Source organism: Pseudomonas sp. RIT357 (assembly GCF_000632245.1).
Classification (GTDB): Bacteria; Pseudomonadota; Gammaproteobacteria; order Pseudomonadales; family Pseudomonadaceae; genus Aquipseudomonas; species Aquipseudomonas sivasensis.
The window spans coordinates 450,661-506,839 of the sequence record NZ_JFYX01000001.1 but is presented as its reverse complement, the minus strand read 5'-3'; the positions used below and the strand labels follow the sequence as shown (position 1 = coordinate 506,839).

The window sequence follows — 56,179 nt, the reverse complement described above, 5'->3', positions numbered from 1 at the left end:
GGCGCTATTTTCCGTTGGCGGTGGTGGCCTTGCTTGATCACGACACCAATCCCGCCTCATTGGTAGGCGGGCCGGACACGTGGTTCGAGCATGCCGAAGAGCTCTTGCTCAGCACGCTGGACACCGGCGCGACCTTTGAAAGCTTCAACGATGGCCTCGATACCCTCGGCTTTCCAGCCAGTGAGCCGCGCGCGGTCGATAGCCGTTTCGCGGGCCTGCAAAGGGTGTCCGCCACCGTGCCCCATGGGCGCATGACCGCGCTCGCCGAACAGGCCTGCGAAGGCGCAAGCCTGTGGTGGGGCCGAGGCTCGGAACGTATTTCCCCTGGTTTATTACGGTGTCAGGGCTTACCTGCCGCCGGTGATTTTGCGCAGTTTTTGCTCGGACAAGAAGGTGTGGTGTAGATGGGGGCGACGTACAAATCCGCGAGCAAAAGCCATGTGGGCATGGTGCGCCAAGTTAACGAAGACGCGTGCCTGGACCTGCCGGAAAACCGCCTGTGGGTGGTGGCCGATGGCATGGGCGGGCATGCGGCAGGGGACTATGTCAGCAGCCTGATCGTCGACAGCCTGCGCAGTGTGCCGTTGGGCCGCTCCCTGGACGAATACTCGGCGGCCCTGCGCAATGACCTGATCCGCATCAACGCCGCCGTGCGCGAAGAAACCGCCAATCGTGGCGTGACCATGATGGGCAGCACCGTGGTCGTACTCGCCACGCGTGGCTTGCGCGGTGTATGCCTGTGGGCTGGTGACAGTCGCCTGTACCGCCTGCGCGATGGCGTGCTCGAAGGTATTTCCCGCGACCACAGCTACGTGCAAGACCTGCAAGACAGCGGCCTGCTCAGCGAAGCCGACGCCCGCGTGCATCCGCGCGCCAATATCGTCACTCGCGCCATTGGCGTGGAAGCCCAGCTTGAAGTGGCGGTAGTCGACCTGTTGATCGCCCCCGGCGACAGCTACCTGCTGTGCAGCGATGGCTTGAACAAGACCGTCGAAGACCATGAAATTCGCGAAGTGCTCAGCCACGACGCGCCGGATGAAATCGTGCGCAGCCTGGTGCACCTGGGGCTCAATCGCGGCGCGCCGGACAACATCACCGCCATCGTTGTGAAGGTATCGGCATGAACATTGTGATTCCTGGCTACGACATCGAAGGCGAGATCGGCGAAGGCGCCATGGCCAGCGTGTACCTGGCGACCCAGCGCTCGCTGGAGCGCAAGGTGGCATTGAAGGTGATGGCGGCGGCATTGGCCGCCGACCCGAGCTTCTGCGAGCGCTTCCTGCGCGAGGGCAAGACCCTGGCGCGCCTGTCGCACCCGCATACGGTGACCATCCATGACATCGGCAATGTCGGTGAGCTGTATTACATGGCCATGGAGTTCCTGCCCAACGGTACGCTCAAGGAGCGTATCGCCGCGGGTATGACGCCGGAACAGGGCGTGACATTGATCCGCCAGATCGCTTCGGCGCTGGGGTATGCCCACGCTCAAGGATTGGTACACCGGGACGTCAAGCCGGCGAACATCCTGTTCCGCGCTGACGGTACGGCGGTGCTCTCGGACTTTGGCATCGCCAAGTCCCTGGACGACCGCACCCAGTTCACCCAGGCCGGTTTCGCCGTCGGTACGCCGAGCTACATGAGCCCGGAACAGGCGCGGGGCCAGGAGATCGACGGGCGCGCCGACCTGTATGCGTTGGGCGTGGTGCTCTATGAAATTCTCGTCGGCAAGCTGCCGTATAGCGGCACCGACGCGCTCTCCACCGCGCTGGCGCACCTGACCGAACCGTTGCCGGAATTGCCGGTGCACCACGGTCGTTATCAGGGCGTGTTGCGTAAGTTGTTGGCCAAGGATCCGGCCGAGCGGTTCCCGGATGCAGCGGCGTTGCTGCTGGCGCTGGACCAACTGCCGGCGGATTCGCCGGAAGCCACGCTGGTGCGACCACTGCCGATCCCGGTGAGTTTTGACCTGGCGGGTATCACGCCGGAGTCCATCGAAATCCCGACAGCCAAACCCGAGCCAGTGCGCCAACCGGTGGTGCCGCCGACGCAGCACAGCGAGCAGCGTCGCGGGCCTGTGTTGGCGCTGGCAGCGGTGGCTGTGGCGGTTGCCCTGGCGATTGGTGGCGCTTCCTATTGGTGGCTGAGTGGCGATGATGAACCGGCCAAACCACCGGCCGCCGTAGTCCCCGCAGCAACACCTCCAGCAACACCCCCAGCAACACCCGCAGCGGCAGTGGTTGAGGCGGATGGCGGTCAACGTCCGCTGTTGATGGCGGGCAAGAAAACCCTGTTCCAGCGCGTCCTCAGCAAGCCGGGCGCGAAGCTTTCGGATGAGGCAGGCAGCGCGGCTGGCAAGGTGCTGCCGGCGTTCTCGGTGCTTTACGTGTACCAACGCAAAGACATTGAGGGTCAACCGTGGGTACGCGTCGGCACCGCCACCGATGGGCGCAGCGACGGTTGGTTGCCGGCCTCGCAAGTCAGCGACTGGAAACAAAGCCTGGTGCTCAAGTTCACCGAGCGCTCGGGCCGTGCGCCGGTGATGTTCCTGCGGCAATCGGGGGAAGTGGAAAAGCTGCTCGCCGACCCGGCCGCCGCCAAGAGCGCGCTGGCCAAAGCGCAGAAAAACAGCGAAGACAACGGGCAAATCCTTGCCCTGGAACCGACGGCCAGCGCCGTGCCGCAGAACCAGTTTTACCTGTTGCCGATCTTTGACTCCAAAGAGAGCTTCGACGAAAACGGTCAGCCGGTGCAGTTGCTCAATGTCGCTTCCATCGACCCCGGCAGCAGCGCCGTGGCCAAGCCCGCCACGCCGGTGATCAACGCCAATGCCGATGCCTTCCGCACTGCGGTGGTGCTGGTAGTGGATACCACCGTGTCGATGCAGCCGTATATCGACCAGATCCGTGACGTGGTTCATGAGCTGCAAACCCGCATCGCCGAACGCGGCGAACTCGATAGCGTCAGCTTCGGCATGGTCGGTTTTCGCAGCAGCATCAAGAAAACCCCTGGCCTGGAATACGTGGCCAAAACCCTGATCAGCCTCGACCAGGGGCGTGATCCACAACGCTTCCTCGACATGGCGCGGCAAGTCAAAGCGTCCAGCGTTTCCAGCCATTCGTTCAACGAAGACGCGTTTGCCGGGGTGATGCAGGCTGTGGACGGCATGGACTGGTCCGGTTATGGCGGGCGCATCATTCTGCTGGTCACCGATGCTGGCGCGCTGCGCAAGAACGACCCGTTCGCCGCCACCCAGATGAACGAAGCCGAAGTGCGCCAGGCCGCGCTGGGCAAGCAGATCAAGATTTACGCTCTGCACCTGCGCACCGACGCCGGCAAGAAAACCCACGCTGGCGCCGAGAGCCAGTACCGCATCCTCACCGCCGACGCCAACCCGCAGATCGGCGACTTGTACACACCGGTGCCCGGTGGTGATGTGCGCAAGTTGGGTGAGCGTGTCGATGAGATCGGCAGCGTATTCGCCAACCTGGTGCATCAAGTGCGCAGCAACACGCCGCAACCGGTCCCGCTGCTCAGTTCGGCACCGACCTTGGCGGATAAATCTGCCGCCGTTGGTTACGCCATGCACATGGACTTCCTCGGCCGCAAAACCGCGAGCCAGGCGCCGCAGCTGGTTAGCGCCTGGACTGCCGATCGCGACCTGACCAACCCGGCGCTGCCGGCGTTCCAGGTGTGCGTGATGCTGACCAAGTTGCAGCTCAACGATTTGCAGCAGTCGCTGAAACTGATCGTCGACGCGGCGCGCAAGACCCAGACGTCACCCAAGGATTTCTTCCAGGAAATCGCCAGCGCCTCTGCCTACATGAGCCGCGACCCGCAAGCCCTGCGCAAGGGCGGCAACTTGGCCGATGGCGGCATTCTCGGCGAATACCTGGAAGGCCTGCCGTACCGCAGCAAGTCGCTGAACATGACCCAGGACTTGTGGTTGTCGTTGAGCGTGGCCGAGCAGGAAGACTTTATTGACGAGCTGGATTCGAAAATCCGCCTCTACGAAACCTTCCATAACGACGTGGCCAATTGGGTCCGTTTCGGCGATGCCGAGCCGGGCGATGCGTTGTACCGCGTGCCGTTGTCGACGCTGCCGTAATGCTGACCCTGAGCGCGGTGCACAAGAGCCGGGGCGTCGGTAGCCAGCGCTATAGCCTGGTGATCCCGGCGCTGGCGCTGCGCGCGGGTGAGCAAGTGGCGATCGTTGGGCCCAGCGGTTGCGGCAAGAGCACCTTGCTGGATTTGCTGGCGTTGGTCCTGGCGCCGGATCAGGTGGGGCACTTCGAATTTAATGCGATCGACATTGGCAGTCTGTGGCGTGCGGATCAGCAATCGCGGCTGGCGCAGTTGCGCAGCCAGCACTTGGGCTACGTGCTGCAAACCGGTGGCCTGCTTGGCTTTCTCGATGTGCGCGGCAACATCGCCCTGTCCCGGCAACTGCTGGGCTTGAAAGACGATGGCAGTGTGGCGCGCCTGGCCGAGCAGTTGGAAATCAGTGATCAGTTGGCGAAGAAACCCTCGGCGCTGTCGGTGGGCCAGCGCCAGCGCGTGAGCTGCGCCCGAGCCCTGGCCCATGCACCGCAACTGGTGCTGGCGGATGAGCCGACCGCGTCCCTTGACCCGTTGAATGCCGAGCGGGTGATGCACGCCCTGTTGGCCCAGGCCCATGAGCACCGCGCCGCCTGTGTGATCGCCACCCATGACGAACCTCTGGCCCGTGCCAGTGGCTTGCAGATTCGGCGTATCAGTTGCCGTCGCGATGCCGACGGTGGCGTCACTGCCACCCTTGGGGAGGCGTGCTGATGCGCATCCCCTTGATCGCTTCCCTGGCCTGGCAGGATTACCGCAACGACGCGTCGCTGTCGGCCTGTTCGGTGCTGGCATTGGTGGCGGTGATCGCGCCGTTGCTGGTGTTATTCGGCCTGAAATTTGGACTGGTTAGCAGTTTGACCGAACGTTTGCAGACCGACCCCGCCACCCGTGAAATTATTCCGTTGGGCGGTGGTCGATTCAGCAGCGCATTGATTGAGCAGCTTGCCCAGCGCCCCGATGTGGCGTTCGCCATACCGCGTACGCGGCAGATTGCGGCGACGGCGCAGGTGGGCGCGCTGACGTTGGAGATGCTGCCGACAGCGTCGGGTGATCCGTTGTTGGGTGCGCTGGTGCTGCCGCATGGCCTGAACCAGATCGTGCTGAGCCACACCGCTGCCGAGAAGCTTGCAGCGCGGCCAGGGGATCTATTGGAAACCCGCTTTGCCCGCCAGGTAGCAGGACGTGTCGAGGAGCAGCGCACAAAGGTACAGGTGGTTGCGGTACTGCCGCTGGAAGCCTTCGCGCGGGACGCTTTGTTCGCCGATCTGGCCCTGCTGGAAGCGGCGGAAGATTACCGCGATGGTCGCGCCGTCACGGCGTTGGGATGGACGGGCGAAGAGGTGGCGGTGGGTGAGCAGCGGGTGTACCCGGCGTTTCGCCTGTACGCGCGCAATCTCACTGATGTAGAAACCCTACGGGTGTATTTCGCTGGGCAGAACGTATTGGTATCGACCCAGGCGAACACCATCGCCCAGGTGCAGTCGTTGAGCCGCAACCTGTCGATCGTATTCTGGGTTATCGCCGGGCTGGCGTTGGCGGGGGCGTTTGCGGCGATCTTCGCTGGGGCCTTGGCCGCCGTGGCGCGCAAGCGACGGGAATTGTCAGTGCTGCGGCTGTTGGGGTTTTCCACCGGCGGGCTGTTGTTGTTTGTAGTGGTGCAGGCGCTGTATAGCGCAGGGTTTGCGGCCTTGCTCAGCGCCGGGCTGTATGGCTTGGCCGAAGCAGCGTTGAACAAATTATTTGCGCAGGTGCCGGGCGAGTACGCCAGTCATCTGCTGGCGCGTCATTACGGCCTGGCCCTGGTTGCAGTCCTCGGCGTCAGCGCCGTGGCGGCGGCGTGTGGTGGCTGGCGAGTGGCGCGTATCCAGGCTTCTGAAGGAATCAGAGATGTATAAGTTACTGGGCGCCGTCGTGGCGCTGAGCCTGGCCTCGATGGCCTGGGCCGATGAAGCAAGCGATAAACTGGACAACCCCAAACCGTTGCCAGATGACGTGAGCCTGCCGCTGCCATGCGAGGGCAACATGGTGTTCCGCTACGCCTACGTACTGGCCCAAGGCACGCTGGATGACCGCGAAATCAGCCTCGGCTACCCCTTCGCCGAAGGCGAGGCCGGTTACCAGCAGTCGTTTATTTCCGGCTATCGCCGCGACTTTATCAACGGCCAGTTCACCCTCAAGGATTTGCCGAAAGACTGGAACAAAGTCATCGCGCCGTTGATGCCGAAGACAGACGCCAAGACCCCACTCAAGCCGATGCTGTACTTCATCGGCAAGTATGAAGTGACCGCTCGCCAATACGCCCAAGTGATGGCCCAGGCGCAGTCCCTGGCCAGTGGCGAGCCGGCGCCGGCCTGCGATGCGCCGACCGGTATGGCCGGGCGTTTGCCCAAGGTGAAACTGTCGCGGTTTGAGGCCGAGCGGTTCTCTGCGGTGTACAGCGCCTGGCTGATGAAGTACCACCGCGATTTGCTACCGGTGAGCGGGCGCGGTTCGTCGGCGGAAGACGGCGGCCTTGGCTTTGTGCGCTTGCCCACTGAAGTGGAGTGGGAGTTTGCCGCACGCGGTGGCCAGGCGGTGAGCCGTCAGGATCTGGAGGGGCGTCTGTTTCCTCGTCGCACTGAAGGCAGCGAAAGCGATGGCCCTTTGGGTGATTACGCCGTGTTCAACCAAGTCGCCGGCGGTACTGGCCAGGCGGCGCGCCTGATGCCCATTGGCACCAAATTACCCAACCCAATTGGCATGTTCGACGTGATCGGCAATGCGGCGGAAATGGTCCAGGAGTCTTTCCAATTGGTCCATGCCGGTCGACGCCAGGGCACTTACGGCGGCTTTGTGGTCAAGGGCGGCAACTACCTGGAAGGCGAGGGCACGCTGTTCACCGGCATGCGCCGCGAATACCCGCTTTTCGCCGCCGACGGCACCGAGCAAAGCAATGAAACCACCGGTTTCCGCGTGGCGATTGGTGCGTTGTCGGCCCCGCGTTCACGTTACAAGGAGTTGTTTGCGCAGTGGCAAAAGGAAGGGCGCCTGGCCGCGCTGACCGACGCCATCGATGACGCCCAAGACCCGACCAAACGCCTGGACAGCATCATCGCCGCCAGCGTCGACCCCAAGCTGCAAGCCGAATTGGGGCTGGTTAACGAAGAGCTCAAGCGCAACGTCTCGCTGATCGCCCAGCAACGCGAAGAAGCGGCGGGCAACCTGATTCAGTCGGCCGCATTGGTGGCTGAGACCATCAGCAACTACAACATCCGCCTGGCCAACCTGCAGAAGAGTCGCCAACAGTCTCTGGACAATAAGGATGAGGCCAGCGCGAAGCTGTTTGATATGGCCATTGCCAACGGCCGCAGTGCCCTCGACGGCGCGGTCGCGATTTACATCGACAACTTGGCGACGGGCACGCGCTACACCGATGCGGTGATCCAGGCGCAGTTTCAAAGGATCAAGGAAGAGTTGGATCGCAAGCCAGTGCTCGGCAAGAGCCTGGTGACGCGCGCGACACTGTTCGTCCGCCATGTCGGCAACTACCGCAAACAACAGCGGGCTGACCCGGCGACGATCTTGAAGGAATTGCTCGCAGCGAGCGGTCAGCGGTCTTGATCGTTGGCTGTATAGCGAGCTTGGAAGGGACTCAGGCGGCAGTTGCCGCGCTGGGCAAGTCAAACTTAGAAGAGAATACAACCTATGCTTTTTTCCCGTAAGGCGGTTTCCAAGCGTCACCTGTTGCTGATTGCCGCTGGCTTCAGCACCGTGCTGACAGGCTGCGCCACATCGCCGGCCTCCAAGGTGGCGTCCAGCACCAAGGTCGAGTACTACCCCAACTGCTACGAGCCGGTGCAGCACTTGCGCGCCACCGATTCGAACATGACCAAGTCGGTTGTCACCGGCGCGGCCATCGGCGCGGCCGGCGGTGCACTGCTGGGCGCCCTGACCGGCGACTCCGAAAAGCGCGGCCGTAATGCTGCCATTGGCGCAGCGGGCGGCGCCCTCGCCGGCGGCGCGGCGGGTTACTACACCGAGCGTCAGAAGCAGATCGCCGACGACAACCAGCGCATTGCTTCGTATGCGGCTGACGTAAACAAAAGCGCCTCCGACATCGACCGCAGCACCGCGTATGCCAAAGCGTCGCAACAGTGCTATCAGAGCGCGTTCACCAAGCTGGTGGCTGACCGTAAGGCCAAGACCGTCAACGACACCGAAGGCCGCAAGCGCCTGGCGGAAATCGTCTCGGGCTTGAAGGAATCCAATGACCTGATCGTTGCAGTCAACGGCAAGGCCAGCGAAGACCTGAACAACTACACCCAGGCTTATGAGAAAGACCTGCAGCAGGTTGGCGTACAGCGTGCCGACGTGGTCACCGTGGCCCAGGCCGATTCAAAACCCGTTGTGACACCGGGCAAGAAGAAAGGTACAGGCACTAAACCGCCGAAGAAGCCGCCTCTTCCAACCGTCCCAACAGAAGCAGTGAGCACCGAAAAAACCTTCCAGACTGCCCAGACCAAGCAAGATGAGAGCAAGAAGGTTGCCAGCGCCGGTAAAGCGCAGATCGAAGGCACTTGCCGCGATCCAAACCTGGCCGACTGGGCGCCGGTGCCTTGCCCTAACGTTTAAGGGCGGCGCGTTGTCCTGACGCATTAACGCCAGTCGATAGTGGAATGATCGGCTGGCGGTTTTTGTGTATCTATGAGGCCGTCGGGGTCAGCCCGGCGATATCAAATTTGCCGTTTTCAAATTGGACAGTGGGTTGGCCGGGAACGAGAGCCTTGAAGCTCAGTTGGCCGCTCAGTCTTTGCGAGTCGGCATCGTACGTGTAAGTGACGGTTCCTTCGGTAGCCCGGTGTACGCCCGCAAATAATAACGTCGCAATCGCTGATTCCCCATTTTCGTTGTTGGTAATTGGCAGTGACGTTTCCCCTAGTTTTGATTTTGGAATGTGCAGGTAAACCCGCTTGTCGCCGTGCTTGTCAGTCACCGCGAGCACTTCGAGAAAGTGCGGGTGATTTTTAGGCTCTACAAACTGCATGCTCAGGATAGTTGAGTCAAAGGTATAGCCATCCGGGTCGACGGTCCCGCGCAGATACCCCTTAGTGTCTGTATCAAGCGATTGGCTGAATGTGACCTCACCCTCGGTTAACTCGGCTTCCTCATCACCAGACCCTACGCTTTTTACGATGCAATCAAAGCTACCCTCGACCTGCTGCAACGATGCGTTCTCCTTGAGTCTGAATTCACCGGAAATGTCTTGGTAATAGTTCAGCAAGTTTGTATCCGGCGGAAGATAGATCAGGCCGACGATGTTTCCCGCTTGACCATCAAGCGTATAAGTACCCGGCGTGGCACCCAGGGCGACTTTCACGTCGAGGGAATAAATACGAAAGGGTGAAAAGGCATTCTGACTGGCATAAATCACCATATAGTTGTCTTTTACCGTAGCCCTGGTGATTTGTGAGACAAATTGATGAGTAGCACCGGACTGTGTGATTTTGACCCTTACTTGTCCCGCTCGAGTTGTTGTATTAGTTGTCATGCTGGCGTGCTCCTTTATACAGACTCTCTAAGGTTTAGTACTGGGCCAGACTAGTGCGCGTGCAGATCAGGGGATACTGTGAGCATTCACAGGTAATTAGAGTTTTTTTGAATACACGGTATTCGGGAATGGAATCAACGCGATATTGGCCGAGCGGACTTTAGAGGCTGAATTTAGACTGTTCAGTCATTGCGTGGCAGTAATAAAACGCAAGGAGGTGAACTAAAAAGCGATAGTGGCGTTCCCCAAAAGAATCGCTAAACTGCGCGAGCCGTTCACCTTTGCGAGGTCTGTGAGTTTATGAAATTTCGTCTTCTCCTCTGGGTGCTGGGCCTGATGATGGGCAAAGCCAGCCGGACCAATCCCGCCTTCCAGCAACAGTTGGGTGATAAAGACCTGGCGTTCCAGTTGCAGACCCTCGACGGCAAGGTTGCCCGTCACTTCATCGTCAAAGACCAACGTATTACCAGCCGCTCAGGTGTTCATCCTGCGCCGGCGTTCGCCATTGCGTTTAAAGATGCCGCGTACGGCTTCGCCACGATGCAGGCAAAGAACAAGCAACTGGCGTTCATGACGGGGATTCAGGACAAGTCGATCCAGATCAAGGGCAACCCGGCGCTGGTGATCTGGTTCCAGGGGTTGACCAAGTATTTGAAGCCGAAGAAAAAGAAGTAGGCGTTCAGGGAAACCAAGTTGGATTCATCGGGGGCAAGTCGCACCGCCCCCGATAGCTATCTGAGAGGCGACAGATTCAGTTTTGAGTGAACTGGGACGCCAACTCACGCAACAGCACTTCTGCATCCAGCACCTTGCTCACCACTTCTTCAGCCTTGTCACGGCTCAACCCCAGGCGCTCCAGCAACGCATCCGGGATCGCCTCATCCGGCCCAGAACCAATCCCTCGGCTGCGCAACAGGCGCACAGCCAGGCATACCAGATTCGGGTATTCGGCATATTGGCCGTCGTAGGTTGGGTCGTGCTGAAAGCGCAGGGCGGTGGACAGTTCGTCCGGCATGTCCCAGTAGCGCATCAACCAGGCACCGATCTGCTCGCGACTGATGCCCAGCAAATGTTGCTCTACGTAGCTGTGGCACAGGTGCGGGTTGACCTCCAGGTGGCGGCAGATCAGCGAGAAGTGCGGCGGGAACACGTGGGCCAACAGCAGGTAACCGAAGTTATGCAGCAGGCCGGCCAGGTAGGTCAGGCCTGCTTCCGGGCGCTGTGCGCGGGGCATGGCGCGGGTCAGGCCTTCGATCACGGCGGCGGTGTAGATCGACTGGTGCCAGTACGGCGTGGCCTGGTGCGGGTGGTCTTTGGGCAGGCTCAAGGTCTTGCCGAGGGCCAAGCCCAGTGCCAGGTTGATCACCAGATCGAAACCCAGTACGCGCACGATGGCGTCTTCTACTGAACGGATCTTGCCGGGCGACGCGTAGTACGGCGACGCGGCCCAACTGACCACTTGGGCCGCCAAGGCCGGGTCGGTCTCGACCACGCCGGTGATGTCGTCGATGGTGGCGTTAGGGTCGACGCGCAACTTGATAATCTTCTGCGCGGTGTCAGCCAGTGGTGGAATCTCGATAGTCGCTTCCAGGCGCTGCTGGATACGGCGAGCGGTGAACGCCTGCATCGCCTGGGTGATTTCCTCTCGGTCATCATTGGGGCGGTCGAGGTTCGGTCGGATATTACTCAGCGGCTCGCCGAAGTTTGCAGCGCTGGCTTTGGTGAGCATGGTCTTGAACGCATCGCTGGCGATCTCCAGCAGCAGCCCTGGCTCGCCCGAATGCACCAGCAGGCTCGGCTCGTCGAGCAGGCTGCCTTCGTACAGGCACGGCGAGCTGGTGAGTGCCGGCAGGCCTGGCAGCAGGCTCAGCTCATGCTTGTCCAGCATACGCTTGACGCGATCCGGCGACACCGCGATGAGGCGGCGGCCGGTGAGTTCGGCGAGGCGGTTGAGGTCGAGCAACTGGTTTTGGGGGAACAGCACCATCAGTGCACCCACCGCATCTTCCAGCAGCACAGCCTGCACCTTTTGCGCAGGATTCAGGCCAGGGTGTTCAGCAACTTCCGTGTAGGGGATGGCGAGCTTTGCGAGCAGAGCCCGGATGACCGGTGGGGCGGTCAGCGGGGCTGTGGCGAGGGCAACTTCTGACATGGCCTGATCCAATTTCTTACAGTCATCGGAGTATAACCAGCTTGATACATTTGTAGGTCGCTTAAGTGAGTCAGGCGTCACACTTGGCCGTATTGCTGCCCATGGCGTAGCCAGCGATCCAACAGCGGGCTGACGTGATCCGGCCAGCGCTCCATCAGGGCCTGTGCCGCATCGCGCACGGCGGGCAGCAGGTCGGCGTCGCGCATGAGGTCGGCGACTTTGAATTGCAGCAGGCCGGTCTGGCGGGTGCCGAGCATTTCGCCGGGACCGCGCAGTTCGAGGTCTTTTTCGGCAATGACGAACCCGTCGTTGGTCTCGCGCATGATGCCCAGACGCTGGCGACCGATCTGCGACAGCGGCGGGTGATACAGCAGCACGCAGTGGCTGGCCGCGCTGCCCCGGCCGACGCGGCCGCGCAGTTGGTGCAGTTGCGCCAGGCCCAGGCGCTCGGGGTTTTCGATGATCATCAGGCTGGCGTTGGGCACGTCCACACCGACTTCGATCACCGTGGTGGCCACCAGCAGTTGAAGGTTGCCGGCCTTGAAATCGGCCATCACGGCGGCTTTTTCGGCGGGCTTCATGCGCCCGTGGATCAGCCCGACCTTGAGTTCGCCGAGGGCGCTGGTGAGGTCTTCATAGGTGGTCTCGGCGGCCTGGCAGGTCAGTTCTTCAGACTCTTCGATCAGCGTGCACACCCAGTAAGCCTGGCGCCCTTCGGCACAGGCGCCGCGTACCCGTTCGATCACTTCGACACGCCGGGTATCGGTGACCAGCACGGTGTTGACCGGGGTGCGGCCGGGCGGCAGTTCGTCGAGGATCGAGGTGTCGAGGTCGGCGTAGGCACTCATGGCCAGCGTGCGCGGGATCGGCGTGGCGGTCATGATCAACTGGTGCGGGTTCATGCGACCGCCCACGCCTTTCTGGCGCAGGGCCAGGCGCTGCTGCACGCCGAAGCGGTGTTGTTCGTCGATGATCACCAGGGCCAGGTTCTTGAACTTCACCTCCTCCTGGAACAGCGCGTGGGTGCCCACCACCATCGGGGCGCCGCCGGCGATCTGCTCCAGTGCCGCTGCGCGGTTCTTGCCCTTGAGCTTGCCCGCCAGCCACGCGACTTCCAGGCCCAAGGGTTCGAGCCAGCGCTTGAAGGTGATGAAGTGCTGCTCGGCGAGAATCTCGGTGGGTGCCATCAGCGCCACTTGGTAACCGGCTTCCAGCGCCTGCAAGGCGGCGAGGGCGGCGACCACTGTCTTGCCTGCACCCACGTCACCCTGAATCAACCGGAGCATGGGTTCTTTTTGGCTGAGGTCGTAGGCGATTTCATTGCCTACACGTTGCTGGGCACCGGTCGGCGCGAAGCCAAGATTGGCCAGGTATTGCGCAGGCAGGCGCGTGGCCTTGGGCATCGCTGGGGCGCGCAGGGAACGCATGCTTTCGCGCAGGCGCTGCTGGGACAGTTGATGAGTGAGCAGTTCTTCGAAGGCCAGGCGGTGCTGGGCCCAGTGGTGACCCAGGGCCAACTCGTCGACGTCGGCGTCGGCCGGCGGGTGATGCAGGTAGCGAATTGCGTCGTCCAGCGGCGCCAGTTGGTAGTCGCGAGCCAGCTCCAGTGGGAGCCAGTCGGGCAGGCTTTTCGGGCCGAGCATGGTCAGGGTCTGCGTGCACAGTTGGCGCAGGCGTTGCTGGGTCAGGCCTTCGGTGAGCGGGTAGATCGGCGTGAGGGTGGTGTCCACCGGAGGCGGTTCGTCGCCGGTGATCGCGCGGTATTCCGGATGGTAAATCTCCAGGCCCGAGGCACCGGGCCGCGCCTCGCCATAGCAGCGCACGCGTGTGCCGCGTTTGAGGCCTTCCTTCTGCGCGTTGCTGAAATGGTAGAAGCGCAGGCTCAGACCGCCGGTGCCGTCCTGCAGGCGCACGACCAGGCTGCGGCGCTTGCCCATGACCACGTCGGCCCCGCTGACGGTGCCTTCCACTACAGCGTCTTGCCCTGGGCGCAACTGGCCGATGGGCACCACGCGGGTGCGGTCCTGATACCGCAAGGGCAGGTGGAACAATACGTCCTGGAGATTTTCCAGCCCGACCTTGGCCAGCTTCTCGGCCATGGCTTCACCGACACCCTTGAGTGCCGTCACCGACACCTGCGACAGCTCAGTCATACGGCTACTTAGCTCGCAGCAGGCGGCTTGGCCACCGAACAGAGGCGGATCGAGTCGGCGAGGATCTCAATGGCTTTAGGCCGTGGGAAGCTGGCACGCCAGGCGATTGCCACGGTGCGGAAGGGCACCGGAGGTGTGAGCGGGCGTACTGCAATAACGCCGGGGGCGTAGTGATGGCTATCCACCGCTGACAGCGGCAGGATCGAAATGCCCAGGCCGGAAGCGACCATATGGCGAATGGTTTCCAGGGAGCTGGATTCCACGGTGGTGTGCTTGGCGCCGTCGTTGCCTTTGGTCAGCGTCGGGCAGGCTTCCAGCACTTGGTCGCGGAAGCAGTGGCCCTCGCCAAGCAGCAGCAGGCTCTTGTCATTGAGCAGGCCGGCGTCGATGGTGTCTTTCTGCGTCCACGGGTGTGAGGCGGGCATCAGCACGTAGAACGGCTCGTCGTAGAGCGGCAGCGTGAGCACGTCGGCCTCGTTGAACGGCAGGGCGATGATGATCGCGTCCAGCTCGCCGTTGCGCAGTTTGTCGCGCAGCACGTGGGTGAAGTTTTCTTCGATATACAGCGGCATCTGCGGTGCGACGCGGTGCAGTTGCGGGATCAGGTGCGGGAATAGGTATGGGCCGACGGTGTAGATGGCGCCGACTTTCAGCGGAGCGGTCAGCTGGTTCTTGCCAGCCTGGGCCAGCTCGCGAATGCTTTGCGCTTGTTCCAGGACTTTCTGGGCCTGGGCAACGATGCCCTCGCCCACAGGGGTAAGGCGCACGGCGCTTTTGCTGCGCTCGAAAATCAGCACACCGAGTTCGTCTTCAAGCTTTTTCACGCCCACCGACAACGTCGGCTGGCTGACGTGGCAACGCTCGGCCGCATGGCCGAAGTGCTGCTCTTGGGCGAGGGTAACGATGTAGCGTAATTCTGTAAGAGTCATAGCAGGCGTCCATGAAGTTGCGGGCCAAGCATACCGGCTGCAATCGATAGACGCACGTTATCAGAAGTTTGTTGGGGATTGAGCGGGGGATGCGGAGGATTTTGCTGTTTGCTGAGAATGGCAAGGGTTGCCCCTTGCCACAGTCATATCAGCGGCGACGCTTTTCGATGTTGTACACGAATGGTGCAACGATCTCGACACTGCCGCTTTTCACCATGTCGGCCGGTGGCTTGGGCAGCGGTTGGGCACGACGGATCATGTCCAGGGTTGCACGGTCCAGGTCAGCGTTGCCGGAACGGCCCACCAACTCGTAGGACAGCACGTTGCCTTCGGCATCGACCACGAAGCGCAAGCGGTTCAGGCCTTCCTTGCCACGGGCCTGGGCGCCTGGCGGGTACTTTTTGTACTTCTGCAAATGCGCCAGCAGAGTGCCTTCCCAAGAGGCCTTGGCTGCAAGCTGCTGCGGCGACGGGCCTGGAGCCGGCTGCGCCGATTTTTCGGCCGGCGCTTTGGTCGGCGGAGCATCGCTCGGCGGATCCTCGGAAGGTTTCTCTTTGGGTGGCTCGATCTTTTTCTCTACCGGCTTGGGCGGCTGAGGTTTGGGCTTGGGCTTGACCGGCTTGGGCACCTGGATCGTCGGCTTGGGTGCCTCGGCCAGTTTCGGCAAAGGCAACTCTTCCACCGGTGCGGGCGGTTGCGGTGGCGTGACCACTTTCGGTGGAGCCGGTGGCGGCGGTGCTGGCATCGGCGCCAGGTCAATGACCATGGCGGCCGGCGGCAGCTGCACAGTGCGCGGCGCCGACCAATGGAGCGCGATAGCAATCGCGACGGCGTGCACGCCCAGCACGACGGCAAGGCTGGTGCCATAACGCGTCAGTTTGTGGCGCGTCGTGATCATTTCTTGGCTGCCGTCTCAAGTCCGACCAAGCCTACCTTGAGGTAGCCGGCTGCCCGCAGGGCATCCATCACGCTCATCAGGTCGCCGTAGTCCACGCCCTTGTCGGCCTGGAAGAAGATCGTCGTGTCTTTCTTGCCTTGGGTCTTGGCGTCGAGGACCTGGCCCAAGGTTTCAGCTTTGACTTCTTCTTCGCCCAGGAACAGGCGTTGGTCCGCCTTGACGCTGAGAAACACCGGTTTCTCGGGCCGCGGCGCAGGCTTGGCGCTGGACGCGGGCAGGTCGACCTTGATATCCACGGTGGCCAAGGGAGCGGCCACCATGAAGATGATCAGCAGTACCAACATTACGTCGATAAACGGCGTGACGTTGATTTCGTGGTTCTCGACGAGTTCATCGTCGCCTTGATTCAAATGCAGGCCCATGGCCGATTACCCCACTTTCACCATGTGCGGTTGCGAGCTGCGCTCGGTAGGCAGGTGATCGAGGTCGCGGCTGACCAGCAGCAGGACTTCTGCCGACGCGTCGGATACCTGAGCTTTATAGCCGGCAATCGAACGGGCGAAGACGTTGTAGATCACCACCGCAGGAATTGCAGCAACCAGGCCCAAGGCGGTTGCCAGCAGGGCTTCGGCGATGCCGGGGGCAACGACGGCGAGGTTGGTGGTCTGGGTTTTGGCGATGCCGATAAAGCTGTTCATGATGCCCCACACGGTACCGAACAGACCGACGAACGGCGCGGTGGAACCGATGGTAGCGAGTACGCCGGTGCCGCTGCTCATGTTACGGCCGCAGGCTGCTACCAGTCGCTCCAGGCGGAACGCCACGCGCTCCTTGATGCCTTCCTTTTCACGGGTGTTGGCCGACAGGCGCATTTCTTCCAGTGCGTCATGCACTAAGGTATTGGCCAGGGTGCCCTTTTTGGTCGCGCTCTCGCTGGCTTCCTTGAGGGTAGTGGCCTTTTTCAGGTGGACGATTTCAGTACGCAGACGGCGCTTGGCACCCAGCAACTCGAAGCCTTTGGCGATCCAGATGGTCCACGTGATGATCGAAGCGATGGCCAGACCGATCATCACGGCCTTCACCACGACGTCTGCGTTCTGGTACATGCCCCACGGCGACAGGTCATGGGCCATGCCCAGGGTGTTGTCTTCTTCCAGCACGACGCCAGTTTCGTCTGTGGCGGCTGGGGCAGCAGCTTGGGCTGGATCGGTGGCGGCTGGAGCGGCCGGGGCCGCAGCGTTTTGCTCGACGGCCGCCGGCGTGGCTGGGGCGTTGGCATCAGCGAATGCGGCGGTCGGCGCCAGCAGCACGCTGAACAGCATCGCAGCAATCGCGCGCCAGGCGCGGGACGGGCTGTGAAGCTTGGTTGGCGAAGCGGGGGTGGTATTACGTGTCATGCTGGCCGGACCTGAGAAGAAAAAATGAGTGATCGTCCTACCAGACCCTAGGCGGCCGAGGACAAATGGGCGGTCATTATTGCAAGTAATTCTTGTTAACAAAAGTAATACAGTAACTTTATTTGTGCTTTTTCTGGCCGCTGGTCAGCCGAGAAGGCTAACCTAGACCTTTGAGAATGGAGTTTTGTGATGTCTGCACCTTCTGTTGTGATTGCCGGATGCGGCGATGTGGGTAGTCGCCTGGCTAGCCAATTGCTGGCCTCGGAATGGGAGGTTTATGGCCTGCGACGCGACATTTCGCGTTTGCCCAACGGCGTGATCGGCATTGCCGGCGACCTCTTCAACAAGGATTGCCCCGACACCTGGCCTATTGGCGGGGTGGATTACCTGGTGTATTGCGCTGCCGCGACGGATCACGATGAGGCCGGTTATCGCGCGGCCTACGTGCAAGGATTGCAGCATGTGTTGGAGTGGCTAAAAGATTATGGTCAGGAACCCAAGCATTTGTTGTTTGTATCCAGCAGCAGCGTATATGGGCAACTGAATGGCGAGTGGGTCGACGAAACCTCTGAAACCAAGGCGAAGGGCTATTCCGGGCAGGTCATGCTGGAGGCCGAACAGGTCGCACTCAATAGCGGCATTCCTTCGAGCATTGTGCGTCTGACCGGCATTTACGGTCCGGGCCGCGAGTGGCTTCTGACCCAGGTACGCCAGGGTTATCGCGTGGCGATCGATCCGCCTTTATATGGCAACCGCATTCACGCGGACGACGCGGCGGGTTTGCTGGCCTTCTTGTTGCGCCATGTGGAGCAGGGCGGTTCTCTGGATAAAATCTATATCGGCGTCGACGATGCGCCGGCTCCCTTGGCCGAGGTGGTGGCCTGGTTGCGTGACTACCTGGGCGTAACGGAGTGGTCCGAGGACGCCAGCGTGCGGCGTGCTGGTAGCAAGCAATGCAGCAATGCTCGCATCAAAGCGCTGGGTTGGGTGCCGACGTATCCGAGCTATCGAGAAGGGTATGCGGCCATTCTAAAAGGCTGAAGCCCCTCCCCACCGTTGGATCTGTGTTATTGCTGTTCTAGCAGCCATTGGCGCGGGCCGGGCGTGAACGTGGGTATTTCGTCGCTTTGCGCGCCGTTGATTGCCTGGAGGATTTCCATCTGCTTGCCCTTGCGCACGAAGATCCAGGTATTACCGACGTCTCCATTGGTCAGGAAAAGGGTGTTATTGCCTGCGCCTTGGGAGGCGCAGTCACCGTCCAGGCATAGTTCGTATCTGTCCGTTTTTGCAAGCCCTGAGACCTGGCCATCCGCGGTGAACGTTACAGTTTCACCTGTTCCTGGCCCCTCGATGATGCGCCATTTTCCACCCATGTAAGCTGCGTTCAGGGCCCTCCTGAAAGTGCTGCCCCACCTTTCTTCGGTTTTAGCGGTGTCGATAGGGCGGCTGAACACCTGTTCCTTCATATGCTCTTTGCCCAGTTGGATGAGCTGTTTGCCGTCGAGGCGCAGTGCGTCACTGCTATAGCCGCCATAGTCGACGGTCCAGGCGTCAGGGGATGTTTGCAACAGGTTGCCTTCGGCCATTTCGAAGCCGCTGCTCACCTGCGCCTTGCCGGCGTGGATATCGATATTCCATTCCAGATTTGAGCCCTGAGTGTTCAGCGATTGGCTCAACGCAGCGGCATCAAGGATTGTCTGGTTGATCCAGATGCCGCTGATATCCGTTTTCGGCGACGTATGGGTGCATCCGCCAAGCAGTAGCAGGCCGAAGGTAAGCAATGCGCGCATGGAGCCATCTCTGAGGGTAAGAAACCGTGGCGCAGGCTAAAGAAAAAGGAGCCTTTGGGCTCCTTTGTTCTGTATCACTATTTTTCCAGCAACCACTGACGTGGCCCAGGCGTAAACGAAGGCACTTCATCGGTCTGTGCAGTGTTGATCGCCTGGAAAATTTCCAGCTGTTTGCCTTTGCGGGCAAAAATCCATGGGTTACCCACGCCGTTGAGTTGCAGCCACATGCTGTCGTAGCCGCCGCTCATGGATGCGCAATCACCTGCCAGGCACAGTGAGTACCGATCGACGCCAGGTAAGCCGGCGACTTTGCCGTCAGACTGGAACTGTACTCTGGCCCCGCTGCCGAAGCCGTCGGTGATCTTCCAGTCGCCGCCCATATAGGCCGCATATAGCGCGCGTTCGAAGTTCGCGCCCAGTGGCGCGCCTTCCGGAGCTGGATCTTTGGCGCGAGCAAACAGCTGTTCGGGCTCATTGTCGTTCGCCACTTGCAGCAGTTGTTTGCCTTTGCGCTTGAGCTCAGTGGCGGAGCTGCCGTAGAAATCCACGCTCCAGGCGCCGGATTGCTCTCCGAGCAGTTTGCCTTCGGCAACCTCAAAACCGTTGTAGTAGCGCGCCTGCGCCGCCTTGGAGTTGACCTCCCATTCGAGGTTCGGGCCAAAGCTCTGCAGTGCTTCGCGCAAAGGGCCGCCTTTGGCTGCCGCATCGATGGCGACCTGGTTGATCCAGGTGCCGCTCACATCCAGGTCGGCCGGGTTGCTGGCGCAGCCGCCGAGCATCAGGGCGAGCAACGAAGTGGCTACAAGCGCTTTGCGCATCATGAAATCCTTTTAAAACGAAGTCGGCGCGGCCTGTGAGGGCTGCGCCGGGTGTTTTACTCGATGACCAGAATCGCGTCCATCTCAACCTGCGCGCCCTTTGGCAGAGCAGCAACGCCGATGGCGGCGCGGGCTGGGTAAGGCTGTTCGAAGTACTTGCCCATGATCTCGTTGACCTTGGCGAAATGGCTCAGGTCGGTAAGAAAGATGTTCAGCTTGACGATGTCCTTGAACGAACCGCCGGCAGCTTCGGCGACGGACTTGAGGTTCTCGAAAACTTGCACGGTCTGTGCTTCGAAGCCTTCCACCAGTTCCATGGTCTTCGGGTCCAGGGGGATCTGGCCGGACATGTAGACAGTGTTGCCCGCCTTGATTGCCTGGGAGTAAGTACCGATGGCGGCCGGGGCCTTGTCGCTGGTGATAACAGTCTTGGTCATGAATGACTCCTTGTAATGGGGCGATGACTTATCTGAACAGCTATGCGCGCATGCGGGTGATGCGGATCACGCCGGTCAAGGCACGCAGCTTCTTGATCACGCGGGCCAGGTGCACGCGGTCGTGCACGCTGACCACCAGTTGGACAACGCTGATGCGACCATCGCGTTCGTCCATGCTGATTTTCTCGATATTGCCGTCGGCCGCGTTGACGCTGCTGGCCAGCAAGGCGATCAGGCCGCGCTGGTGTTCCAGCTCCACCCGCAGCTCAACGTTGAATTCGCCGGTGACATCCTTGGCCCACGAGAGCTGGATGCATTTTTCCGGGTTGTGGCGTATTTCGGTGATGTTGCGGCAGTTGTCCAGGTGCACGACCATGCCTTTGCCTGCGGACAGGTGGCCGACAATAGGGTCGCCCGGGATCGGCGTGCAGCACTTGGCGTAGCTGAGTACCAGGCCCTCGGTGCCGCGAATTGCCAGTGGGCCTTCGGGGCTTGGCAATTGCTCGCCTTCGCCAAGCAGGCGGCGGGCGACCACATAAGCCATGCGGTTGCCCAGGCCGATATCTTCCAGTAAGTCTTCGACGGTTTCCTGGCGATACTCGTGGAGCATCGCTTGCACACGCTCCTGCGGGATCTTATCCAGAGCACTGTCGAAACCGTTGAGCACCTTGTTCAGTAGGCGTTCGCCGAGGCTGATGGACTCGGAGCGGCGCTGCAGTTTGAGGGCGTGACGGATGTGCGTACGCGCCTTGCCGGTGACCACGAAGTTGAGCCACGCCGGGTTCGGGCGTGCGCCAGGCGCGCTGACAATCTCCACGGTTGAGCCGCTTTGCAGCGGCTCGGACAGCGGGGCAAGGCGACGGTTGATCCGGCAGGCGATGCAGCTGTTGCCCACGTCGGTATGCACTGCGTAAGCGAAGTCGACCGCCGTGGAGCCTTTGGGCAGCTCCATGATCCGGCCTTTGGGCGTGAACACGTAGACCTCGTCCGGGAACAGGTCAATCTTCACGCTTTCAATGAATTCCAGGGAGTTGCCAGCACGTTGCTGCATTTCCAACACGCCTTTGACCCATTGGCGGGCGCGGGCATGGGTGCCTTTTGGCTGCTCGTCGCCACTGGACTTGTACAGCCAGTGGGCGGCGATGCCGTTGTTGGCCATCTCTTCCATTTCGCGGGTGCGGATCTGGATTTCTATCGGCACGCCGTGCATACCGAACAGCGTGGTATGCAGTGACTGATAGCCGTTGGCCTTGGGAATCGCGATGTAGTCCTTGAAGCGGCCCGGCAAGGGTTTGTACAAATTATGTACAGCGCCCAAAACGCGGTAGCAGGTATCAACCTTGTCGACGATGATCCGGAACGCGTACACGTCCATTATCTCGTTGAAGGCCCTACGCTTGCCGCGCATCTTCTTGTAGATGCCGTAGATGTGCTTCTGCCGCCCGCTGACTTCGCCCTCGATTTCGTCGATCGCCAGGCAATGGCTTAGCGACTCTTCGATCTTGTTGACGATTTCCTTGCGGTTGCCACGGGCACGCTTGACCGCTTGGTAGATGCGCGCCGAACGCATCGGGTGCATGGCCTTGAAGCCTAGGTCTTCGAACTCGATACGAATGGCGTGCATGCCCAGCCGGTTGGCGATGGGCGCATAGATTTCCAGGGTTTCCTTGGCGATGCGCCGACGTTTTTCGCCGGACAGCACTTCCAGCGTGCGCATGTTGTGCAGCCGGTCGGCCAGCTTGACCAAGATCACCCGGATGTCCCGGGCCATGGCCATGGCCATCTTCTGGAAGTTTTCCGCCTGGGCTTCAGCCTTGGTTTCGAAGTTCATCTGGGTCAGTTTGCTGACCCCGTCGACCAGTTCGGCCACGGTTTCGCCAAATTGCGCGCTGAGCGCTTCCTTGGCAATACCGGTGTCTTCGATCACGTCATGCAGCATCGCGGCCATCAGGCTCTGATGGTCCATGTGCATGTCGGCCAGGATATTCGCCACCGCAAGAGGATGGGTGACGTACGCCTCACCGCTTCGGCGGCGTTGGCCGTCGTGGGCTTGTTCGGCGTAGAAATACGCTCGGCGGACCAGGTTAACCTGGTCGGGGCCGAGGTAGGTCGATAAGCGATCGGCGAGGGCGTCTATGCTCGGCAAAGTGTGAACTCCTGCCGAAGGCTGTGACTCCGCGCCGTGCTACGTCGACCAGGCATAGGCTTAGACGGCCTCGTTGGACTCGTCCTCGAACGCTGCAAACAGCGGTTCGTCTTCAACGATCTCAGCGTTGGCGATGAACTCGTAGCTCATCAGGCCTTCAGCGATTTCACGCAGGGCTACAACGGTAGGTTTGTCGTTTTCCCACTGGACCAGGGGCTCTTTGCCGCCAGTGGCCAGTTGACGGGCACGCTTGGTAGAGAGCATGACCAGCTCAAAGCGGTTTGCCACGTGGTCTAGGCAGTCTTCAACGGTTACGCGGGCCATGATATTCCTCGGAGCGAATGCAAGATGCGCGCTGCCCGGTTGGGCGAGCGGACTGAGCAGTTTAAAAAATCACCAGCGTTTAGGGAAGCGCTGATTTTTCGCAGGCCCTCGCAAAACCGCTACAAGGGCCAATGTAAAGCCCTTGCAGCCGTTTTGGGAAGACCCAATCAGCCAAGCAGTTCGGCCAGTAATTTGCCGAAACGCTGCTGTTGACGCTTTTGCTGGAGCTGATTTGTGCGAAAAATCGCCTTCAGGTCGTCCAGTGCGTGGGAAAAATCGTCGTTAATGATCAGGTAGTCGTAGTCGACGTAGTGACTCATTTCACTGACGGCTTCACGCATGCGGCCTTCGATGATCTCGTCACTGTCCTGACCACGATTGGTCAGGCGCTGATGCAAGGCTTCGAGCGACGGCGGCAGGATGAAGATCGAGCGTGCCTTGGGCATCAGCTGGCGAACTTGCTCGGCGCCCTGCCAGTCGATTTCCAGGATCAGGTCGTGGCCTTCGTCCAAGGTCTGCTGCAGGTGGCTCTGCGAAGTGCCATAGAGGTTGCCGAACACTTCGGCACGCTCCAGGAAGTCGCCGTGCTCAATCATTTTGACGAACTCGGTACGCTCGACGAAGTGGTAGTGCACGCCGTTCACCTCGCCCGGGCGCATGGCACGGGTGGTGTGGGAGACCGAGATGCGAATCTGCTCGTCAGCGTCGGTCAGGGCCTTGACCAGGCTGCTCTTGCCCGCGCCCGAAGGGGCGGAAATGATGTAAAGGGTGCCGGTGCTGTGGGTCATGTAGGTTGCCTTACTCAATATTCTGTACTTGTTCGCGCATTTGCTCGATCAACACTTTGAGGTTGACGGCAGCCGTGGTGCTGCGCGGGTCAAATGCCTTGGAGCCGAGTGTATTGGCTTCGCGGTTGAGTTCCTGCATCAGGAAGTCCAGGCGCCGACCGGCGGCGCCGCCGGATTTGAGCACGCGACGCACTTCGAGGATGTGGGTGCTCAAGCGGTCCAGCTCTTCGGCGACGTCGCTCTTTTGGGCCAGCAGGACCATTTCCTGCTCCAGGCGCGTCGGGTCGAGGTCGGCCTTCATGTCGGTGAAGCGGTCGAGAACCTTCTGACGTTGGGTGGCGAGCATCTGCGGCACCAGCTCTCGCAAGATGACCACGTCTGCTTCGATCGAAGTCAGGCGCTCGTTGATCAGGCGTGCCAGTTCGGCACCTTCGCGTTCGCGGCCGGCCTTGAGCTCCTTCAAGCCCTGATTAAACAGGGCGAGGGCTTCGGCATTGAGGGCTTGCGGATCGGAGGCGTCGGCCACCAGCACGCCGGGCCAAGCCAGCACTTCCAGAGGGTTTAGCGCTGCGGGCTGCTTGATCAGGCCGGCGATGGTTTCGGCGGCAGCGACCAGTTGCGCGGCGCGCTCGCGGTCTACCTGCAGCGGCTTGCCGGTGGTTTCTTCGGTAAAGCGCAGGGTGCATTCCAGCTTGCCGCGGGAGATGCTCTGGCGCAGAGCCTCACGCACGGCGCCTTCGAGGTCGCGGAAGGATTCCGGCAGGCGCAGGTGCGGCTCCAGGTAGCGGCTGTTGACCGAGCGCAGTTCCCAGCTCAGGGTGCCTTGGGCGCCTGCTTTTTCGACGCGGGCGAAGGCGGTCATGCTGTGCACCATGGAGGTACCTCGCGATGCAGTCCCGCAAACACGGGCTGATGGGTAAATTGAAGCCGACAGGCTGCGAAGGCGCAGGATTGTAGCGCAGTGGGGCGAGTGCGCCCAAACAATGGGCGATAGGCTGACCATTCGTAACCAGATTTTTAGAAGTGCCCCGAATCGGCTCGCGGCTCTATAATGCTCGGCAGTTTTTCGTCCTCAGTACAGGTATCCCCTATGAAACGTCCAAGTGGTCGCGTTGCCGATCAGCTCCGCTCGATCCGCATCACCCGCAACTACACCAAACACGCCGAGGGATCTGTACTGGTCGAGTTTGGCGATACCAAGGTTATCTGCACCGTCAGCGTTGAAAATGGCGTGCCGCGTTTCCTTAAAGGCCAGGGCCAGGGTTGGTTGACCGCCGAATACGGCATGCTGCCGCGCGCCACCGGTGAACGTAACCAGCGTGAAGCCAGCCGTGGCAAGCAAGGCGGCCGCACCCTGGAAATCCAGCGCCTGATCGGTCGCTCCCTGCGTGCAGCCCTGGACATGTCCAAGCTGGGCGACGTGACCCTTTACGTCGACTGCGACGTGATCCAGGCCGATGGCGGCACCCGCACTGCATCCATCACTGGCGCGATGGTGGCCTTGGTCGACGCACTGAAAGTGATCAAGAAACGTGGCGGCCTGAAAGGCGGCGACCCGCTCAAGCAAATGATTGCCGCTGTATCGGTGGGTATGTACCAGGGCGAGCCTGTGCTGGACCTGGACTATCTGGAAGATTCGGCTGCCGAGACTGACCTGAACGTCGTGATGACCAGCACCGGTGGTTTCATCGAAGTGCAGGGCACCGCTGAAGGCGCGCCATTCCAGCCGGCCGAGCTGAACGCCATGCTGGCCCTAGCCCAGAAAGGTATGACCGAGATCTTCGAACTGCAGAACGCCGCACTGGCTGACTAAGCCGACTTCAAGGAGAAGCGCCATGAGTGACAGTCAATTGCCGGTTCCGGCACCGACCAAGGAAGTTCGCCAATGGGCGATGTTGTGTCACTTCGCGGCGTTTCTGGGGTTGGTATTCCCCTTTGGCAGCCTGTTGGGGCCGTTGATCGTGTGGCAGATCAAGAAGGATATGGACCCGCTTATCGATGATCAGGGCAAGGAAGCCCTGAATTTCCAGATCACGGTGGCCATCGCCTGGCTGGTCTGCATGGTGCTGGGGTTTGTGGTGATCGGCTTTGTGTTGATGTTGGTGCTCGTGGTTGCGGCGCTAGTGCTGACGATCATTGGCGGCGTTAAAGCCAACAACGGCACAGCCTACCGATACCCATGGACCTGGCGTTTGGTCAAATAGTGATCGCCCACAAAAAAACCGACAGCGATGTCGGTTTTTTTGTGCCTGGAGAAAGACCTTAGATGGTCAGTGTCCAGTCGTAGTCCACGATCAGCGGCGCGTGCTGCGAGAAACGCGGCTGGCGCGGCAAACGTGCACTGCGTACGAACCGGCGCAGACCTGGGGTCAGCAACTGGTAGTCGAAGCGCCAGCCCAGGTTGAGCATTTCAGCCTGTTCATTGTCTGGCCACCAGCTGTACTGGTCGCCTTCGCGGCTGACTTCACGAAGGGCATCCACATAGCCCATGTTGCCGACAATCTCGTCCATCCAGGCCCGTTCCGGCGCCAGGAAACCTGGGGATTGCTGGCTGTCGCGCCAGTTCTTGATATCCAGCTTTTGTTGCGCCACGTACAGCGAGCCACAGTAAATGTACTCGCGACGTTTACGCCGCTGTTTATCCAGATAACGGGCGAAATCGTCCATTAGCTTGAACTTCTGGTTCAAGTCTTCATCGCCGTTCTGCCCCGAAGGAAGCAGCAAGGTCGCGATGCTGACCTTGTCGAAATCGGCTTGCAGGTAGCGCCCGTAGCGGTCGGCTGTCTCGAAGCCGAGGCCGCTGATGACCGCCTTGGGTTGCAACCGCGAGTACAAAGCCACGCCACCTTGGGTGGGCACTTCGGCATCGCAGGCATAAAGGAAGTAGCCATCCAGTTGGAAGGCTGGGTCGTCCAGTTCAAAGGCGGAGGCGCGGGTGTCCTGCAGGCAGATGACGTCGGCATTCTGAGCTTGCAGCCAACTGAGCAAACCACGCTCGACTGCAGCCTGAATACCATTAACGTTCACACTGATGATCCGCATAAATGGCCCCAAAAATCGCGTGCGTGTATGATACACGCCGTCTACCTAATTAGCTAAATCCGTGGTATCTGAGGCTTTTTTCATGCAGGCGTATCAACGCGATTTCATTCGTTTTGCCATCGATCGCGGGGTTTTGCGCTTCGGTGAGTTCACCCTCAAGTCCGGGCGCACCAGTCCGTACTTCTTCAATGCGGGCTTGTTCAACTCGGGTTCGGCCCTGGCTCAGTTGGGGCGTTTCTACGCGGCAGCCATTGTTGAAAGCGGTATTTCCTTCGACGTGCTGTTTGGCCCGGCCTACAAGGGTATCCCCCTGGCAGCTGCAACAGCCGTGGCCCTGGCGGAACACCATGGGCGCGATCTGCCATGGTGCTTCAACCGCAAGGAAGCCAAGGCTCATGGCGAAGGCGGCAGCCTGGTGGGCGCGCCGCTGACCGGCGACGTGCTGATCATTGACGACGTAATCACCGCCGGCACCGCCATCCGTGAAGTGATGCAGATTATCGCTTCCCAAGACGGCGCCAAGGCTGCTGGCGTGCTGATCGCGCTGAACCGCCAGGAGCGCGGCAACGGTGAGTTGTCGGCGATCCAGGAAGTGGAGCGTGATTTCGGTATTCCGGTGGTAAGCATCGTTTCGTTGAACCAGGTGTTGCAGTTCCTGGAAGATGATCCGCAGCTCAAGCAGCACTTGACGGCAGTTAAGGCGTATCGCGAGCAGTTCGGCGTTCAGTAATCGCCGAACCATAAAAAAGCCCCGCTCAACCAAGTTGAGCGGGGCTTTTTGTTTTCAGCGTTTTAAGGGCGCTTGCGGTTGCTGATCAGCGTACCCACACCTGTATCGGTAAAGATTTCCAGCAGGATTGCATTCGGTACACGGCCATCCAGAATCAGCGAGCTGCCAACGCCGCCTTGCACTGCTTCCAGCGCGCAACGGATCTTCGGCAGCATGCCGCCGTAGATGGTGCCGTCGGCGATCAGTTCGTCTACCTGTTGAGTGGTCAAGCCGGTCAGCACCTTGCCTTCCTTGTCCATCAGGCCGGCGATGTTGGTCAGCAGCATCAGCTTTTCAGCCTTCAGCGCCTCGGCGACCTTGCCGGCGACGAGGTCAGCGTTGATGTTGTAGGACTCACCGTTCGCACCCACGCCGATCGGCGCGATCACCGGGATGAAGTCACCCTTGACCAGCAGGTTCAGCAGGTCGGTGTTGATGCCGATCACTTCGCCTACCTGGCCGATATCGATGATTTCCGGCTGGGTCATTTCCGGCGTCTGACGGGTAACGGTCAGTTTTTTCGCGCGGATCAGCTCGGCGTCCTTGCCGGTCAGGCCGATGGCGCTGCCGCCGTGGCGGTTGATCAGGTTGACGATGTCTTTGTTCACCTGGCCGCCGAGGACCATCTCCACCACGTCCATGGTCTGCGCGTCAGTGACACGCATGCCATCGATGAAGTGACTCTCGATCGACAAGCGCTTGAGCAGGTCGCCGATTTGCGGGCCGCCACCGTGCACCACCACAGGGTTGATCCCCACGGCTTTCATCAACACGATGTCGCGGGCAAAGCCGGTTTTCAGCTCTTCGCTTTCCATGGCATTGCCGCCGTACTTGATCACCAGCGTCTTGCCGACGTAGCGTCGAATGTAAGGCAACGCTTCGGACAGGACCTTGGCGGTGTTGGCAGCGGCTTCGCGTTCGAGGGTCATTCAGGGCTCCGGTAAAAAATCAGAACGGTAATTGGAGATCAGGGGCAACACGTTTCAACTGGGCGTGGAACACGTCCTTGATGCGCTGCAACTCAGCCTCGGTATCCGCCTCGAAACGCAGCACCAGCACCGGTGTGGTGTTGGACGCGCGAACCAGGCCCCAGCCTTTGGCGTAATCGACTCGCACACCATCAATGGTGGTCAGGTTGGCGCCTTCGCCCCATTGCGCGTCGTGCAGTGCGTCAATGATGCTGAATTTGCTCTCCTCGGTCACATGGATATTGATCTCTGGCGTAGAAATATCATTCGGGAAGGTCTGAAACAGCTCTTCGGCAGTGGATTTTTCCTTGCTGAGGATCTCCAGCAGACGAGCGGCGCTGTAGATACCGTCGTCAAAACCGAACCAGCGCTCTTTGAAGAACACGTGACCGCTCATTTCACCGGCCAACAGCGCGCCGGTTTCCTTCATTTTCTTTTTGATCAACGAGTGACCGGTCTTCCACATTAGCGGGCGGCCCCCGTATTCCTTGATCAGCGGCGTGAGGCGGCGGGTGCACTTCACGTCGAAGATGATTTCTGCGTTGGGATTGCGCGCCACTACGTCACGTGCGAACAGCATCAGCAGGCGGTCGGGGAATACGATCTCGCCGGTCTCGGTCACCACACCTACGCGGTCACCGTCACCATCGAAGGCCAGGCCGACATCGGCGCCGGTTTCCTTGACCTTGGCGATCAGGTCCACCAGATTTTCTGGCTTGCCTGGATCCGGGTGGTGGTTGGGGAAGTTGCCGTCAACCTCGCAGAACAACGGGATTACTTCGCAGTTCAAGGCTTCGAGCAGTTGCGGCGCGATCACACCGGCCGCGCCGTTGCCGCAGTCCACTACCACTTTGAGGCGGCGGGCGAGCTTGACGTCGCGGGTGATTTCGTCGGAGTAGCGCTGCAGGATGTCGACTTTGGTGATGCTGCCTTTGCCGCTGGTCAGGTCGTTGGTTTTCAGGCGGGTATGCAAGGCCTGGATCTGTTCATTAGCCAGGGTGTCGCCAGCGATGACGATCTTGAAACCGTTGTAATCCGATGGGTTATGGCTGCCAGTGAGCATCACCCCGGACTTGCCGGCCAGGACGTTGGCGGCGTAGTACAGAGCTGGCGTTGGTACCAGGCCGACGTCGCTGACATGGCAGCCGGCGTCGGCCAGGCCTTGGATCAGTTGCTCCACCAGCTCCGGGCCGGACAAACGACCGTCACGGCCTACCGATACGTTGGGCTCATCCTGAGCCAGGCTCTGGGCGCCGATGGCGCGGCCGATCCAGTAGGCCGTTTCGGCAGTCAGGGTCTTGGGCACCACGCCACGGATGTCATAGGCGCGAAAGATGCTGTCGGGGAATGTCGGGGCTACTCGGGCTGCGGTACTCATCGCGGGGGGAAACTCCATCTGAAGGGGGCAAGGCTGGCCTTAAAGTGGCTGACCGGCAGGCTCAAACTGAAGGGTATGACGGTGTTTTCGGCAGAGAGTTCGTGGTGCAAAAATGCCATCGGCGTTTGGAAGCCAGGCTTATTTCTGCGTAATACATTGATTTAGCTAGGGAAATCTCGCTGATAAATTCCGCGCATTCTTCATCCTGAAAAGCCATGCGGTGGCGTCTGGCCGGGCAAAAGCACCCGGCCACGTTCAGCTTAGTCAGAGACTGCCTGAATGCCCAAAGCCGCCTGCACCACGTTGGGTTTCGTCGAATTCCTGCACCAGTTCGAAGTGCGCCTGTACCACCGGCACAAGAACAAGCTGGGCAATGCGCTCGCCGACCACGATGTTGAATGCGGTTTGGCCGCGGTTCCAGCACGACACCATCAACTCGCCTTGGTAGTCCGAGTCGATCAGGCCTACCAGGTTGCCCAGCACGATGCCGTGTTTGTGGCCCAGGCCGGAGCGCGGCAGGATCAGCGCAGCCAGACCAGGGTCGCCCACGTAGATCGACAGGCCGGTAGGGATCAGGACGGTCTGTCCCGGCTCAAGCAGGGTGTCTTGCTTGAGCATGGCACGCAGGTCCAGGCCGGCAGAGCCTGGGGTGGCGTAGGCCGGCAGTGGGAATTCGGTGCCGATGCGTGGGTCGAGGATCTTGGCTTGCAAAGCGTGCATGGAAATTAAACCTGGTTCAGCCGTTGGGCGATAAAAGAGATCAGTTGGCGGGCAATCTTGCCCTTGCTGGTCTGGGCGAAAAGTGTCGCGTGCAGGTCGCGGTCAATCACGCTGCAGGCGTTTTCCTCGCTGTTGAAGCCGATGCTCGGGTTGGCGACATCATTGGCAACGATCAGGTCGAGGTTTTTGTCTTTCAATTTGCGTGCGGCGTAGTCCAGCAGATGCTCGGTCTCGGCGGCGAAGCCGACGCTGAACGGGCGGTCAGGACGTGTGGCGATGGTGGCCAGGATGTCCGGGTTGCGCACCATTTGCAGGAGCAGGCCGTCGCCGCTTGTAGGGTCTTTCTTGAGCTTTTGCGGGGCGACGACTTCCGGGCGGTAGTCCGCAACCGCTGCCGAGGCGATAAAAAGGTCGCAGGGAATAGCCGCTTCGCAGGCCGCGAGCATGTCTCGGGCGCTGACTACATCGATTCGCGTGACGCGATCAGGGGTCGGTAGATGTACCGGTCCGGTGATCAGCGTGACGCGGGCGCCTGCCTCGACCGCGGCTTCTGCCAGCGCAAAGCCCATTTTTCCTGAGCTATGGTTGGTGATGTAACGCACCGGGTCGATGTTTTCCTGGGTCGGGCCGGCGGTGATCAACACGTGCTTGCCGGTCAGGGCCAAGTGCTGGAAGCACTCGGCGGCACACAGGGCCAGGTCGGTGGCTTCGAGCATGCGGCCCATGCCCACGTCGCCACATGCCTGGCTGCCCGATGCCGGGCCGAACACCTTGAGGCCACGGCTTTGCAGGAGTTGGGTATTGGCCTGTGTGGCCGGATCGCGCCACATGGCCTGGTTCATCGCGGGGGCAATGGCAACGGTGGCGTCGGTGGCCAGTACCAAGGTAGTCAGCAGGTCATCGGCGATACCTTGGGCCAGGCGGGCGATCAGGTCGGCAGTGGCCGGGGCGATCAGCACCAGGTCGGCCCATTTGGCCAGTTCGATGTGGCCCATGGCGGCTTCGGCCGCCGGGTCCAGCAGGTCCATATGAACCGGGTGGCCGGACAGGGCCTGCATGGTCAGGGGTGTGATGAACTCGCTCCCGCCACGGGTCATGACCACGCGCACTTCGGCACCTTGGTCCAGGAGCCTGCGAACCAACTCTGCGCTCTTGTAGGCGGCAATGCCGCCGCCGACGCCGAGAACGATGCGTTTCCGATACAGACGCTGCATTGGTTTGCCTTTCCAGTTCAGTGAAGCCAGTTCAGTGGTGCGTGCGATCTCCCCTCCCCAGGTGAAATCGCACGCAAAAAAGAGGGCCTACGATAACACAGCGTCTGCCCCGCAACAGCGGCGCACATGTACAGGGAGGTGGGATGAGTATTCGTGATTGGCCGGCGGCAGAGCGGCCCAGGGAGAAGCTTTTGGCGTGGGGCGCGGCGAGTCTGTCGGATGCTGAACTGCTGGCAATCTTCCTGCGCACCGGTGTCGCAGGTCGGAGCGCGGTGGACCTGGCGCGCCATCTGCTGGCGCAATTTGGCGGCTTACGCCCGCTGCTGGAAGCAAGCCAGGCGCTGTTCAATCAGCAACTGGGCTTGGGGCCGGCGAAGTTTGCCCAGTTGCAGGCGGTACTAGAGATGTCCCGGCGGCATATGGCCGAACAGTTGCGCAATGAATCGGCACTGGAAAGTCCGGAAGTCGTGCGGGGATACCTCAAGGCGCTGTTGCGTCATGAGCCCCACGAGATCTTTGGCTGCCTGTTTCTCGATTCAAAGCATCGGGTGTTGGGCTTCGAGGCGTTATCCGAGGGCACCATCGACGCTGCTGTGGTGTACCCCCGGCAAGTGGTCAAGCGCGCGTTGGCTTACAACGCGGCGGCGTTGATCCTTTGTCATAACCATCCTTCGGGAAGTGTGGAGCCGAGTGCAGCTGATCGAAAATTGACCAAAGTCCTGCAAAAAGCGCTGGAGATGGTGGATGTGCGGGTGCTGGATCACATCATCGTGGGAGATGGTGATCCGTTATCGATGGCGGAATACGGATGGATGTAACCCCACCCTTTCAGGTGGGGTTACGGTTCAGGGCTTGACGCTGACCTTCGAGAAATCCTGGCGCCCGAACGGACTTACTTGATAGCCGTCGACACTCTTGCGCGCGAGGGCGAACGCCGTCGGATGCGCCAGTGGCAGCCACAGCGCCTGCTGCTGGATTTGCGCCTGGGCCTGTTGATACAGCTTGCTGCGCACCCCTTGCTCGCTGGTGGTTTTGCCAGCACTGATCAGTTTGTCCAGCGCCGGGTCGCAGTAGCGAGCGAAGTTGGTGCCTGACTTCACTGCTGCGCAGGAAAACTGCGGGGTCAGGAAGTTATCCGGGTCACCGTTGTCGCCGGCCCAGCCCATGAACAGCAGGTCATGCTCGCCGGCTTTGGCGCGGCGAATCAGTTCGCCCCATTCGATCACTCGGATCTCGGCCTGGATGCCGACTTTGGCCAGGTCGGCTTGCAGCAATTGCGCGCCGAGGTTTGGGTTAGGGTTCAGCAGGCTGCCAGTCGGGCGTGTCCAGATGGTGGTCTTGAAGCCGTCCTTGAGCCCTGCGCGATTCAGCAGGGCCTTGGCCTTGGCGAGGTCCTGTGGATAACCCGGCAAGTCTTTGGCGTAGCTCCAGGTGTTGGGAGGATAAGGGCCGTTGGCGGCTTCGGCGGTGCCTTCAAATACGGCTTTGAGGTAGCTGGCCTTATCGAAGGCCAGGTTGATCGCTTGACGTACTTCGGGTTTATCCAGGGGAGGGTGCTGGCTGTTGATCGCCACGAATGCAGTCATGAATGCAGCGGTCTTTTCCACCTTGAGGGCTGGGTCTTTCTCTGCCTCGCCTACATCCAGGGGCTTGGGCGACAGGGCGATCTGGCACTCATCGCGGTGCAGCTTCTGCAGGCGCACGTTGGCATCCGGCGTGATGGCGAAGATCAAGTTATCCACAGCCGGTTTGCCGCCGAAGTAGTCCGGGTTGGCTTTGTAACGAACCACAGCGTCTTTCTGGAAACGGCTGAAAATGAACGGGCCGGTACCAATCGGTTGGCTGTTGAGTTTCTCCGGCGTGCCGGCCTTGAGCAACTTGTCGGCGTATTCGGCCGGGTAAATCGAAGCGAAGCCCATGCTCAGTGCTGCGAGGAAGGTGGAGTCGGCATGATCCAGAGTGAAGCGCACCGTCAGCGGGTCGAGGGCATCGATCTTCTTGACCAGTGTTGGCAGTTGCAGAGACTGGGCGTGAGGGAAGCCGCTCTGGGCGATCTTGTGCCACGGGTTGGCCGGGTCGAGCATGCGTTCAAAGCTGAAGCGCACGTCTTCGGCGGTCAGGCTGCGGCTTGGGGTGAAATACTCGGTGCGGTGGAACTTCACATCCGGGTGCAGCTTGAAGGTGTAGGTCAGGCCGTCCGGCGACACTTCCCAGCTGTCCGCCAGACTTGGCACCAGCTTGCCGCTGGCGGCATCGAAGTCCACCAGGCGGTTCATCAGTACGTCGGCGGAGGCGTTGGTGGTGGTCAGCGAGTTGTACTGCACCACATCAAACCCTTCAGGGCTGGCCTCGGTGCACACGCTCAGGTTGGTGGCGGCAGAGGCCAGCGGCGCGATAAAGAGAGGGGCAAGCAACAGCGGTAGGGCAGCGAGGCGCATATTCGGTTTCCTTTGCAGATCGAAGGCCCATCTGCGAGTGCAGTCTGGAAAAGTCCTACCGTAGTGCTCTGATTGATAAATGACTAGCCCATTTTTGCCTGTGCTTTTGGCTCAAATGCTGTTTTGATGGCGCCTCAGATTGTTTCGCCGTGCACTTTACGGTGCGTGCGGGCGCTGAAAATCATTCTGTGCGACGAGCGGTCGGCTGTTGTATCGGCCCCTCCTGGCAACGGTTCAGGCGTCAATGGTCGAGATTTACTCCGGTAAAAACACACTCGCTGTTGTTGCACCAAGGTCTTTCTGGTATAAAGCAGCGCTCTTTTCTAGGGGCCCGGTTCCTTCGCTTGTAGGTGTAGCCGGTAAGACCCTAAAGAAACGCGGCGCCTGGCGCCAAATGACTGAGAGATTAAGCGGCCAACCCATGCCGGGTTGGGCATGTGGTTTTAGAGGGCTGAGGCATGTCGAGAGTCTGTCAAGTTACCGGTAAGGGTCCGGTGACTGGGAATAACATTTCCCACGCAAATAACAAAACCCGTCGTCGTTTCCTGCCGAACCTGCAGCATCACCGCTTCTGGGTTGAAGAAGAGAAACGTTTTGTTCGCCTGCGTGTATCTGCTAAAGGCATGCGTATCATCGACAAGCGTGGCATCACTGTCGTGCTGGCCGAAATCCGTGCCGCTGGCAAGATCTAAGGAGCTCTATCATGCGTGAATTGATTCGAATGATCTCTAGCGCCGGTACTGGTCACTTCTACACTACCGACAAGAACAAGCGTACTACCCCGGACAAGCTCGAAAAGAAAATGTTCGACCCGCGCGTTCGCAAGCACGTGATCTACAAAGAAGGCAAAATCAAGTAATTGATTTTCTTCCTTGTGAAAAAAAGCCCGTCTCTCACGAGTCGGGCTTTTTTTTGCGTGGAATTTGGTTGATCAGGTTTTCTGTTCAAACACCACGTAGATCTTGCGGCATGGTTCCAGTACTTCCCAGGTGCCGCTGAAGCCAGCAGGAATCACAAAGCGGTCGCCGGCGCGCAAGGTCTTGGCATTTCCCTCGGCGTCGCGCAGCACGGACACACCCTGCACGATTTCGCAGTACTCATGCTCGGTGTAGCTGACCGTCCACTGCCCGACATCACCTTCCCAGACCCCGGCGCTCATCTGGCCGCATGGGCTGTTGTAGTGGTTGTAGACCGTTTGTTCGGGATCGCCCTTGAGGATTTTTTCGGCGGCAGGGCGATAGCGGTCGGGGGCGGTGGTGGCTTGGCTGAAGTCGACGATGTCCTGGATGCTCATGTGCGTGTCCCGTCTGGCCTGGGGTTGAAGTGCCCAAAGTCTATGTTTATTAAAATGAACATCGCAAGGGCGTTTACCCGCGTTATGTCAAATATATTGAAACATCCCCAGCCGCTGGTTTAGGGTGGCAGCTGCCTTTGAGCCGAATAGTTGGTTGGCGGGCAAGCATTCTTTGAGGCTGCCGGGGGACATCGCCTGGCCCTTGTATTCAATAAGAGGAGGACACTCGCATGACCACCCTGACCCGTGCCGATTGGGAACAACGCGCCAAGGATCTGAAGATCGAAGGCCGCGCCTACATCAATGGCGAGTACACCGACGCTGCTTCCGGCGACACCTTCGAATGCATCAGCCCGGTCGATGGCCGTCTGTTGGCCACTGTCGCCAGCTGTGATGCCGCCGACGCCCAGAGCGCAGTGGAAAATGCCCGCGCCACCTTCAATTCCGGTGTCTGGTCGCGCCTTGCGCCGGCCAAACGCAAAGCCACCATGATCCGTTTCGCTGCGCTGCTCAAGGCCAATGCCGAAGAGCTGGCACTGCTTGAAACCCTGGACATGGGAAAGCCAATCAGCGATTCCCTGAACATTGACGTACCCGGCGCGGCGAATGCCCTGAGCTGGAGCGGCGAGGCCATCGACAAGATCTATGACGAAGTCGCCGCCACGCCGCACGATCAACTGGGCCTGGTGACCCGCGAGCCGGTCGGCGTGGTTGGCGCCATTGTGCCGTGGAACTTTCCGCTGATGATGGCGTGCTGGAAACTCGGCCCGGCGCTGTCCACCGGTAACTCGGTGATCCTCAAGCCTTCCGAAAAATCTCCCCTGACGGCCATCCGCATCGCGGCCCTGGCTGTTGAGGCCGGTATTCCGAAAGGCGTTTTCAACGTGCTGCCGGGCTACGGCCACACCGTCGGAAATGCCCTGGCGCTGCACATGGACGTCGACACGCTGGTATTCACCGGTTCGACCAAGATCGCCAAGCAACTGTTGATCCGCTCCGGCGAGTCGAACATGAAGCGCGTATGGCTGGAAGCTGGCGGCAAGAGCCCTAATATCGTGTTCGCCGATGCGCCGGACCTGCAAGCTGCCGCCAACTCCGCAGCCAGCGCCATTGCCTTCAACCAGGGCGAAGTCTGTACCGCGGGTTCGCGCTTGCTGGTGGAGCGCTCGATCAAAGATACATTTCTGCCGCTGGTTATCGAGGCCCTCAAGGCCTGGAAACCTGGCAACCCGCTGGACCCGGCGACTACCGTCGGCGCTGTGGTGGATACCCAGCAGATGAACACCGTGCTGTCTTACATCGAAGCGGGTCACACCGATGGCGCCAAACTGGTGGCCGGTGGTAAGCGCATCCTGGAGGAAACCGGCGGTACCTACGTGGAGCCAACGATTTTCGATGGTGTGACCAACGCCATGAAGATCGCCCAGGAAGAGATCTTCGGCCCAGTCCTGTCGGTAATTACGTTCGACAGCGCCGAAGAGGCTATCAAGATCGCCAACGACACGGTGTATGGTCTGGCCGCAGCCGTGTGGACTGCTGATATTTCCAAAGCGCACCTGACCGCCAAGGCCCTGCGCGCCGGCAGCGTGTGGGTCAACCAATACGACGGCGGTGATATGACCGCGCCGTTCGGTGGCTTCAAGCAGTCGGGTAATGGTCGCGACAAGTCGCTGCACGCGTTCGACAAATACACCGAGCTGAAGTCGACCTGGATCAAGCTCTAAGCAACACCGCAGGCCAAATGTGGGAGGGGGGTTGCCCCCCGATAGCCGTGTGTCAGGCACTAAAAGTGCCCAATGATTCACCGCGATCGGGGGCAATCCCCCTCCCACACTGCTTTGTGTGTCCTCAAGAATTATCCACAGGAGTGTGGCAATGCGTTGGGCGACCTATTTCGCCGTGTTGGCCTCGGTACTCAGTGTCGGTCTGGCCCTGGGGGTGAGCATGCCGCTGGTGTCCCTGCGCCTGGAAGGCTGGGCTTACGGCAGTTTCGCCATTGGCGTGATGGCCGCCATGCCGGCCTTCGGCGTATTGCTCGGTGCCAAGGTCTCCAGTCGGCTGGCCTCCTGGCTCGGCACTGCCAACCTGATGCGCCTGTGCCTGTGGGCGGGGGCTGTGTCCATCGGTTTGCTGGCGATTCTGCCCAGTTACCCCGTATGGCTGGTGCTGCGGCTGATGATCGGGGTGATTCTGACCATTGTGTTTATCCTCGGCGAAAGCTGGATCAACCAACTGGTGGTGGAGCAGTGGCGCGGCCGCCTGGTGGCGTTATATGGCTGCAGTTATGCCCTGAGCCAGCTCTCGGGCCCACTGCTGCTAGGCCTGATTGGCACCGACCATGACTACGGCTTCTGGGTCGGCGTTGGCCTGTTGCTGGTGGCGCCGCTGTTGCTGCTGGGACGCTCAGGTGCGCCCACCGCTGACTCGTTCAGCGTGACCTTCGCTGACCTGTGGCGCTTCTGTAAGAGCCTGCCGGCGATCGCCTGGGCGGTGGCGCTGTTCGCCGCGTTCGAGGCAATGATCCTGACGCTGCTGCCGGTGTATTGCCTGCAACAGGGTTTTACTGCCGAGATCGCCTTGGCGATGGTCAGCACGGTGGTGGTCGGCGATGCGCTGCTGCAATTGCCCATCGGTGCGCTGGCCGACTACCTGCCTCGACGTACGCTGTTTCTGAGTTGCGCGGTGCTGTTACTGGCGTCCAGCCTGGCGATTCCGTTGACGTTGCACACGCTGTTGATCTGGCCGATATGGGTAGTGTTCGGCGCCAGTGCTGGAGGGTTGTTTACCCTCTCGTTGATCCTGATTGGCGAGCGCTATCGTGACGATGCGCTGGTGCGCGCCAATGCCCATATCGCTCAGTTGTGGGGCATCGGGTGCCTGGTCGGCCCGCTGGTGGCCGGTGCGGGCAGCCAGTGGATCAACGGGCATGCGCTGCCGCTGTTAATGGCAGCCGGGGCGTTGGGGTTGGTGGTGCTGTTGCTGCGCCAGGGCGCATTCGGTACCGCACAGCCAGCCTGATTTGAAAGGCGATCGAATGTGGGAGGGGGGGCAAGCCCTCTCCCGCATTGGATCTTCATTGTGCTTAGAGCATGCGTTCCAGGCCGACCGAAGTGGCAAACCAGGCATTGAAGCGCCGCCACCAACTGCCAGGTTCGCGTGTCAGGGTGTGCAGTTGACCGTTATCTTCGGTCACCCACACCACGTTGCCGTCCTGCAGTTTCGCCTCATAACTCAAGGCGGGCGCCATGCCTTGCAGCGCCAGTTTGCGCACGTGTTCCGCCAGTTCGGGGCTGTCCACCAGGACACCGACTTCGGTGTTCCACAGCACAGAGCGTGGGTCGAAGTTGAACGAGCCGATAAACGATTTCGTCCGATCAAAGATCATTGCCTTGCTGTGCAGGCTGGAATCCGAACCTCGGAAGGTGCCCCGGCGAAACAAGTGCGGGCCGCTGCCACCCCCGTCGCCCGGTTGGCGGCGTAGTTCATAGAGTTTGACTCCGTGCTCCAGCAGCGCCTTGCGATACGGCGCATAGCCACCGTGCACCGCCGGCACGTCGGTGGCTTCAAGGGAGTTGGTCAGCAGGCTCACGGACACACCCGCGTCGGCGCGCCCCGTTAGGTACACCAGTCCTGGCTGCCCCGGTACGAAGTACGCCGAGATCATTATCAGCTCTTGGTTGACACCCTCCAGCTCCGGCGCCAGTTGGGTGGTCAGCAGCAGGCGTGGGTCTGGGTCGGCCTTGGACAGCACCTTGCTCGGCGCGTCCCACAACGCCTGATTCCAGGCCCAGATCAGCTCGCGACGCCAGATGTCCATGCGCGGTTGGGTCTGGTAGGCGCGCAGGCGGTTGTACAGCGCGTGATTCTGCTGGCGCGACTCGGCCAACGACGCCTCCAGGCGCACGCGCGCGACGGCCAGGTCGCCTTTGGAGGGGCTGTTTGAGACGAAGTCGTCGATGGGTTTGCTCAGGGCGCTGTTCCAGTACTGATCGAAACTGTGCCCGAGCTGCTCGGCCACCGGCCCGACGCTGAGCATGTCGATATCGGTGAAGTTCAGATTGGGCTCGGCGTCGAAATACTCATCCCCCAGATTTCGCCCGCCGACGATGGCCACGCTGTTGTCCGCCAGCCACAACTTGTTGTGCATGCGCCGGTGTTGCAGCGACAGGTCGAACAGGCGACCCATGGCCCGCGTCACACCCATGCTGCGCCCCAGGTGCAGGGGGTTGAACAGGCGAATTTCGATCTTGGGGTGGGCGGCGAGGGTGGCGATGATTTGGTCGAGGCCGTCGCTGGTGGTGTCGTCCAGCAGGATGCGCACGCGCACGCCACGGTCGGCGGCTTTGAGCAGTTCATCTACCAGCATGCGCGTACTGATGCCATCGTGGACGATGTAGTACTGCAGATCGAGGCTGGTCTGGGCGTTACGGATCAGCTCGGCGCGGGCCATGAAGGCTTCGCTGCTGTTGGGCAGCAGGCGGAAACCGGAGCGCCCTTGGTAAGGCGCGGCCTGGGCCTGGATCGAGCGGCCGAACGACGACTGTGCAGCCGGCAGTGCGTCGCTGGGGATGCGCTCAGTGCTCACCGTGGCGCAGCCACCCAGGCTCAGTGCTCCCAGCAGGAAAAGCGGTAAAAGCCGTCGAATCATCAAGGGAGGCGCTTCCAGATCAGGGCAGTTGTCGGCATATGACGGCAATTTCCCGCGAAAGGTCAGTCGGTCGACTCGGCCAACATCTTTATCGCGGCGGCACCGACCTTGCGTACCGCTTCTTCAATCTGCGGGGTTGGTTTAGCACCGTAGTTCATGCGCAGGCAGTTGCGGTACTTGCCCGACGCAGAAAAGATACTGCCTACCGCAATCTGTACACCCTGTTCCACCAGCACCCGGTTGAGCTTGAGGGTATCGAAGCCTTCCGGCAATTCCACCCAGAGCATGAAGCTGCCTTGGGGGCGGCTGGCGCGGGTGCCCGCCGGGAAATAGCGGCTGACCCAATCGAGCATCAAGTCGCGATTACGCTGGTATTGAGTGCGCATCCGCCGCAAATGAGGTTCGAAATGCCCGCCTTTGAGAAATTCGGCAATCGCGATCTGCGGTTGGGTCGCGGTGGAGCCGGTGCTGATGTATTTCATGTGCAGTACCCGCTCAAGGTAGCGCCCCGGTGCTACCCAGCCAATACGCAGGCCCGGCGCGAGGGTTTTCGAGAAGGAGCTGCAGAGCAGCACTCGGCCGTCTTCGTCGAAGGATTTGATAGTGCGCGGGCGCGGGTAGCTGTAGGCCAATTCGCCATAAACGTCGTCTTCGATGATTGCCACGTCAAAGCGTTGGGCCAGGGTCAGCAGTGCGCGTTTGCGTGCCTCCGGCATGATGTAGCCCAAGGGGTTATTGCAGTTGGGGGTCAACTGGATGACCTTGATCGGCCACTGCTCCAAGGCTAGTTCCAGTGCTTCAAGGCTGATGCCGGTGATGGGGTCGGTGGGAATCTCCAGGGCTTTCATGCCCAGCCCCTTGAGGGTCTGCATGGCGCCGTGAAAGCTCGGCGAGTCCACCGCGACGATATCCCCAGGATCACAGATAGCGTGGATGCTGGCGGACAGCGCCTCATGGCAGCCAGTGGTGATTACGATGTCTTCGGCGGTCAGTTGGCAGCCGGAATCCAATGACAGCCGTGCGATTTGCTCACGTAATTCCATACAGCCGAGGATGTTGTCGTAGTACAGCCCGGGCAGATCCTGACGCCGGCTTACGCGCGCGAGGCTGCGCAACAAGGGCTTCAGGGTGGGCGACAATACATCCGGCATGCCGCGGCCCATCTGTATGACGTCTTTGCGTGGCACGGCGCGAATCAGTTCCAGCACTTGGTCCCACTGGGAGATTTCCACCGGCCGCTGTGCTGGCCGGCCCACCTCCGGCAATGCCGGCAGCTCGCGGCCGACGGGTACAAAGTAGCCGGACTTGGGCTTGGGCATCGCCAGACCGTTGTCTTCCAGCACGCGATAAGCCTGTTGCACGGTGCTCAGGCTGACCCCGTGTTCCACGCTCAAGGCCCGTACAGATGGCAATCGATCACCGGGGCGATAGAAGCCCTGTTCGATACGAGTGCCCAGCAATTCGGCGAGGTTGACATAGAGGGTCATGACGGTCGCTCCCAATGGACCAGTACAGATAGGGGGAAAATACAGGATTCAGCCGCTCAGAGGCAGTTTCTGTATGGATTTAATAAAGGTGGGTTGAATCTGTAATGGTTTTTGCCGATCGCCCATTCTTGTCACTCAAGGCAACACGCCACTGAGGGGCAACAAAATGAACGGCATGAGCGATGTGAGGCTGGCGTTACACGGTCAGGAACTGGAAGCAGGGCAGCAGCGGGTACTGTCTGCGCTCACGGGTAACCGCTGGAGCCTGTTCTGGCATCGTCGCCATACCCGCAAGGCCCTGCTGACGCTGACCTGTGAGCAATTGCAGGATATCGGGCTGACTGTCGAACAGGCACGCCAGGAAGGCTTGAAGCCTTTCTGGCGCGGTTGATCACACCAGCTCTTTGAGGCGGTGCCAGAGCATCCCCAGCGCCAGAAGCGGCGAGCGCAGGTGCTTGCCGCCGGGGAAGGTGATGTGCGGCACCTTTGCGAACAGATCGAAACGCCCTTGCTGTTGGCCGCTGATGGCTTCGGCCAGCAGCTTGCCTGCCAGGTGCGTGGCGTTTAGGCCATGGCCCGCGTAGGCCTGGGCGTAATACACGTTGGGTTGATCCGCCAACCGGCCGATCTGCGGCAAGCGATTGGCGCCGATGCCGATCATGCCGCCCCACTGATAGTCGATTTTTGCGTCGGCCAACTGTGGGAACACCTGTAGCATTTTCGGCCGCATGTAGGCGCTGATGTCCTGGGGATCACGACCGGAGTAGTGGCACGCCCCCCCGAACAGCAGGCGACGGTCGGCGGACAGGCGGAAGTAGTCCACCGTCACTCGTTGGTCGCACACCGCCATGTTTTGCGGCAACAGGCTGGCGGCCTGAGCTTCGCTCAAAGGTTCGGTGGCGATGATGTAGCTTCCGGCGGGCAGCACTTTGCCGCTCAGGTGTGGGTTGAGGCCGTTGAGGTAGGCGTTGCAGGCCAGCACCAGAGTCTTGGCACGCACATGGCCATTGGCGGTATACACCTTGACCTCGGGGCCGTAGTCGATGCGCGTCACTTCGGACTGCTCAAACAACTGCACGCCCAACCCCTGTGCGGCGGCCGCTTCGCCGAGCGCCAGGTTCAGCGGGTGCAGGTGGCCTGAACCCATGTCGATCATGCCGCCCACATAGCGGTCGGAACCGATCACACTGCCCATCTCGGCGGCTTGCAGCAGGCGCACCTCATGGCGATAGCCCAGGCTGCGCAGTTCTTCGGCGTCTTCGGCCAGGCCGTGCAGGTCACGAGGCCTGTTGGCGAGGTCGCAGTAGCCCCACGTCAGGTCGCAGGGGATCTGGTAGCGCTCGACACGCTCGCGCACGATCTCCACAGCCTCCAAGCCCATCAACTTCATCTCGCGCACGCCATCGGAGCCGATCACGTTGGTGAACTGGTCCAGGCCGTGGCCGACGCCGCGAATCAGTTGCCCGCCATTACGCCCGCTGGCGCCCCAGGCGATCTTGCGCGCTTCCAGCAACACCACGCGCAAGCCGCGCTCGGCCAGTTCCAGGGCGGTGTTAAGCCCGGAAAACCCCCCACCGATAACACACACGTCGGCAGTCACTTCGCCTGTCAACGCCGGGTAATCGGGTTGCGGCACGCTGCTGGCGGCGTAGTAGGAAGCGGTGTGCCGGGCGCTGGCGATCATGGGCGGAATCCCTGTTTGGAAAATTTGACGCAGGATACAACGGTCGGGCGAAGCTGTCTGTGCGGGGCGTTTTGCGTCAGAATCCACGCCTATTTGCCGTTCGGTACGTGTTTCGATGAGTTGCAACAGTCAGAAAGTCAGCGCATTGCGCCGTCAGATTCCTTCGTTCGAGTGCGTCCCCGGTTGTCACGACTGCTGTGGGCCGGTGACCACATCGCCCGAGGAAATGTCGCGCCTGCCGCGTAAGACCGCCGCCGAGCAGGACGCGGCCATGGACGAACTGAACTGCGTCCACCTAGGGCCCAATGGCTGCACGGTGTATGACGAAAGGCCGCTAATCTGCCGGTTGTTCGGTACCACCTCGACCTTGCCGTGCCCCAATGGGCGGCGGCCAGTGGAGCTGATTCATCCTCGGGTGGAGAAGCAAATCCATGAGTACATGGCGAGCACCCGGCAAGTACTCGTCTAGCGGGTGTACTCGATCAAAATGCGGGAGGGCGTTGCGTCGGTTAGTCAGGAATCGGCAGGTTCAGGCTCTCTTTCACCTCTTCCATCACGATATAGCTCTTGGACTCCCGCACATGGGGCAGCTTGAGCAGAATGTCCCCCAGCAATTTGCGGTACGACGCCATCTCGGAAATCCGCGCTTTCACCAGGTAATCGAAGTCGCCGGACACCAGGTGGCATTCCAGCACATGGGGCAGTTTCAGTACGGCGCGGCGGAACTCTTCAAAGGTGTCGCCGGATTTGTAATCGAGGCTGATCTCGACAAATACCAGCAAACTGCCCTTCAAATGCTGGGGATTGAGCCGCGCGTTATAGCCCATGATGATCCCTTCACGCTCCAGCCGGCGGACCCGTTCGGTGCATGGCGTGGTCGACAACCCGACCTTTTCCCCCAGCTCTGTGAACGAGATACGCCCGTCGGTCTGCAGGATGCGCAGAATGTTGCGGTCGATCTTGTCCAGTTCCCGTTTGGTCTGGGTGTTGGTACGCATAGGGGATACGCCTCTGTGAAAAGGGTTTTTGCCGAGAATTGTCGCCAAATATAGGCATTTATATAGTGAAATGCACTGGTGATTGCTTTTTATACTGCGCCCATCATTGCTCGAATAACACACGTCAGCGGCTAAGCCCGCGATGAGGATATAAAAATGCGCGTTCTGGTCTTGGGTAGCGGCGTCATTGGTGTGACCAGTGCCTACTATTTGGCTCGGGCTGGCTTTGAAGTCGTTGTGGTCGACCGTCAGCCCGCTGCTGCCATGGAAACCAGTTTCGCCAACGCCGGCCAAGTGTCCCCAGGCTACGCTTCGCCATGGGCCGCGCCAGGTGTGCCGCTCAAGGCCATCAAATGGCTGCTGCAACGCCACGCACCGCTGGCGATCAAGGCCACGGCCGATATCGATCAATACCTGTGGATGGCGCAGATGTTGCGCAACTGCACCGCCAGCCGTTATGCGGTGAACAAGGAGCGGATGGTGCGCTTGTCCGAGTACAGCCGTGACTGCCTCGACGAGTTGCGCGCCGAGACCGGCATTGCCTACGAAGGTCGCAGCCTGGGGACTACTCAACTGTTCCGCACTCAGGCCCAGTTGGATGGCGCCGCCAAAGACATCGCGGTATTGAAAGAATCCGGCGTGCCCTTCGAACTGCTCGACCGCGCCGGCATTGCCCGCGTTGAGCCGGCCCTGGCCAATGTCACCGATATCCTTGCAGGTGCCTTGCGCCTGCCGAACGACCAGACTGGCGACTGCCAGATGTTCACCACCCGCCTGGCCGAGATGTGCAAGCAGTTGGGCGTGGAGTTTCGCTTTGAACAGGACATCCAGCGCCTCGACCGCGCCGGTGACCGCATCAACGGCGTGTGGATCGACGGCAAGCTGGAAACCGCCGACCGCTATGTGCTCGCGCTCGGCAGCTACTCGCCGAAGCTGCTCAAACCGCTGGGAATCAAGGCGCCGGTTTACCCGCTCAAGGGCTACTCGCTGACAGTGCCGATCACTAACCCTGCGATGGCGCCGACTTCGACCATTCTCGACGAGACCTACAAGGTCGCGATCACCCGTTTCGACAACCGCATTCGCGTCGGAGGCATGGCTGAAATAGCCGGTTTTGACCTGTCGCTTAACCCGCGTCGGCGTGAAACCCTGGAGATGATCGTCAACGACCTTTATCCTCAGGGCGGCGATCTGGCAACCGCCGAGTTCTGGACCGGCCTGCGCCCGACTACACCCGATGGCACACCAATTGTCGGTGCCACCCCGTTCAAGAATCTGTTCCTGAACACCGGCCACGGTACCCTCGGTTGGACCATGGCCTGCGGCTCCGGTCGTTTGCTGGCTGATCTGATGGCTAAGAAAACCCCGCAGATCAGCGCCGCAGGCCTCGATATTTCCCGTTACGGCAACCACCAGGAGTCCGCACAACATGTCAATCCAGCGCCAGCTCACCAATGAGCGCATGAGCCAGATCGTAGTCCACAGCGGTACCGTGTATCTGGCCGGGCAAGTCGGCGACGACATGAACGCCGGGATTGAACAGCAGACCCGTGAAACCCTCGCCAATATCGAGCGTTTGCTGGACCTGGCCGGCACCGACAAGACCAAGCTGCTGTCGGTGACGATCTACCTGAAAGACATCGACGCCGATTTCGCCGGCATGAACGCGGTGTGGGACAAGTGGCTGCCAAAAGGCGTCGCTCCGGCCCGCGCCACTGTCGAGGCCAAATTGTGCGAACCAGAAATCCTGGTAGAGCTGTCCGTCGTGGCCGCGCTGCCTTAAACAACGATCCCTCTCCCGGTGCCGAAGCTGTTGGTCGGTACCGGTTTTTTCTTCACTTAGCCGCCTAGAAGCCTGCCGCCATGCGTCCTGCCCGTGCCCTGATCGACCTCCAAGCCCTGCGCCACAACTACCAACTGGCCCGTGAAATTACGGGGGCCAAGGCCCTTGCCGTGGTCAAGGCCGACGCCTACGGCCATGGTGCCGTGCGTGTGGCCCAGGCGCTGGAAGCCGAGGCAGATGGGTTTGCCGTGGCATGCATCGAGGAAGCCCTGGAGCTACGTGCCGCCGGTATTCGGGCGCCGGTGCTGCTGCTGGAAGGTTTCTTCGAAGCCGACGAGTTGCCGCTGATCATCGAGCATGATTTGTGGTGCGTAGTGCATTCTTTGTGGCAACTGGAGGCGATCGAACAGGCCAAACTGAGCAAGCCCCTGACCATCTGGCTCAAACTGGATTCGGGCATGCATCGCGTCGGCCTGCATCCAAAGGATTATCACGAGGCCTACCAGCGCCTGCTGGCCAGCGGCAAAGTCGCGAAAATTGTATTGATGAGCCACTTTGCTCGCGCCGATGAACTCGATTGCGTCGGCAGCAACGAGCAAGTCGCGGTGTTTGAGGCGGCGCGACAAGGCCTGGCGGCCGAGGTCAGCCTGCGCAATTCGCCGTCGGTGCTGGGCTGGCCGAGCATGACCAGCGACTGGGTGCGCCCCGGCATCATGCTTTATGGCGCGACGCCGTTTGGCGAAGACCATTCCATTGCCGCACGTCTGCAGCCGGTGATGACCCTGGAATCGAAAGTGATCTGCGTACGCGAACTGCCGGCCGGCGAGCCAGTGGGCTACGGCGCCCGGTTTATCACGCCTAAACCGATGCGTATCGGCGTGGTTGCCATGGGTTATGCCGACGGCTACCCGCGCCACGCGCCTACCGGCACGCCTGTGTTGGTGGCGGGGCAGCGCAGCCAATTGCTGGGGCGCGTGTCCATGGACATGCTGTGCATCGATCTGACCGACGTCCCTGAGGCAGGTCTTGGCTCTACGGTGGAGCTGTGGGGCAAGAACATCCTCGCCAGTGACGTCGCGGTTGCCGCTGAGACCATTCCCTACCAGATCTTCTGCAACCTGCGCCGGGTGCCAAGGCTCTATTCCGGCGCTTGACGGTCAGGCACGAACACAGCTTCCTGGGATTTAGGCCCAAGTGTTGTAAATACTGAACGCTGTCGCCATGATAACGCTCAATTACAACAAAGCCTGAATCCTAGGAGGCTCCCGCATTGGACGTCGGCGAACGACTGCAATCCATCCGCAAGCTGAAGGGTCTTTCCCAGCGTGAACTCGCCAAGCGCGCGGGCGTCACCAACAGCACCATTTCGATGATCGAAAAAAATAGTGTCAGCCCCTCAATCAGCTCCTTGCGCAAGGTGCTGGGCGGCATTCCCATGTCCATGGTCGAGTTCTTTTCCGAAGAGATCCTCCAGGAAATACCGACACAGATCGTCTATAAAGCCAATGAGCTGATCGACATCTCTGACGGCGCCGTCACCATGAAACTGGTGGGTCGAGCGCACCCGAGCCGGGCCATCGCGTTTCTCAACGAGATCTACCCACCGGGCGCCGACACTGGCGAAGAAATGCTCACCCACGAAGGCGAAGAAACCGGGATTCTGGTGGAAGGTCGCCTTGAATTGGTGGTCGGTCTTGAAACTTTTGTGCTCGAAGCTGGCGATAGCTACTACTTTGAAAGTACCAAGCCCCATCGTTTTCGAAATCCGTTCGACGTACCGGCGCGACTAATCAGCGCAGCCACACCCGCGAACTTTTAAGAATAGAGGCGTCCTGCCAGCGTTGCAGAGACACCCGAGCTGTATTCCGCGAGGCTGAATCTCCCTTTATTTAATAGGGTTGTTTCGGCCCGGCGGGCTAACCGTTATACTTTCGCCGCCTGCGAAACCGTGGCCGCAGGCGTGAATAGCCACCATTGAGGGTGAACGCGTGAACCTAATTATGAAAATGCTGGCTGCACCAGCAACCGTACTGGCCCTATGGGCTGTGAGCGCACAAGCTGCGACCAATGATGATATTGCCAAGCGTCTGGAGCCGGTGGGCCAGGTCTGCGTCCAAGGCGAGGAATGCAAAGGCATGGAAGTCGCCGTGGCAGCGGGCGGCGGCGGCGGCGCGAAAACCCCGGATGACATCATCGCCAAACACTGCAACGCGTGCCACGGTACCGGCCTGCTGAACGCGCCGAAAATCGGCGACACCGCCGCCTGGAAAGAACGCGCCGACCACCAGGGCGGCCTCGACGGCATCCTGGCCAAGGCGATCACCGGCATCAACGCCATGCCACCTAAAGGCACCTGTGCTGATTGCTCGGATGAAGAGCTTAAAGGCGCGATCAAGAAGATGTCCGGCCTGTAACCTGCCGATCTTCGCCAAAAAAGCCGCTTACGAGCGGCTTTTTTGTGCCTGTGATTTACCCGTCGAGGCTGTTCTTTGCAGCAAAGACCCGGCAAGCTCGGTCCAACCCCTAATCATGGAATGTTCAGGAGGGTCGGATGGTGCAGTTGTGTTCAATCGAGCAAGCAGTTGACGACGTATTGGCGCGTTTGCCAGCGCATATTCACATGGGCATGCCGCTGGGCCTGGGCAAGCCCAATCTGTTCGTTAATGCGCTGTACCGGCGTATCGCCAAGCTGCCGGAGCGGGCGCTGACGATCTATACCGCGTTGAGCCTGGGCCGTCCGACGATGGGCGATGGCTTGCAGAAGCGCTTTCTGGAACCCTTTATCGAGCGAGTGTTTGGGGATTACCCGGAGTTGGAGTTTCTCGCCGCGCTGCACTCAGACAGCTTGCCGAAGAATATCCACGTGCAGCAGTTCTTCATGCAGCCCGGTAGTCTGCTGCACAGCACGTCGGCCCAGCAGGATTACGTCAGCAGCAACTACAGCCACGCCGCCCGCGATATCAACGCCGCTGGCCTGAACCTGGTGGCACAACTGGTCGCGAGCAGCGCGGAACACCCTGACCGCCTGAGCCTGAGCTGCAACCCCGACATCACCCTCGACCTGCTGCCCATGATCGCCAAGCGCCGTGAAGCGGGCGAAACCGTTTTGATCGTTGGGCAGGTTCACACCGATTTGCCCTACATGCCCGGCGATTCCGAGTTGGGCATGGACGCGTTCGACTACCTGATCGATGCTAAGGACAGCACTACACTGTTCTCCACGCCGAACATGCCGGTGGGGTTTCAGGACCATTTCATCGGCCTGCATGCCAGCACTTTGGTGCGCGATGGCGGCACCTTGCAGATCGGTATTGGCTCCATGGGCGATGCGTTGACCGCCGCCTTGCTGGCGCGCCAAGCCGATAACGAAGCTTACCGCCTGCTGCTGACGGATCTGGATGTGTATCAGTGGGCACCGCTGATCAGCCATGAAGGCGGTGTCGATCCCTTTGCCCGTGGCCTTTACGGTTGCAGCGAAATGTTCGTCAACGGCTTGCTGGTGCTGGCGGATGCGGGGATTATCCGGCGCAAGGTCTACCCGGATGTGGCCACTCAGGAACAAGCCAACGCCGGTTTGCTGGACGATGCGGCGCAGCCCGATGGGGTATCGATCCACGGTGGCTTCTTCCTCGGGCCACGCAGTTTTTACCAGCGTTTGCAGGAAATGACCCACGCCAAACGCCTTGAATTCAACATGACCCGCATCAGCTATATCAACGAGCTGTACGGCCAGGAAGAACTCAAGCGTTTGCAGCGCCAGGATGCACGGTTTATCAACAGCGCGATCACGGTGACGTTGCTGGGCGCAGGCGTGGCCGACCAGTTGGAGGACGGCCGCGTGCTCAGCGGCGTGGGCGGACAATACAACTTTGTGGCTCAGGGGCACGCGCTGGAAGGCGCGCGCTCAATCCTGATCCTGCGCAGTTGGCGTGAGTCGGCGGGGGAGGTCAGTTCCAATATCGTCTGGGAGTACGGACACTGCACCATTCCCCGGCACCTGCGGGACATCGTCATCACCGAGTACGGCATTGCCGACCTGCGCGGGCAGACGGATGCCAAGGTCATTGAGGCGTTGCTCAACATCACCGACTCGCGCTTCCAGGCCGACTTGATTGAGCAGGCGCAAAAGGCTGGCAAGTTGCCCAAGGATTTCCAGATGGATCCGCGCTTCACCGACAACACGCCGGAGCGGCTCCAGGGTATCCAGGCGCGGCATCGGCGTTTGTTCCCGGAGTATCCGCTGGGCAGCGATTTCACGGATGAAGAGCGGGATCTGTTGCGCGCATTGAACTGGCTCAAGAGCAAATTCAAGCTGACGGAAATTCTGGAGTTGGGCAAGGCGGCGCTGGATGCACCGGAGCCGGAGGCGTTTCCCGAGCACCTGAAACGGATGTGCCTGGATAAGCCGGAGGGGTTGAAGGAGGATCTGTATCAGCGCTTGTTACTCGCCGGCCTGCAGGCCACCGCGCACTAACAGACAATAGAGCGCAAATGTGGGAGGGGGCTTGCCCCCGATTGCCGTGTATCAGTCACCGAAAATATTGGCTGACCCACTGCTATCGGGAGCAAGCTCCCTCCCACATGTTGAGCGGTGTTGGCTTCAGATGAAGGTAACCACGCCACCGGCCAGCGATTTCACCCGCGCCAGCGACTCAACCCGATAACCCTGCGCATCCAGCTCTGCACGGCCACCCTGGAACGACTTCTCAATCACAATCCCCAAACCGGCAACGGTCGCACCGGCCTGCTTGATGATCGAAATCAGCGCCTGGGACGCCTTGCCGTTGGCCAGGAAGTCATCGATCACCAGTACACGGTCGCTGCTGGTCAGGTGACGCGGCGAGATGGCCACGGTGCTCTCGGTTTTCTTGGTGAAGGAATACACCGTTGCCGACAGCAGGTTTTCGGTCAGGGTCAGGGACTGCTGCTTGCGGGCGAAGATCACCGGCACGCCCAGGTTCAGGCCGGTCATGATCGCCGGCGCAATGCCCGAGGCCTCGATAGTGACGATCTTGGTGATGCCCGAGTCCTTGAACAGTGCGGCGAATTCATCACCAATCAGCTTCATCAGCGCCGGGTCGATCTGGTGGTTCAAAAAGGCGTCGACTTTGAGTACCTGATCGGAAAGCACGATGCCTTCTTCGCGAATTTTCTTGTGCAGTGCTTCCACGGAAAGCTTCCTCTAATGGCGCGGTCTGCGCCGAAAGTAGATTAAAAAGTAGTCGATTCTAGCGCTTTAACATCGCGCGTATGTCCGCCAGGGCGGTGTTGCCGCGTACGGCTTTCACCTCGGTCGGGGTGTCGTCATTGCCTTCCCAGGCCAGGTCATCCGGCGGCAGTTCATCCAGGAACCGGCTGGGGGCACAATCGATGATCTCGCCGTATTGCTTGCGCTTAGCGGCAAAGGTGAAGGCCAGGGTCTGACGCGCGCGGGTAATGCCCACGTAGGCCAGACGGCGTTCTTCCTCGATAGTGTCGGCTTCAATGCTGGAGCGGTGCGGGAGGATTTCTTCTTCCATCCCCATGATGAACACGTAGGGGAATTCCAAGCCCTTTGAGGCATGCAAGGTCATCATCTGCACACCTTCGGCGCCGTCTTCCTCTTCCTGCTGACGTTCGAGCATGTCGCGCAGTACCAGCTTGCCGATGGCGTCTTCGACGGTCATCTCGCCGTCTTCGTCTTTTTCCAGGGTGTTCTTCAGGGCTTCGATCAGGAACCAGACGTTGCCCATGCGGTAATCCGCAGCTTTGTCGCTGGAGCTGTTGGTGCGCAGCCAGTTTTCGTAGTCGATGTCCATGACCATGCTGCGCAGGGCGCTGATCGGGTCTTCGCCGGCGCACTGCTCGCGAACCTTGTCCATGAAGCGCTTGAAGCGAGCCAGGCGATCGGTGAAGCGCGTGTCCAAGTGCTCGCCCAGGCCGATCTCGTCGGTGGCGGCGTACATCGAAATCTTGCGTTCGGTCGCGTAGTTGCCGAGTTTTTCCAGGGTCGTCGAGCCGATTTCCCGGCGCGGCACGTTGATCACGCGCAGGAAGGCGTTGTCGTCGTCCGGGTTAACGATCAACCGGAAGTAGGCCATCAGGTCTTTCACTTCCTGGCGTCCGAAAAAGCTGTTGCCCCCCGACAGACGATATGGAATCTGGTGGTGCTGCAACTTCAGCTCGATCAGCTTGGCCTGGTAGTTACCGCGATACAGGATCGCAAAGTCGCTGTAGGGCCGATCGGTACGCAGGTGCAATGTGAGCAGCTCGACGGCCACGCGCTCGGCTTCGGCGTCTTCGTTGCGGCAGCGGATTACGCGGATCTCATCGCCGTGGCCCATCTCACTCCACAGCTGTTTTTCAAACTCGTGGGGGTTGTTCGAGATCAGCACGTTGGCGCAGCGCAGGATGCGGCTGGTGGAGCGGTAGTTCTGCTCCAACATCACCACTTTCAAGGACGGGTAGTCGACCTTGAGCAGCATCAGGTTTTCCGGGCGGGCGCCGCGCCAGGCGTAGATCGACTGGTCATCGTCGCCCACCACGGTGAACTGGTTGCGCTTACCGATCAGCAACTTCACCAGCAAGTACTGGCTGGCGTTGGTGTCCTGGTATTCGTCCACCAGCAGGTAGCGCACCTTGTTCTGCCACTTTTCGAGGATGTCGGCGTGTTCCTGGAACAGCTTGACCGGCTGCAGGATCAGGTCGTCGAAGTCCACCGCATTGAACGCCTTGAGCGTGCGCTGGTAGTGGGTGTAGACGATGGCCGCGGTCTGTTCCTTGGGGTTGCGCGCGTTTTCCAGGGCCTCGGCGGGCAGGATCAGGTCGTTTTTCCAGGCGCCGATCATGTTTTTGATCTCGTCGACGCCGTCGTCGCCTGCGTATTCCTTCTGCATGATGTCGGTCATCAGGGCCTTGACGTCGGTCTCGTCAAAGATCGAGAAGCCCGGTTTGTAGCCCAGCCGAGCATGCTCCTTGCGGATGATGTTCAGCCCCAGGTTGTGGAAGGTACACACCGTGAGGCCACGGCCTTCGCCACCCTTGAGCAGGCTGCCGACGCGTTCTTTCATCTCGCGCGCGGCCTTGTTGGTAAAGGTCATGGCGACGATGTACTGGGCGCGGATGCCACAGCTCTGGATCAGGTGTGCGATCTTGCGGGTGATCACGCTGGTCTTGCCGGAGCCTGCACCGGCGAGCACCAATAGAGGGCCGCCGACGTAGTTCACGGCTTCTTGCTGCCGGGGATTGAGTCGGGACATACAGAATTCAGGGAGTCGTTGTTCAAAAGGGCGGGCATTTTAACAGGCTGGCAAGATTCTGCTGCTCTGGATCGACGGTGTGACGTACCACTCGATCTAAATTTGCCGGTTTTGCTACTTTGCCGCAGGATGTCGAGGCTTTTTGCGGTTAAAACAGCGACAAATGCTTACACCTGCGTATTTGATAACCCCTATCATTGGTCATTATCAGGCCGCACGTCATAATGCCCGCCGCCAACGAAACTTTGCAGAGTCTAGGGAGCTAGCTTGTCTACGCCTGTCGAACCCTTGCGTTTGCTGCTACTGGCCGATACGCCTGAGTGGGCAGCGTTGTTGCGCGAGTGCCTGGCGCCGATGGGCGATGGGGCTGTGCTGATCAGCGCGCCAAACTGGGACTCGGTAAGTCGTCTGTTCGAAGATGACACCAGCGCCGTGCTGTTGACCACGCCCAGCCTGCAACCCGGCCCTGGCCGTTGCAGCTTGTCGTGCGTGGTGTTGTTGGAGCAGGAACCGTTGGTTTCTCCGCTTGGCGTGAGTGATTGGCTGATCCGTGATGCATTGGACGCCGACACACTGCGCCGCTGCCTGCGCCATGTTCGTGAGCGCGGCTTGCTGGAAAACACCCTGCAACGCCTGGCCGAACAAGATCCGCTTACCGGTATCGCCAACCGCCAGGGCTTCCAGACCCTGCTGGCGGCGCGGCTCGCCGAGAACGAGGGGCGTGGCCTGGCCCTCGGTCACCTGGACCTCGACAACTTCCGCCACGCCAACGATGCCCTCGGCCACCAGGCTGGTGACCGTTTGATCCTGCAAGTGGTCTCGCGGCTCAAGAGCCAGCTCGAAATCGGCGACCAATTGGCACGCCTGGGCAGCGACGAGTTCGCTTTGCTGATTGACACCCGCCGCGCACCCCAGCGTGCAGAGTGGATGGCCGAGCGCATCACCGAAGCCATGGCCGAACCGTATTGGGTGGATGGCGAAAGCCTGCTGATCGGTTGCAGCCTGGGCGTGGCCCATGCCCGCGCCCGCGCTGGGGCCGACCCATTGATGTGGCACGCCCATATCGCCATGCAGCAAGCCAAGAGCACTCAAGGCTGCACTTTCCATATCTTCAACGAGCGCATCAACCGCAACGCGCGCAGCCTGGCCGACCTGGAAAGTGAACTGCGCCGCGCCTTGCGCCGGGATGAGTTGGAGCTGCACTACCAGCCGCGCCTGGACCTGGATGACGGCCACATTGTCGGCCTCGAAGCCCTGGTGCGCTGGCGCCACGGCGAGCGCGGCCTATTGCCGCCCAGCGAATTCGTCCCCCTGGCCGAACAGAGCGGTCTGATCGTGCCGTTGGGCTACTGGGTGATCTCCCGCGCCCTACGCGATATGCAGGACCTACGCGAGCGCGGCCTGCCGCCGTTGCACATGGCGGTCAACCTGTCGTTCCGCCAGTTTCAGGACAGTCAGTTGCTCTCTACCCTCAGCCGGCTGATTGCAGAGCGCGGTGTGGAGGCGCAATGGCTGGAGTTCGAGCTGACCGAAACTGCCGTGATGCGCCGCAGCGATCTGGTCAAACAGACCATGGATGCCCTCGGGCGGCTGGGTGTGCGGTTTTCTTTGGATGACTTCGGCACCGGTTTCTCGTCGTTCGTGCACCTCAACAGCCTGCCGATTGCCTTGTTGAAAATCGATAAGAGCTTTGTCGGTGGCATGGAAGAGCGCGAAGAGAATCGCAAGCTGGTGCACGCGATGATCAACCTGGCGCACAACCTGAATCTGGAAGTGGTGGCTGAGGGCGTGGAGACTCCGGAGCAGTTGGCGCTGCTGAGGCTGTTTGGCTGCGATCAGGCTCAGGGTTACTTGATCAGCAAGCCGCTGCCGTTGCCGGAGTTGGTGGAATACCTGACATTCGGCAAGGGCCAGCAGACGCTCGCTGGCGAAGTGTTCTAATCCGGCTGAGTGGCCCGGAACCCTTGGCGGGTTTCGGGTACTGCACCTTCCAGACCAATCATGCGCTTCATCTTCGCTTCAAACGCCCAAGTCAGGCTGACTGCCGCACACGCCAGCCCCAGCGCCAATCCCCACCACACCCCGGTCGGCCCCCAGCCTAGGGTGAAAGCCATCAACCACGCCGAAGGCGCGCCGATTAACCAGTAGCAACCCAGGCCCACCAGGAAGGTGGTCTTGGCATCCTTGAGCCCACGGATGCAGCCCATGGCGATGGTCTGGACGCCATCAAACAGCTCGAACCAGGCCGCGACGGCCAGCAGGCTGACGGCAAGCACGATCACCTCGTGGAATGCCGGGTCGTCATGGTCGAGGAACAGGCCGATCAGCGGGTCGGAAAACAGCCACAACACCACGGCAAATCCCAACATCACCGCCGCGCCAAAACTGATGCCGACACGACCGGCCATGCGCGCTTGCAGCAACTGCCCGGCGCCATAGTGCTGGCCGATGCGCATGGTCACCGCATAGGACATGCCCGCTGGCACCATGAACGCCACCGAGACGATTTGCAGGGCAATCTGATGCGCCGCCAATTGCGTACTCCCCATGGTGCCCATGCACAGCGCGGCGAAGGCAAACAGCCCGACTTCTACTGCATAGGTGCCGCCAATCGGCAGGCCCAGACGCCACAACTCGCGCAAGTACTGGGTGTTGAGGCGCAGCAGGCCGGCGCTCAGCGGGTAAGCGGCGTAAGCGCGGTTGCTGCGGATGTACCACATCAGCGTCAGGGCCATGCCATTGGCGACGATGGCAGTGACCAGGCCAATGCCCATCAAGCCGAGCTTCGGCAGGCCGAACATACCTTCGATCAAGGCGTGGTTGAGCAGGTAGTTCAGCACCGTGCCGCCGAGGCTGATCACCATCACCGGAGTGGCCTTGCCAATGGCGCTGGTGAAGCCGCGCAAGGCCATGAAACTCAGGTAGCCGGGCAGGGCGAACGGCAGCATGGTCAGGAATTGCCCCGCCGACTGCACGTTGGTATCGGTCTGGCCGAACATCAGCAGCACCGGCTTCAAGTTCCATAACAGCAGCGCCGCCGCCAAGGCCATCAGCCAGGCGA

The 56,179-nt window shown here is 60.6% G+C and carries 53 protein-coding genes and 1 pseudogene (2 of these 54 running past the window's edge); 26 read left to right on the top strand and 28 right to left on the bottom strand.

The window, feature by feature from the left end:
- The 7 genes from tagF to tagQ form a co-directional block, all read left to right on the top strand.
- On the top strand, positions 1-404 hold the 3' portion of the coding sequence (tagF, locus tag BW43_RS24805) for a type VI secretion system-associated protein TagF (RefSeq protein ID WP_032884429.1). It extends 250 nt beyond the left edge of the window; only the last 404 of its 654 coding nucleotides appear in the window; the start codon falls outside the window, past its left edge; the stop codon is at positions 402-404.
- The gene (locus BW43_RS24810; RefSeq protein ID WP_032884427.1) at positions 405-1,124 is read left to right on the top strand and encodes a PP2C family serine/threonine-protein phosphatase; all 720 of its coding nucleotides are present in this window, start codon (positions 405-407) and stop codon (positions 1,122-1,124) included.
- Positions 1,121-4,105: a serine/threonine-protein kinase gene (locus tag BW43_RS24815; protein ID WP_032884426.1), complete on the top strand. Its 2,985-nt coding sequence runs from the start codon at positions 1,121-1,123 to the stop codon at positions 4,103-4,105. Before BW43_RS24810 ends, BW43_RS24815 begins: the two co-directional genes overlap by 4 nt.
- Positions 4,105-4,809, top strand: a complete 705-nt coding sequence (locus BW43_RS24820) for an ABC transporter ATP-binding protein (protein ID WP_032884425.1) — start codon at positions 4,105-4,107, stop codon at positions 4,807-4,809. The genes BW43_RS24815 and BW43_RS24820 overlap by 1 nt, the downstream gene beginning before the upstream one ends.
- Positions 4,809-5,993 carry an ABC transporter permease gene (locus BW43_RS24825; protein WP_032884424.1) on the top strand — a complete coding sequence of 395 codons (1,185 nt, stop codon included), beginning with the start codon at positions 4,809-4,811 and terminating at the stop codon, positions 5,991-5,993. The genes BW43_RS24820 and BW43_RS24825 overlap by 1 nt, the downstream gene beginning before the upstream one ends.
- Positions 5,986-7,698 carry an SUMF1/EgtB/PvdO family nonheme iron enzyme gene (locus BW43_RS24830; protein WP_032884423.1) on the top strand — a complete coding sequence of 571 codons (1,713 nt, stop codon included), beginning with the start codon at positions 5,986-5,988 and terminating at the stop codon, positions 7,696-7,698. The genes BW43_RS24825 and BW43_RS24830 overlap by 8 nt, the downstream gene beginning before the upstream one ends.
- 84 nt (positions 7,699-7,782) lie before the next feature.
- Positions 7,783-8,709 (top strand): type VI secretion system-associated lipoprotein TagQ, encoded by a 927-nt coding sequence (gene tagQ / locus BW43_RS24835; RefSeq protein WP_032884422.1) that lies wholly within the window; start codon positions 7,783-7,785, stop codon positions 8,707-8,709.
- 70 nt (positions 8,710-8,779) lie between these two features.
- On the opposite strand, the gene BW43_RS24840 is transcribed toward tagQ, so the two are convergent.
- Positions 8,780-9,625: a hypothetical protein gene (locus BW43_RS24840; RefSeq protein WP_032884421.1), complete on the bottom strand. Its 846-nt coding sequence runs from the start codon at positions 9,623-9,625 to the stop codon at positions 8,780-8,782.
- 300 nt (positions 9,626-9,925) lie between these two features.
- Here BW43_RS24840 and BW43_RS24845 point away from each other — a divergent pair, with 300 nt between their 5' ends.
- A complete protein-coding gene (locus BW43_RS24845; protein WP_003195530.1) occupies positions 9,926-10,300 on the top strand; it encodes a hypothetical protein in 375 nt (124 codons plus the stop codon).
- A 76-nt stretch (positions 10,301-10,376) separates the two neighbouring features.
- Here BW43_RS24845 and BW43_RS24850 read toward each other — a convergent pair whose 3' ends face one another.
- The 6 genes from BW43_RS24850 to exbB all read right to left on the bottom strand — a co-directional run bounded on the left by BW43_RS24850 (position 10,377) and on the right by exbB (position 17,154).
- Entirely contained in the window at positions 10,377-11,777 is a 1,401-nt protein-coding gene (locus BW43_RS24850) for an aminoacyl-tRNA deacylase and HDOD domain-containing protein (protein ID WP_032884419.1), read from the bottom strand.
- Between the two features lie 77 nt (positions 11,778-11,854).
- Entirely contained in the window at positions 11,855-13,930 is a 2,076-nt protein-coding gene (recG, locus tag BW43_RS24855; protein WP_032884418.1) for an ATP-dependent DNA helicase RecG, read from the bottom strand.
- Between the two features lie 8 nt (positions 13,931-13,938).
- Positions 13,939-14,859: a hydrogen peroxide-inducible genes activator gene (locus BW43_RS24860; protein ID WP_003213305.1), complete on the bottom strand. Its 921-nt coding sequence runs from the start codon at positions 14,857-14,859 to the stop codon at positions 13,939-13,941.
- A gap of 148 nt (positions 14,860-15,007) precedes the next feature.
- Positions 15,008-15,757: an energy transducer TonB gene (locus BW43_RS24865; RefSeq protein WP_032884417.1), complete on the bottom strand. Its 750-nt coding sequence runs from the start codon at positions 15,755-15,757 to the stop codon at positions 15,008-15,010.
- A complete protein-coding gene (exbD, locus tag BW43_RS24870; RefSeq protein WP_032884416.1) occupies positions 15,754-16,179 on the bottom strand; it encodes a TonB system transport protein ExbD in 426 nt (141 codons plus the stop codon). Before exbD ends, BW43_RS24865 begins: the two co-directional genes overlap by 4 nt.
- 6 nt (positions 16,180-16,185) lie before the next feature.
- Positions 16,186-17,154 carry a tonB-system energizer ExbB gene (exbB, locus tag BW43_RS24875; protein WP_032884415.1) on the bottom strand — a complete coding sequence of 323 codons (969 nt, stop codon included), beginning with the start codon at positions 17,152-17,154 and terminating at the stop codon, positions 16,186-16,188.
- A 189-nt stretch (positions 17,155-17,343) separates the two neighbouring features.
- Here exbB and BW43_RS24880 point away from each other — a divergent pair, with 189 nt between their 5' ends.
- The gene (locus BW43_RS24880) at positions 17,344-18,195 is read left to right on the top strand and encodes an SDR family oxidoreductase (RefSeq protein WP_032884414.1); all 852 of its coding nucleotides are present in this window, start codon (positions 17,344-17,346) and stop codon (positions 18,193-18,195) included.
- A gap of 26 nt (positions 18,196-18,221) precedes the next feature.
- On the opposite strand, the gene BW43_RS24885 is transcribed toward BW43_RS24880, so the two are convergent.
- The 7 genes from BW43_RS24885 to BW43_RS24915 form a co-directional block, all read right to left on the bottom strand.
- On the bottom strand, positions 18,222-18,944 hold the full coding sequence (locus tag BW43_RS24885; RefSeq protein WP_032884413.1) for a hypothetical protein: 723 nt from the start codon (positions 18,942-18,944) through the stop codon (positions 18,222-18,224).
- 77 nt (positions 18,945-19,021) lie between these two features.
- Positions 19,022-19,762, bottom strand: coding sequence for a hypothetical protein (locus tag BW43_RS24890; protein ID WP_032884412.1), 741 nt, complete (start codon positions 19,760-19,762; stop codon positions 19,022-19,024).
- A gap of 56 nt (positions 19,763-19,818) precedes the next feature.
- Complete coding sequence (locus BW43_RS24895) at positions 19,819-20,199, bottom strand: RidA family protein (RefSeq protein ID WP_003176922.1); 381 nt, start codon at positions 20,197-20,199, stop codon at positions 19,819-19,821.
- Positions 20,200-20,239: 40 nt separating this feature from the next.
- Positions 20,240-22,345 (bottom strand): bifunctional GTP diphosphokinase/guanosine-3',5'-bis pyrophosphate 3'-pyrophosphohydrolase, encoded by a 2,106-nt coding sequence (spoT, locus tag BW43_RS24900; protein ID WP_032884411.1) that lies wholly within the window; start codon positions 22,343-22,345, stop codon positions 20,240-20,242.
- Between the two features lie 60 nt (positions 22,346-22,405).
- Complete coding sequence (gene rpoZ, locus BW43_RS24905) at positions 22,406-22,669, bottom strand: DNA-directed RNA polymerase subunit omega (protein ID WP_017735757.1); 264 nt, start codon at positions 22,667-22,669, stop codon at positions 22,406-22,408.
- Between the two features lie 167 nt (positions 22,670-22,836).
- Positions 22,837-23,457, bottom strand: coding sequence for a guanylate kinase (gene gmk, locus BW43_RS24910; RefSeq protein WP_032884410.1), 621 nt, complete (start codon positions 23,455-23,457; stop codon positions 22,837-22,839).
- Between the two features lie 10 nt (positions 23,458-23,467).
- Entirely contained in the window at positions 23,468-24,331 is an 864-nt protein-coding gene (locus BW43_RS24915; RefSeq protein ID WP_032884408.1) for a YicC/YloC family endoribonuclease, read from the bottom strand.
- Between the two features lie 216 nt (positions 24,332-24,547).
- Here BW43_RS24915 and rph point away from each other — a divergent pair, with 216 nt between their 5' ends.
- Positions 24,548-25,270: a ribonuclease PH gene (gene rph / locus BW43_RS24920; protein ID WP_017735760.1), complete on the top strand. Its 723-nt coding sequence runs from the start codon at positions 24,548-24,550 to the stop codon at positions 25,268-25,270.
- Between the two features lie 22 nt (positions 25,271-25,292).
- Positions 25,293-25,661: a DUF4870 domain-containing protein gene (locus BW43_RS24925; RefSeq protein ID WP_032884406.1), complete on the top strand. Its 369-nt coding sequence runs from the start codon at positions 25,293-25,295 to the stop codon at positions 25,659-25,661.
- Positions 25,662-25,719: 58 nt separating this feature from the next.
- On the opposite strand, the gene BW43_RS24930 is transcribed toward BW43_RS24925, so the two are convergent.
- The gene (locus BW43_RS24930) at positions 25,720-26,499 is read right to left on the bottom strand and encodes an exodeoxyribonuclease III (RefSeq protein ID WP_003195493.1); all 780 of its coding nucleotides are present in this window, start codon (positions 26,497-26,499) and stop codon (positions 25,720-25,722) included.
- Positions 26,500-26,581: 82 nt separating this feature from the next.
- Between BW43_RS24930 and pyrE the strand changes: the two genes are divergently transcribed.
- Entirely contained in the window at positions 26,582-27,229 is a 648-nt protein-coding gene (pyrE, locus tag BW43_RS24935) for an orotate phosphoribosyltransferase (protein ID WP_032884405.1), read from the top strand.
- A 62-nt stretch (positions 27,230-27,291) separates the two neighbouring features.
- Here the strand turns inward: pyrE and argB are convergent, their stop codons facing one another.
- The 4 genes and pseudogenes from argB to coaBC all read right to left on the bottom strand — a co-directional run bounded on the left by argB (position 27,292) and on the right by coaBC (position 31,548).
- Complete coding sequence (argB, locus tag BW43_RS24940; protein WP_017735763.1) at positions 27,292-28,197, bottom strand: acetylglutamate kinase; 906 nt, start codon at positions 28,195-28,197, stop codon at positions 27,292-27,294.
- 19 nt (positions 28,198-28,216) lie between these two features.
- Positions 28,217-29,638: pseudogene (locus BW43_RS24945) on the bottom strand (phosphomannomutase/phosphoglucomutase); the annotation flags it as partial.
- Between the two features lie 240 nt (positions 29,639-29,878).
- Entirely contained in the window at positions 29,879-30,334 is a 456-nt protein-coding gene (gene dut / locus BW43_RS24950; RefSeq protein ID WP_032884403.1) for a dUTP diphosphatase, read from the bottom strand.
- A 5-nt stretch (positions 30,335-30,339) separates the two neighbouring features.
- Positions 30,340-31,548: a bifunctional phosphopantothenoylcysteine decarboxylase/phosphopantothenate--cysteine ligase CoaBC gene (gene coaBC, locus BW43_RS24955; protein WP_032884402.1), complete on the bottom strand. Its 1,209-nt coding sequence runs from the start codon at positions 31,546-31,548 to the stop codon at positions 30,340-30,342.
- 143 nt (positions 31,549-31,691) lie between these two features.
- On the opposite strand from coaBC, the gene radC reads away from it, so the two are divergent.
- Entirely contained in the window at positions 31,692-32,366 is a 675-nt protein-coding gene (gene radC, locus BW43_RS24960; protein WP_032884400.1) for a DNA repair protein RadC, read from the top strand.
- A 27-nt stretch (positions 32,367-32,393) separates the two neighbouring features.
- Here radC and BW43_RS24965 read toward each other — a convergent pair whose 3' ends face one another.
- Positions 32,394-33,986, bottom strand: coding sequence for an ABC transporter substrate-binding protein (locus BW43_RS24965; protein ID WP_032884399.1), 1,593 nt, complete (start codon positions 33,984-33,986; stop codon positions 32,394-32,396).
- A gap of 458 nt (positions 33,987-34,444) precedes the next feature.
- Between BW43_RS24965 and rpmB the strand changes: the two genes are divergently transcribed.
- Complete coding sequence (gene rpmB / locus BW43_RS24970; protein WP_003176907.1) at positions 34,445-34,678, top strand: 50S ribosomal protein L28; 234 nt, start codon at positions 34,445-34,447, stop codon at positions 34,676-34,678.
- 11 nt (positions 34,679-34,689) lie between these two features.
- Positions 34,690-34,845 (top strand): 50S ribosomal protein L33, encoded by a 156-nt coding sequence (gene rpmG / locus BW43_RS24975; RefSeq protein ID WP_003176906.1) that lies wholly within the window; start codon positions 34,690-34,692, stop codon positions 34,843-34,845.
- 72 nt (positions 34,846-34,917) lie between these two features.
- On the opposite strand, the gene BW43_RS24980 is transcribed toward rpmG, so the two are convergent.
- Positions 34,918-35,280 carry a cupin domain-containing protein gene (locus tag BW43_RS24980; RefSeq protein ID WP_032884397.1) on the bottom strand — a complete coding sequence of 121 codons (363 nt, stop codon included), beginning with the start codon at positions 35,278-35,280 and terminating at the stop codon, positions 34,918-34,920.
- Positions 35,281-35,510: 230 nt separating this feature from the next.
- Here BW43_RS24980 and BW43_RS24985 point away from each other — a divergent pair, with 230 nt between their 5' ends.
- Positions 35,511-37,004 carry an aldehyde dehydrogenase gene (locus tag BW43_RS24985; protein ID WP_032884395.1) on the top strand — a complete coding sequence of 498 codons (1,494 nt, stop codon included), beginning with the start codon at positions 35,511-35,513 and terminating at the stop codon, positions 37,002-37,004.
- 151 nt (positions 37,005-37,155) lie between these two features.
- On the top strand, positions 37,156-38,298 hold the full coding sequence (locus BW43_RS24990) for an MFS transporter (protein ID WP_032884393.1): 1,143 nt from the start codon (positions 37,156-37,158) through the stop codon (positions 38,296-38,298).
- Positions 38,299-38,362: 64 nt separating this feature from the next.
- Here BW43_RS24990 and BW43_RS24995 read toward each other — a convergent pair whose 3' ends face one another.
- Together BW43_RS24995 and BW43_RS25000 are read right to left on the bottom strand one after the other, a co-directional pair.
- Positions 38,363-39,928 carry a phospholipase D family protein gene (locus BW43_RS24995; protein ID WP_032884392.1) on the bottom strand — a complete coding sequence of 522 codons (1,566 nt, stop codon included), beginning with the start codon at positions 39,926-39,928 and terminating at the stop codon, positions 38,363-38,365.
- 62 nt (positions 39,929-39,990) lie between these two features.
- Positions 39,991-41,415, bottom strand: a complete 1,425-nt coding sequence (locus BW43_RS25000; protein ID WP_032884391.1) for a PLP-dependent aminotransferase family protein — start codon at positions 41,413-41,415, stop codon at positions 39,991-39,993.
- A 166-nt stretch (positions 41,416-41,581) separates the two neighbouring features.
- On the opposite strand from BW43_RS25000, the gene BW43_RS25005 reads away from it, so the two are divergent.
- Positions 41,582-41,806 carry a DUF1127 domain-containing protein gene (locus BW43_RS25005; RefSeq protein WP_032884390.1) on the top strand — a complete coding sequence of 75 codons (225 nt, stop codon included), beginning with the start codon at positions 41,582-41,584 and terminating at the stop codon, positions 41,804-41,806.
- Here the strand turns inward: BW43_RS25005 and BW43_RS25010 are convergent, their stop codons facing one another.
- Positions 41,807-43,099: an FAD-binding oxidoreductase gene (locus tag BW43_RS25010; RefSeq protein ID WP_032884388.1), complete on the bottom strand. Its 1,293-nt coding sequence runs from the start codon at positions 43,097-43,099 to the stop codon at positions 41,807-41,809. It abuts the gene before it with no gap.
- 115 nt (positions 43,100-43,214) lie between these two features.
- On the opposite strand from BW43_RS25010, the gene BW43_RS25015 reads away from it, so the two are divergent.
- Positions 43,215-43,568, top strand: coding sequence for a YkgJ family cysteine cluster protein (locus BW43_RS25015; RefSeq protein ID WP_032884386.1), 354 nt, complete (start codon positions 43,215-43,217; stop codon positions 43,566-43,568).
- A 40-nt stretch (positions 43,569-43,608) separates the two neighbouring features.
- Here BW43_RS25015 and BW43_RS25020 read toward each other — a convergent pair whose 3' ends face one another.
- Positions 43,609-44,097, bottom strand: a complete 489-nt coding sequence (locus BW43_RS25020; protein WP_003176896.1) for an Lrp/AsnC ligand binding domain-containing protein — start codon at positions 44,095-44,097, stop codon at positions 43,609-43,611.
- A gap of 156 nt (positions 44,098-44,253) precedes the next feature.
- Between BW43_RS25020 and dadA the strand changes: the two genes are divergently transcribed.
- The 6 genes from dadA to BW43_RS25050 all read left to right on the top strand — a co-directional run bounded on the left by dadA (position 44,254) and on the right by BW43_RS25050 (position 50,354).
- Entirely contained in the window at positions 44,254-45,555 is a 1,302-nt protein-coding gene (dadA, locus tag BW43_RS25025; RefSeq protein ID WP_032884384.1) for a D-amino acid dehydrogenase, read from the top strand.
- Positions 45,527-45,880 (top strand): RidA family protein, encoded by a 354-nt coding sequence (locus tag BW43_RS25030; RefSeq protein ID WP_017135862.1) that lies wholly within the window; start codon positions 45,527-45,529, stop codon positions 45,878-45,880. Before dadA ends, BW43_RS25030 begins: the two co-directional genes overlap by 29 nt.
- A gap of 80 nt (positions 45,881-45,960) precedes the next feature.
- Positions 45,961-47,034: an alanine racemase gene (gene alr / locus BW43_RS25035; RefSeq protein WP_032884382.1), complete on the top strand. Its 1,074-nt coding sequence runs from the start codon at positions 45,961-45,963 to the stop codon at positions 47,032-47,034.
- Positions 47,035-47,150: 116 nt separating this feature from the next.
- Positions 47,151-47,699, top strand: coding sequence for a cupin domain-containing protein (locus BW43_RS25040; protein WP_003176893.1), 549 nt, complete (start codon positions 47,151-47,153; stop codon positions 47,697-47,699).
- A gap of 181 nt (positions 47,700-47,880) precedes the next feature.
- Positions 47,881-48,294: a cytochrome c5 family protein gene (locus BW43_RS25045; RefSeq protein ID WP_032884380.1), complete on the top strand. Its 414-nt coding sequence runs from the start codon at positions 47,881-47,883 to the stop codon at positions 48,292-48,294.
- 137 nt (positions 48,295-48,431) lie between these two features.
- A complete protein-coding gene (locus tag BW43_RS25050) occupies positions 48,432-50,354 on the top strand; it encodes an acetyl-CoA hydrolase/transferase C-terminal domain-containing protein (protein ID WP_032884379.1) in 1,923 nt (640 codons plus the stop codon).
- A 126-nt stretch (positions 50,355-50,480) separates the two neighbouring features.
- Here the strand turns inward: BW43_RS25050 and BW43_RS25055 are convergent, their stop codons facing one another.
- Together BW43_RS25055 and rep are read right to left on the bottom strand one after the other, a co-directional pair.
- Positions 50,481-51,050 (bottom strand): xanthine phosphoribosyltransferase, encoded by a 570-nt coding sequence (locus BW43_RS25055; protein ID WP_003176890.1) that lies wholly within the window; start codon positions 51,048-51,050, stop codon positions 50,481-50,483.
- A gap of 58 nt (positions 51,051-51,108) precedes the next feature.
- Entirely contained in the window at positions 51,109-53,118 is a 2,010-nt protein-coding gene (gene rep / locus BW43_RS25060; protein WP_032884378.1) for a DNA helicase Rep, read from the bottom strand.
- A gap of 267 nt (positions 53,119-53,385) precedes the next feature.
- Between rep and BW43_RS25065 the strand changes: the two genes are divergently transcribed.
- Positions 53,386-55,059: a bifunctional diguanylate cyclase/phosphodiesterase gene (locus tag BW43_RS25065; RefSeq protein WP_032884377.1), complete on the top strand. Its 1,674-nt coding sequence runs from the start codon at positions 53,386-53,388 to the stop codon at positions 55,057-55,059.
- On the opposite strand, the gene BW43_RS25070 is transcribed toward BW43_RS25065, so the two are convergent.
- Positions 55,056-56,179, bottom strand: the 3' portion of a protein-coding gene (locus BW43_RS25070) for a NorM family multidrug efflux MATE transporter (RefSeq protein ID WP_032884376.1). 289 nt of this gene lie beyond the right edge of the window; 1,124 of the gene's 1,413 nt are visible here — the last part of the coding sequence; the start codon falls outside the window, past its right edge; the stop codon is at positions 55,056-55,058. The genes BW43_RS25065 and BW43_RS25070 overlap by 4 nt on opposite strands.

Coding starts and splice junctions, on each gene's coding strand:
- BW43_RS24810 (WP_032884427.1), top strand. CDS start 405: ATGGGGGCGACGTACAAATCCGCGAGCAAAAGCCATGTGGGCATGGTG.
- BW43_RS24815 (WP_032884426.1), top strand. CDS start 1,121: ATGAACATTGTGATTCCTGGCTACGACATCGAAGGCGAGATCGGCGAA.
- BW43_RS24820 (WP_032884425.1), top strand. CDS start 4,105: ATGCTGACCCTGAGCGCGGTGCACAAGAGCCGGGGCGTCGGTAGCCAG.
- BW43_RS24825 (WP_032884424.1), top strand. CDS start 4,809: ATGCGCATCCCCTTGATCGCTTCCCTGGCCTGGCAGGATTACCGCAAC.
- BW43_RS24830 (WP_032884423.1), top strand. CDS start 5,986: ATGTATAAGTTACTGGGCGCCGTCGTGGCGCTGAGCCTGGCCTCGATG.
- tagQ (WP_032884422.1), top strand. CDS start 7,783: ATGCTTTTTTCCCGTAAGGCGGTTTCCAAGCGTCACCTGTTGCTGATT.
- BW43_RS24840 (WP_032884421.1), bottom strand. CDS start 9,625: ATGACAACTAATACAACAACTCGAGCGGGACAAGTAAGGGTCAAAATC.
- BW43_RS24845 (WP_003195530.1), top strand. CDS start 9,926: ATGAAATTTCGTCTTCTCCTCTGGGTGCTGGGCCTGATGATGGGCAAA.
- BW43_RS24850 (WP_032884419.1), bottom strand. CDS start 11,777: ATGTCAGAAGTTGCCCTCGCCACAGCCCCGCTGACCGCCCCACCGGTC.
- recG (WP_032884418.1), bottom strand. CDS start 13,930: ATGACTGAGCTGTCGCAGGTGTCGGTGACGGCACTCAAGGGTGTCGGT.
- BW43_RS24860 (WP_003213305.1), bottom strand. CDS start 14,859: ATGACTCTTACAGAATTACGCTACATCGTTACCCTCGCCCAAGAGCAG.
- BW43_RS24865 (WP_032884417.1), bottom strand. CDS start 15,757: ATGATCACGACGCGCCACAAACTGACGCGTTATGGCACCAGCCTTGCC.
- exbD (WP_032884416.1), bottom strand. CDS start 16,179: ATGGGCCTGCATTTGAATCAAGGCGACGATGAACTCGTCGAGAACCAC.
- exbB (WP_032884415.1), bottom strand. CDS start 17,154: ATGACACGTAATACCACCCCCGCTTCGCCAACCAAGCTTCACAGCCCG.
- BW43_RS24880 (WP_032884414.1), top strand. CDS start 17,344: ATGTCTGCACCTTCTGTTGTGATTGCCGGATGCGGCGATGTGGGTAGT.
- BW43_RS24885 (WP_032884413.1), bottom strand. CDS start 18,944: ATGCGCGCATTGCTTACCTTCGGCCTGCTACTGCTTGGCGGATGCACC.
- BW43_RS24890 (WP_032884412.1), bottom strand. CDS start 19,762: ATGCGCAAAGCGCTTGTAGCCACTTCGTTGCTCGCCCTGATGCTCGGC.
- BW43_RS24895 (WP_003176922.1), bottom strand. CDS start 20,199: ATGACCAAGACTGTTATCACCAGCGACAAGGCCCCGGCCGCCATCGGT.
- rpoZ (WP_017735757.1), bottom strand. CDS start 22,669: ATGGCCCGCGTAACCGTTGAAGACTGCCTAGACCACGTGGCAAACCGC.
- gmk (WP_032884410.1), bottom strand. CDS start 23,457: ATGACCCACAGCACCGGCACCCTTTACATCATTTCCGCCCCTTCGGGC.
- BW43_RS24915 (WP_032884408.1), bottom strand. CDS start 24,331: ATGGTGCACAGCATGACCGCCTTCGCCCGCGTCGAAAAAGCAGGCGCC.
- rph (WP_017735760.1), top strand. CDS start 24,548: ATGAAACGTCCAAGTGGTCGCGTTGCCGATCAGCTCCGCTCGATCCGC.
- BW43_RS24925 (WP_032884406.1), top strand. CDS start 25,293: ATGAGTGACAGTCAATTGCCGGTTCCGGCACCGACCAAGGAAGTTCGC.
- BW43_RS24930 (WP_003195493.1), bottom strand. CDS start 26,499: ATGCGGATCATCAGTGTGAACGTTAATGGTATTCAGGCTGCAGTCGAG.
- pyrE (WP_032884405.1), top strand. CDS start 26,582: ATGCAGGCGTATCAACGCGATTTCATTCGTTTTGCCATCGATCGCGGG.
- argB (WP_017735763.1), bottom strand. CDS start 28,197: ATGACCCTCGAACGCGAAGCCGCTGCCAACACCGCCAAGGTCCTGTCC.
- dut (WP_032884403.1), bottom strand. CDS start 30,334: ATGCACGCTTTGCAAGCCAAGATCCTCGACCCACGCATCGGCACCGAA.
- coaBC (WP_032884402.1), bottom strand. CDS start 31,548: ATGCAGCGTCTGTATCGGAAACGCATCGTTCTCGGCGTCGGCGGCGGC.
- radC (WP_032884400.1), top strand. CDS start 31,692: ATGAGTATTCGTGATTGGCCGGCGGCAGAGCGGCCCAGGGAGAAGCTT.
- BW43_RS24965 (WP_032884399.1), bottom strand. CDS start 33,986: ATGCGCCTCGCTGCCCTACCGCTGTTGCTTGCCCCTCTCTTTATCGCG.
- rpmB (WP_003176907.1), top strand. CDS start 34,445: ATGTCGAGAGTCTGTCAAGTTACCGGTAAGGGTCCGGTGACTGGGAAT.
- rpmG (WP_003176906.1), top strand. CDS start 34,690: ATGCGTGAATTGATTCGAATGATCTCTAGCGCCGGTACTGGTCACTTC.
- BW43_RS24980 (WP_032884397.1), bottom strand. CDS start 35,280: ATGAGCATCCAGGACATCGTCGACTTCAGCCAAGCCACCACCGCCCCC.
- BW43_RS24985 (WP_032884395.1), top strand. CDS start 35,511: ATGACCACCCTGACCCGTGCCGATTGGGAACAACGCGCCAAGGATCTG.
- BW43_RS24990 (WP_032884393.1), top strand. CDS start 37,156: ATGCGTTGGGCGACCTATTTCGCCGTGTTGGCCTCGGTACTCAGTGTC.
- BW43_RS24995 (WP_032884392.1), bottom strand. CDS start 39,928: ATGATTCGACGGCTTTTACCGCTTTTCCTGCTGGGAGCACTGAGCCTG.
- BW43_RS25000 (WP_032884391.1), bottom strand. CDS start 41,415: ATGACCCTCTATGTCAACCTCGCCGAATTGCTGGGCACTCGTATCGAA.
- BW43_RS25005 (WP_032884390.1), top strand. CDS start 41,582: ATGAACGGCATGAGCGATGTGAGGCTGGCGTTACACGGTCAGGAACTG.
- BW43_RS25010 (WP_032884388.1), bottom strand. CDS start 43,099: ATGATCGCCAGCGCCCGGCACACCGCTTCCTACTACGCCGCCAGCAGC.
- BW43_RS25015 (WP_032884386.1), top strand. CDS start 43,215: ATGAGTTGCAACAGTCAGAAAGTCAGCGCATTGCGCCGTCAGATTCCT.
- BW43_RS25020 (WP_003176896.1), bottom strand. CDS start 44,097: ATGCGTACCAACACCCAGACCAAACGGGAACTGGACAAGATCGACCGC.
- dadA (WP_032884384.1), top strand. CDS start 44,254: ATGCGCGTTCTGGTCTTGGGTAGCGGCGTCATTGGTGTGACCAGTGCC.
- BW43_RS25030 (WP_017135862.1), top strand. CDS start 45,527: ATGTCAATCCAGCGCCAGCTCACCAATGAGCGCATGAGCCAGATCGTA.
- alr (WP_032884382.1), top strand. CDS start 45,961: ATGCGTCCTGCCCGTGCCCTGATCGACCTCCAAGCCCTGCGCCACAAC.
- BW43_RS25045 (WP_032884380.1), top strand. CDS start 47,881: ATGAAAATGCTGGCTGCACCAGCAACCGTACTGGCCCTATGGGCTGTG.
- BW43_RS25050 (WP_032884379.1), top strand. CDS start 48,432: ATGGTGCAGTTGTGTTCAATCGAGCAAGCAGTTGACGACGTATTGGCG.
- rep (WP_032884378.1), bottom strand. CDS start 53,118: ATGTCCCGACTCAATCCCCGGCAGCAAGAAGCCGTGAACTACGTCGGC.